This window comes from Actinoplanes rectilineatus (genome assembly GCF_000962825.1).
Lineage (GTDB): Bacteria > Actinomycetota > Actinomycetes > Mycobacteriales > Micromonosporaceae > Actinoplanes > Actinoplanes rectilineatus.
In genome coordinates this window covers 1-56,364 of record NZ_JZKF01000060.1, presented here as the reverse complement: position 1 = coordinate 56,364, position 56,364 = coordinate 1, and the positions used below count along the sequence as shown (strand labels likewise).

General features: G+C 71.0%; 47 protein-coding genes and 1 riboswitch. Of the genes, 24 read left to right on the top strand and 23 right to left on the bottom strand.

Annotated features, from left to right (window positions below; all coding sequences use genetic code 11):
• Positions 1–900 precede the first annotated feature (900 nt).
• Entirely contained in the window at positions 901–1,749 is an 849-nt protein-coding gene (locus tag WH85_RS32910) for a C40 family peptidase (protein WP_245674195.1), read from the bottom strand.
• Positions 1,750–1,755: 6 nt separating this feature from the next.
• Positions 1,756–1,879: riboswitch (cyclic di-AMP (ydaO/yuaA leader) on the bottom strand.
• A 470-nt stretch (positions 1,880–2,349) separates the two neighbouring features.
• Between WH85_RS32910 and WH85_RS32905 the strand changes: the two genes are divergently transcribed.
• From WH85_RS32905 to WH85_RS53850, 3 genes are read left to right on the top strand one after another with little or no spacing between them, the layout of a single operon-like run.
• Entirely contained in the window at positions 2,350–3,573 is a 1,224-nt protein-coding gene (locus WH85_RS32905) for a MurT ligase domain-containing protein (RefSeq protein WP_045745981.1), read from the top strand.
• Complete coding sequence (locus WH85_RS32900; RefSeq protein WP_045745968.1) at positions 3,563–4,279, top strand: type 1 glutamine amidotransferase; 717 nt, start codon at positions 3,563–3,565, stop codon at positions 4,277–4,279. Before WH85_RS32905 ends, WH85_RS32900 begins: the two co-directional genes overlap by 11 nt.
• A gap of 45 nt (positions 4,280–4,324) precedes the next feature.
• Positions 4,325–5,128, top strand: coding sequence for a TVP38/TMEM64 family protein (locus tag WH85_RS53850; RefSeq protein ID WP_083449431.1), 804 nt, complete (start codon positions 4,325–4,327; stop codon positions 5,126–5,128).
• 48 nt (positions 5,129–5,176) lie between these two features.
• On the opposite strand, the gene WH85_RS32890 is transcribed toward WH85_RS53850, so the two are convergent.
• The gene (locus tag WH85_RS32890; protein WP_045745979.1) at positions 5,177–6,457 is read right to left on the bottom strand and encodes a winged helix DNA-binding domain-containing protein; all 1,281 of its coding nucleotides are present in this window, start codon (positions 6,455–6,457) and stop codon (positions 5,177–5,179) included.
• Positions 6,458–6,533: 76 nt separating this feature from the next.
• On the bottom strand, positions 6,534–9,335 hold the full coding sequence (gene leuS, locus WH85_RS32885) for a leucine--tRNA ligase (RefSeq protein WP_211275521.1): 2,802 nt from the start codon (positions 9,333–9,335) through the stop codon (positions 6,534–6,536).
• Positions 9,336–9,769: 434 nt separating this feature from the next.
• Between leuS and WH85_RS32880 the strand changes: the two genes are divergently transcribed.
• From WH85_RS32880 to WH85_RS32870, 3 genes are read left to right on the top strand one after another with little or no spacing between them, the layout of a single operon-like run.
• Positions 9,770–10,810 carry an AAA family ATPase gene (locus WH85_RS32880; RefSeq protein ID WP_045745967.1) on the top strand — a complete coding sequence of 347 codons (1,041 nt, stop codon included), beginning with the start codon at positions 9,770–9,772 and terminating at the stop codon, positions 10,808–10,810.
• 3 nt (positions 10,811–10,813) lie between these two features.
• The gene (locus tag WH85_RS32875; RefSeq protein ID WP_045745966.1) at positions 10,814–12,112 is read left to right on the top strand and encodes a DUF58 domain-containing protein; all 1,299 of its coding nucleotides are present in this window, start codon (positions 10,814–10,816) and stop codon (positions 12,110–12,112) included.
• Positions 12,109–14,571, top strand: coding sequence for a transglutaminase TgpA family protein (locus WH85_RS32870; protein ID WP_045745965.1), 2,463 nt, complete (start codon positions 12,109–12,111; stop codon positions 14,569–14,571). Before WH85_RS32875 ends, WH85_RS32870 begins: the two co-directional genes overlap by 4 nt.
• Before the next feature lie 412 nt (positions 14,572–14,983).
• On the opposite strand, the gene WH85_RS32865 is transcribed toward WH85_RS32870, so the two are convergent.
• From WH85_RS32865 to WH85_RS32830, 8 genes are all read right to left on the bottom strand, one after another.
• Positions 14,984–15,373: a DUF3040 domain-containing protein gene (locus WH85_RS32865; protein ID WP_045745964.1), complete on the bottom strand. Its 390-nt coding sequence runs from the start codon at positions 15,371–15,373 to the stop codon at positions 14,984–14,986.
• Between the two features lie 297 nt (positions 15,374–15,670).
• Positions 15,671–16,840, bottom strand: a complete 1,170-nt coding sequence (locus WH85_RS32860; RefSeq protein WP_083449430.1) for an alkaline phosphatase family protein — start codon at positions 16,838–16,840, stop codon at positions 15,671–15,673.
• 2 nt (positions 16,841–16,842) lie between these two features.
• Positions 16,843–17,589, bottom strand: a complete 747-nt coding sequence (locus WH85_RS32855) for a methyltransferase domain-containing protein (protein WP_045745962.1) — start codon at positions 17,587–17,589, stop codon at positions 16,843–16,845.
• A gap of 28 nt (positions 17,590–17,617) precedes the next feature.
• Positions 17,618–17,989, bottom strand: a complete 372-nt coding sequence (locus tag WH85_RS32850) for an SSI family serine proteinase inhibitor (RefSeq protein WP_245674194.1) — start codon at positions 17,987–17,989, stop codon at positions 17,618–17,620.
• Between the two features lie 32 nt (positions 17,990–18,021).
• Positions 18,022–21,306, bottom strand: a complete 3,285-nt coding sequence (locus tag WH85_RS32845) for an error-prone DNA polymerase (RefSeq protein ID WP_045745960.1) — start codon at positions 21,304–21,306, stop codon at positions 18,022–18,024.
• A gap of 12 nt (positions 21,307–21,318) precedes the next feature.
• On the bottom strand, positions 21,319–23,043 hold the full coding sequence (locus WH85_RS32840; protein WP_045745959.1) for a DNA polymerase Y family protein: 1,725 nt from the start codon (positions 23,041–23,043) through the stop codon (positions 21,319–21,321).
• On the bottom strand, positions 23,043–23,996 hold the full coding sequence (locus tag WH85_RS48260) for a hypothetical protein (RefSeq protein ID WP_245674193.1): 954 nt from the start codon (positions 23,994–23,996) through the stop codon (positions 23,043–23,045). The genes WH85_RS32840 and WH85_RS48260 overlap by 1 nt, the downstream gene beginning before the upstream one ends.
• Positions 23,997–24,726: 730 nt before the next feature.
• Entirely contained in the window at positions 24,727–25,128 is a 402-nt protein-coding gene (locus tag WH85_RS32830; RefSeq protein WP_045745958.1) for an SAV_6107 family HEPN domain-containing protein, read from the bottom strand.
• Between the two features lie 19 nt (positions 25,129–25,147).
• Here WH85_RS32830 and WH85_RS32825 point away from each other — a divergent pair, with 19 nt between their 5' ends.
• The gene (locus WH85_RS32825) at positions 25,148–25,351 is read left to right on the top strand and encodes a hypothetical protein (protein ID WP_157411359.1); all 204 of its coding nucleotides are present in this window, start codon (positions 25,148–25,150) and stop codon (positions 25,349–25,351) included.
• Positions 25,352–26,112: 761 nt separating this feature from the next.
• Here WH85_RS32825 and WH85_RS32820 read toward each other — a convergent pair.
• On the bottom strand, positions 26,113–27,069 hold the full coding sequence (locus WH85_RS32820; protein WP_045745956.1) for an ArsR/SmtB family transcription factor: 957 nt from the start codon (positions 27,067–27,069) through the stop codon (positions 26,113–26,115).
• Between the two features lie 70 nt (positions 27,070–27,139).
• Between WH85_RS32820 and WH85_RS32815 the strand changes: the two genes are divergently transcribed.
• The 8 genes from WH85_RS32815 to WH85_RS32780 all read left to right on the top strand — a co-directional run bounded on the left by WH85_RS32815 (position 27,140) and on the right by WH85_RS32780 (position 35,917).
• Positions 27,140–28,603: an MFS transporter gene (locus WH85_RS32815; RefSeq protein WP_245674192.1), complete on the top strand. Its 1,464-nt coding sequence runs from the start codon at positions 27,140–27,142 to the stop codon at positions 28,601–28,603.
• A gap of 109 nt (positions 28,604–28,712) precedes the next feature.
• Positions 28,713–29,708: an SDR family NAD(P)-dependent oxidoreductase gene (locus WH85_RS32810; RefSeq protein WP_083449429.1), complete on the top strand. Its 996-nt coding sequence runs from the start codon at positions 28,713–28,715 to the stop codon at positions 29,706–29,708.
• Positions 29,709–30,040: 332 nt separating this feature from the next.
• On the top strand, positions 30,041–30,664 hold the full coding sequence (locus WH85_RS32805) for a monooxygenase (RefSeq protein WP_245674196.1): 624 nt from the start codon (positions 30,041–30,043) through the stop codon (positions 30,662–30,664).
• Positions 30,661–31,233, top strand: a complete 573-nt coding sequence (locus WH85_RS32800; RefSeq protein WP_045745955.1) for a GNAT family N-acetyltransferase — start codon at positions 30,661–30,663, stop codon at positions 31,231–31,233. Before WH85_RS32805 ends, WH85_RS32800 begins: the two co-directional genes overlap by 4 nt.
• Entirely contained in the window at positions 31,230–32,108 is an 879-nt protein-coding gene (locus tag WH85_RS32795; protein ID WP_083449428.1) for a carotenoid biosynthesis protein, read from the top strand. The genes WH85_RS32800 and WH85_RS32795 overlap by 4 nt, the downstream gene beginning before the upstream one ends.
• A complete protein-coding gene (locus WH85_RS32790) occupies positions 32,105–33,217 on the top strand; it encodes a glycosyltransferase family 2 protein (protein ID WP_045745954.1) in 1,113 nt (370 codons plus the stop codon). Before WH85_RS32795 ends, WH85_RS32790 begins: the two co-directional genes overlap by 4 nt.
• Positions 33,218–33,362: 145 nt before the next feature.
• Positions 33,363–34,814 carry a phytoene desaturase family protein gene (locus WH85_RS32785; RefSeq protein WP_045745953.1) on the top strand — a complete coding sequence of 484 codons (1,452 nt, stop codon included), beginning with the start codon at positions 33,363–33,365 and terminating at the stop codon, positions 34,812–34,814.
• Between the two features lie 149 nt (positions 34,815–34,963).
• Positions 34,964–35,917 carry a zinc-binding dehydrogenase gene (locus WH85_RS32780; protein WP_045745952.1) on the top strand — a complete coding sequence of 318 codons (954 nt, stop codon included), beginning with the start codon at positions 34,964–34,966 and terminating at the stop codon, positions 35,915–35,917.
• Positions 35,918–35,922: 5 nt separating this feature from the next.
• On the opposite strand, the gene WH85_RS32775 is transcribed toward WH85_RS32780, so the two are convergent.
• The 3 genes from WH85_RS32775 to WH85_RS32765 form a co-directional block, all read right to left on the bottom strand.
• Complete coding sequence (locus tag WH85_RS32775; protein ID WP_045745951.1) at positions 35,923–37,644, bottom strand: substrate-binding domain-containing protein; 1,722 nt, start codon at positions 37,642–37,644, stop codon at positions 35,923–35,925.
• Positions 37,645–37,794: 150 nt separating this feature from the next.
• Positions 37,795–38,517, bottom strand: a complete 723-nt coding sequence (locus WH85_RS32770) for a class I SAM-dependent methyltransferase (RefSeq protein WP_052720978.1) — start codon at positions 38,515–38,517, stop codon at positions 37,795–37,797.
• Between the two features lie 85 nt (positions 38,518–38,602).
• Positions 38,603–39,526 (bottom strand): LysR family transcriptional regulator, encoded by a 924-nt coding sequence (locus WH85_RS32765; RefSeq protein WP_083449427.1) that lies wholly within the window; start codon positions 39,524–39,526, stop codon positions 38,603–38,605.
• 71 nt (positions 39,527–39,597) lie between these two features.
• Between WH85_RS32765 and WH85_RS32760 the strand changes: the two genes are divergently transcribed.
• The 4 genes from WH85_RS32760 to WH85_RS32745 all read left to right on the top strand — a co-directional run bounded on the left by WH85_RS32760 (position 39,598) and on the right by WH85_RS32745 (position 43,775).
• A complete protein-coding gene (locus WH85_RS32760) occupies positions 39,598–40,338 on the top strand; it encodes a succinate dehydrogenase cytochrome b subunit (RefSeq protein WP_083449426.1) in 741 nt (246 codons plus the stop codon).
• Positions 40,335–42,281 carry a fumarate reductase/succinate dehydrogenase flavoprotein subunit gene (locus tag WH85_RS32755; RefSeq protein WP_211275520.1) on the top strand — a complete coding sequence of 649 codons (1,947 nt, stop codon included), beginning with the start codon at positions 40,335–40,337 and terminating at the stop codon, positions 42,279–42,281. Before WH85_RS32760 ends, WH85_RS32755 begins: the two co-directional genes overlap by 4 nt.
• A complete protein-coding gene (locus WH85_RS32750; RefSeq protein WP_045745946.1) occupies positions 42,281–43,024 on the top strand; it encodes a succinate dehydrogenase/fumarate reductase iron-sulfur subunit in 744 nt (247 codons plus the stop codon). Before WH85_RS32755 ends, WH85_RS32750 begins: the two co-directional genes overlap by 1 nt.
• A gap of 250 nt (positions 43,025–43,274) precedes the next feature.
• Entirely contained in the window at positions 43,275–43,775 is a 501-nt protein-coding gene (locus tag WH85_RS32745) for a hypothetical protein (RefSeq protein WP_045745945.1), read from the top strand.
• A 231-nt stretch (positions 43,776–44,006) separates the two neighbouring features.
• Here WH85_RS32745 and WH85_RS32740 read toward each other — a convergent pair whose 3' ends face one another.
• A complete protein-coding gene (locus WH85_RS32740) occupies positions 44,007–44,600 on the bottom strand; it encodes a TetR/AcrR family transcriptional regulator (protein ID WP_045745972.1) in 594 nt (197 codons plus the stop codon).
• 50 nt (positions 44,601–44,650) lie between these two features.
• Here WH85_RS32740 and WH85_RS32735 point away from each other — a divergent pair, with 50 nt between their 5' ends.
• On the top strand, positions 44,651–46,033 hold the full coding sequence (locus WH85_RS32735) for an FAD-dependent monooxygenase (RefSeq protein WP_045745944.1): 1,383 nt from the start codon (positions 44,651–44,653) through the stop codon (positions 46,031–46,033).
• On the opposite strand, the gene WH85_RS32730 is transcribed toward WH85_RS32735, so the two are convergent.
• The 6 genes from WH85_RS32730 to metF form a co-directional block, all read right to left on the bottom strand.
• On the bottom strand, positions 46,020–46,508 hold the full coding sequence (locus WH85_RS32730) for a hypothetical protein (protein WP_083449425.1): 489 nt from the start codon (positions 46,506–46,508) through the stop codon (positions 46,020–46,022). The two genes, WH85_RS32735 and WH85_RS32730, sit on opposite strands and share 14 nt — an antisense overlap.
• Before the next feature lie 98 nt (positions 46,509–46,606).
• Entirely contained in the window at positions 46,607–48,007 is a 1,401-nt protein-coding gene (locus tag WH85_RS32725) for an MFS transporter (RefSeq protein ID WP_045745942.1), read from the bottom strand.
• 54 nt (positions 48,008–48,061) lie between these two features.
• Entirely contained in the window at positions 48,062–48,529 is a 468-nt protein-coding gene (locus tag WH85_RS32720; RefSeq protein ID WP_045745941.1) for a MarR family winged helix-turn-helix transcriptional regulator, read from the bottom strand.
• Between the two features lie 35 nt (positions 48,530–48,564).
• Positions 48,565–49,005 (bottom strand): HNH endonuclease, encoded by a 441-nt coding sequence (locus WH85_RS32715; RefSeq protein WP_045745940.1) that lies wholly within the window; start codon positions 49,003–49,005, stop codon positions 48,565–48,567.
• Between the two features lie 107 nt (positions 49,006–49,112).
• Positions 49,113–49,754 (bottom strand): CDP-alcohol phosphatidyltransferase family protein, encoded by a 642-nt coding sequence (locus WH85_RS32710; RefSeq protein ID WP_083449424.1) that lies wholly within the window; start codon positions 49,752–49,754, stop codon positions 49,113–49,115.
• Positions 49,751–50,680 (bottom strand): methylenetetrahydrofolate reductase [NAD(P)H], encoded by a 930-nt coding sequence (gene metF, locus WH85_RS32705; RefSeq protein WP_045745938.1) that lies wholly within the window; start codon positions 50,678–50,680, stop codon positions 49,751–49,753. The genes WH85_RS32710 and metF overlap by 4 nt, the downstream gene beginning before the upstream one ends.
• A 75-nt stretch (positions 50,681–50,755) precedes the next feature.
• On the opposite strand from metF, the gene WH85_RS32700 reads away from it, so the two are divergent.
• Positions 50,756–51,826, top strand: a complete 1,071-nt coding sequence (locus WH85_RS32700; RefSeq protein ID WP_045745937.1) for a polyprenyl synthetase family protein — start codon at positions 50,756–50,758, stop codon at positions 51,824–51,826.
• On the opposite strand, the gene WH85_RS32695 is transcribed toward WH85_RS32700, so the two are convergent.
• Positions 51,823–52,170, bottom strand: coding sequence for an Rv2175c family DNA-binding protein (locus WH85_RS32695; protein WP_211275519.1), 348 nt, complete (start codon positions 52,168–52,170; stop codon positions 51,823–51,825). The genes WH85_RS32700 and WH85_RS32695 overlap by 4 nt on opposite strands.
• Before the next feature lie 36 nt (positions 52,171–52,206).
• On the opposite strand from WH85_RS32695, the gene WH85_RS51815 reads away from it, so the two are divergent.
• From WH85_RS51815 to WH85_RS32685, 3 genes are all read left to right on the top strand, one after another.
• On the top strand, positions 52,207–52,953 hold the full coding sequence (locus WH85_RS51815; RefSeq protein ID WP_169792515.1) for a hypothetical protein: 747 nt from the start codon (positions 52,207–52,209) through the stop codon (positions 52,951–52,953).
• 124 nt (positions 52,954–53,077) lie between these two features.
• Positions 53,078–55,078 (top strand): Stk1 family PASTA domain-containing Ser/Thr kinase, encoded by a 2,001-nt coding sequence (gene pknB, locus WH85_RS32690; protein WP_045745936.1) that lies wholly within the window; start codon positions 53,078–53,080, stop codon positions 55,076–55,078.
• Positions 55,069–55,971 (top strand): deoxyribonuclease IV, encoded by a 903-nt coding sequence (locus WH85_RS32685; RefSeq protein ID WP_211275518.1) that lies wholly within the window; start codon positions 55,069–55,071, stop codon positions 55,969–55,971. The genes pknB and WH85_RS32685 overlap by 10 nt, the downstream gene beginning before the upstream one ends.
• The last annotated feature ends 393 nt before the right edge of the window (positions 55,972–56,364 follow it).

The window sequence follows — 56,364 nt, the reverse complement described above, 5'->3', positions numbered from 1 at the left end:
GCCCCGCCCCGCCCCGCAAGCCCACACCCCTGCGAGCCCACACGTCACCAAGGGCAACCCCGACCCTCCACCCGACCGAACCCAGCCGTCGCCCACGGCCGACTTGCGGGCGCCGAGGAGGCGTGGCTGACGGCCGGACCCGGTCAGCCGTCGCCCACGGCTGACTTGCGGGCTCAGCGAAGCCATCCGCGACGGCCGGGCTAGACATGTTTCGTCATCAGGGTCCGCGTGGTGAGTTCAGCCGCCCATCCCGCCCGTATTCACCACACCGCCACGGGCGTGGTGACTTCGGGCGTCCAGCGCGCCCGTAATCACCACACCGCCACGGGCGTGGTGATTTCAGGCGTCCAGCGCGCCCGTAATCACCACACCACCACGGGCGTGGTGATTTCAGGCGTCCAGCGCGCCCGAAGTCACCACGCGGATGGGCTTCGCACCCTGACCACGAAACGTGTCTAGATCAGCCGTCGGCCATGGCTGGCTTGCGACTTCACAACAACCACCCACGACGGCCAAGCCACCCGAGCCGCCACCCACGGCTCCCCAGCCGCCCCACAAGAACCACGACAACGGCCGAGCCCGCCCAGCCGTCGGCTACGACTAGGGTCTCGGTCTCGGACTCGGTCGCGGCCACGGCGTGAGGCGGGAAGCCGGGACGGTGCGGGACGGCGGGACGGCGGGACGGCGGGACGGCGCGGGACGGCGTACACCGTGAAAGCGGGCCCGGCCGACGCAGGCGGCGGCAGAAGGGCGGAAACGCGCGTGGGGCCGTGACCCCACCAGGTCACGGCCCCACAACGCGTACTTCACCACGGCCGGCACGCCACCACGCCGCCTGACCGGTTACACCTTACTTACTGCACCCGCTGCGCTACTGCGCCGAACGGGCACCGGGGAGCGTCATGCCACCAGTCGGCGTACGACGTAGTTGCTGCTCCAGATCTTGTGCTTGCCGACCCGGGCGCCCGAGTGCGGCGAGTCGTACATGTATCCGTTACCGGCGTAGATGCCGGCGTGGTACCCGTACGACCCGTTACGGAAGACGATCAGGTCGCCGACCTTCTTGTTGCTCTTGGCGACCTTCTTGCCGTAGTTCTGCTGGGAGTTCGCCTTGTGCGGCAGGGACTTGCCGGCCGCCTTCTTGTAGACGTACTTGGTGAACCCCGAGCAGTCGAAGCGCTTGGGCCCGGACGAGCCGTACTTGTACAGCGCGCCCTTGTGCTTCTTCGCCTCAGCGAGGATCTTCGCGCCGCTCGCCTTGACCGTGATCTTCACCTTGGCGGTGGAGACCTGGTTGTAGCCCGTACCCGTGAAGATCGTCCGCACGTACGCCGTGGTCTTCGGCTTCGCGGAGAGGGTGACCGCACCGCTGCTGCTGGTCTTCGTGGCCAGTGTCTTCCACTTGCCACTGGACAGGGTCTGCAGACGGACGGTGCCCTTGGCGACCTTGCCGGTCTTGGGGTCGATCACCTTGGCGGTGACCTTGACTGCGGATCCCCACTTGATGCTCTTGCTGGCCGCCTTGGCGGTCAGCTTGGGCGTGACCTTCGCGGTGGCCACCGTGGTGGTCGCCGCGACCGGAGTGACCGTGGTCGGTGCGACCTCGGTCGTCGTCGCTGCCGCTGAAGCGGCCGACCCGGCCATGAGCTGGCCGGCGGAGAGGCAGAGGCCCAGGGACAGTGCGGCAGTGCCGGAACCGACGACGGTACGACGACGGGCCTGGCGGTGACGCGCTCTGTATTCGTGCACGGTAGAGATATCCCTCCGGCACGCCTGCGAGGTTAGCTGTCGGGTTCGGGCGGGAAGGTTGCCCGGCCGCACAAGGCGGCTTCACCCCAAGGTCTTCCCCGCTCGCCGCCGGATGTGGCGGTGACGCGGAGGACCGGTATTGGTTCCCCCGTCCCCGCCCCCGAATGCCTTGTTCGTGTCATGCAGTGGTTCCTCTGTCGCACCGACCGACCCGGGGCAGGGCTCGGCGTGAACCGGTTCGGTACGACCGGCGAGCGGTTGCCCCCGGCCACACCTTGGTACCCGAACAACTCCATGATCGTCAGCACCAGTTCCGCCACTCTCCGTGACGTCGAAAGTGGTCACTGTCCATTTTGTTACCGCCACGAGACAAATGCCGCTACCTCAAGTGAGCAGTTCAGTACGATCCGTATAAATCAATGGGTGAACCAGAACACATAAAAACCGAGACCGTCACCCGTTCGAAACACCGAATTGCCCCGACCGGCGGAAATGCCTCCGCCCGTTCAGCCGACCCCCCGACACCCGTTGATCGAGCCGTTCCGGCCACGCGACGTAACAACGGCTTCCGGTACCCTCGCTGGCGTGACGGACGGGAAATTGCCACTCATCGCCAAGGTCGCGACCACCGCGTCGAAGACCGCGGCCGCGCTCTCCAGAGCCGCGGGACGCGGCGACGGCTCGGTGATCGGCGGCTGGATCGGCCTCAAGATCGACCCTGACCTGCTGGCCCACCTCTCGTCCGGCCGGGCCGTGGCGCTGGTCTCCGGGACGAACGGGAAGACCACCACCACCCGCTTCACCGCGGCCGCCATCGGCGTGCTCGGACGGGTGGCCACGAACTCGTACGGCGCCAACATGCCGACCGGCCACACCTCGGCGCTGGCGAAGGAGGGCCACACCCCGTTCGCCGTGCTCGAGGTGGACGAGCACTACATGGCCCAGGTCATCGAGGCCACCCGCCCCCGGGTGGTGGCGTTGCTGAACCTCTCCCGCGACCAGCTCGACCGGGCGAAGGAGGTGGCGATGATGGCGCAGATGTGGAAGACCACCCTGGGCCAGCACCCCGACATCCGGGTGGTCGCCAACTCCGACGACCCGATGGTGGTCTGGTCCGCGAGCAGCAGCCCCCAGGTGACCTGGTTCAGCGCCGGCCAGCGCTGGCAGGACGACTCGTTCGTCTGCCCGGAGAGCGGCCACCCGATCGAGCGCTCCGGCGGCGACTGGTGGTGCACCGGCTGCCCGCTGCGCCGGCCGAAGCCGCAGTGGTCGGTCGAGGACGAGGGCGTCATCGACCCGCGCGGCGACTGGCACCTGGTCAAGCTGCAGCTGCCCGGCCGGGTCAACATCGGCAACGCGGCCACCGCGCTCGCCGTCGCCGCCGAATTCGGGGTCCGCCCGATAGAGGCACTCCCCCGGCTCGCCCGGGTGACCTCCATCGCCGGCCGGTACGCTCAGGTCGAGCGGGACGGCCGCAACATCCGCCTGCTCCTGGCGAAGAACCCGGCCAGCTGGCTGGAGGCCTTCGACATGGCCGAGCAGGCGCCCACGCTGCTCTCCATCAACGCCCGCGACCCCGACGGCATGGACACGTCGTGGCTCTACGACGTCGACTTCTCGCCGCTGCGCGACGGCCGTCCGGTGCTGATCACCGGTGACCGTGCTTACGACCTGGCCGTCCGGCTGCAGGTGAACCAGGTGCCGTTCCGGCACGTACAGAGTTTCGACGAGGCGCTGGCGAGTGTTCCGCCCGGCCGCCTCGAAGTGATCGCCAACTACACGGCGTTCCAGGACATCCGAGCGGAGTTGGACCGTGTCAACTGAGTCCCTGCGGATCGTGTGGATCTACCCCGATCTGCTCTCGACCTACGGCGACCGGGGCAACCTGCTGATCCTGGCGCACCGGGCGGCCGCCCGTGGCATCCCGGTGGAGACCTACGAGGTCCGCTCCGACCAGCAGATGCCGACCACGGCCGACGTCTACCTGATCGGTGGCGGCGAGGACGGACCGCAGGCCGCGGCCGCCCAGCGCCTGATCACCGACGGCGGCCTGCACCGGGCCGTCAACCAGGGCGCGGCCGTCCTGGCGATCTGCGCCGGGTACCAGCTGTTCGGGCACTCCTTCTTCGCGAAGGGGCAGAAGTGCGCCGGTCTGGGCCTGCTCGACCTGTACTCGGACCGGGGACCGACCCGCGCCGTCGGCGAACTGCGCGGTGACATCGACCCGCGGCTCGGACTGCCCGCGCTGACCGGCTTCGAGAACCACGGCGGGCGTACCCATCTGGGGCCGAACGCGACACCCCTGGCCAAGGTCACCGCCGGCATCGGCAACGGCGACCAGACCGAGGGCGCCTGGGCCGGCAAGATCCTCGGCACGTACTCGCACGGTCCGGCGCTGGCTCGCAACCCAGCTATAGCCGATCTGCTCCTGCGCTGGTCCACCGGCGCGGATAGGCTTGCGCCCCTCGACGATGCTTGGGCCGAACGGCTCAGGGGGGAGAGGCTCGCCGCCGCGGCGAGCCCGGCCTGACAGACGGATCCTGGACCGACGATGAAGTGGGGACGGTAAGCCTGTATGACCGACATCCTGATCGCCCAGCGGGGCGCCGGTGTGGCCGCGGACTCTTCGGCGGCTCCGGCCGCCCCGCAGGTCACCAGCATCGCCGCGGACCCTCAGGCCAGCCCGGTCGCCGCGCAGGCTGCCCCGATGAGCTGGAAGCGCCGGGCGCTCCGCTTCACCACGCTGGGCGTCGTGGTGGGTGGCCTCGCGGCCGCCGCCGCGATGCTCCCGCTCCGCGAGATCGGTGACAACGTCGACCGCCTGGGCATGGGCGCCCCGGCGGCCGTCGCGGTGGTGGGCGGCCTGCTCCTGTCGGTCCTGGTCCCCCGCACGGCGATCACGCTGCTCTGCGGCCTGCTCCTGGGCGCCGCGACCGGCGCGATCGCCGCCATGGCCGCCGCGATCATCGCCGCGACCGCCACCTACTACGCGGGCCGCTGGGCCGGCCGGGGCGCGCTCAAGGCACACGCCGGCAGCAGACTGGACCGCCTGGACGGCTGGCTGAACAACCGGGGCCTCTCCGCTGTGCTCCTGGTCCGTTTCCTGCCGCTGGCTCCGTTCGGTCTTGTCGGGTACGCCTACGGCACCACCAGCGTCTGCCGCAAGCGTTACCTCCTGGGCACCACGATCGCCGCGATCCCGTCCACGGTCACCTACGCCGTGATCGGCGCCGCGGCCGCCCGCCCGGGCGACATGTCCGCCGCCACCCTGGCGCCCGCGGCCATCAGCTTCGCCCTCTCCACCGCCATCGTCCTGCGCTGGCGCTACACCTCCCGCCGCGCCGCCGCCACCCCGGTCGTGGCCACCGCGGCAGCCTGACAAACCCTCGAAGATCCGGATCGGCCCCGCGCCGGTCCGGATCTTCTTTCATGGGTACGCGGGAAGCAGGCGAACCTCGGCGGCGGGCAGCGGCTTGGACCACCAGTGGGCGTAACGGCTGTAGACCAGCGGCTCCCGGGCCGTCAGGAAAGCCGACAGGGACGCAGCCTCCGCGGCCAGAGCGTCCCAGACCCGGCGGGACAGGGGATGGAAGGCCGTCGCCTCGATGCCGCCGGGAACCGCGCGCCAGACGCCCGCCACGTAGCCGTCGACGAGCAGGGTGGGCAGGACGTCGCCGTTCATCCGGATCACCAGTCGGCGGTAGCCGGGCGGGATCACCCGGGACCGGTCCGCATAGGCCAGCAGGATGCTGTCCCACATCGGCAGGAGCCGGGGCGGGGCGGGCGCGTCCTCCGGGGGTAGCGGGGCGCCCGGCACGTCATACAGCCGATTGCCGGGCAGATGACTGAGCTGATCGCCCAGGGCGAGCACCGCGGCGCGCAGGTCCGCGGCCGGGATCAGGGTGAACTGGCGGATGTCGGCAATGGTCGCCGGACCGAAAGCGGTCAGGTAGCGCAACACCAACCGCTGGATCGCCTCGTCGCGGGACGGCTCCGCAGACAGGCCCGAGCCGGGAACGGCCCGGGACGACTCCACCGACAGGACCGGATCAGGGGCGACGCGGGACGACTCCAGCGACAAGGCCGGAACGGGAGCGACGCGGGACGACTCCAGCGACGAGGCCGGAACGGGAGCGGCGTGGAAGGCCGACCCCGGAACGGGAGCGGCGTGGAAGGCCCGGGAGGCGAAGGACCACGGGCCGCCGGTCGGCGTGTGGTGCAGGGCCGCGAACGTGCGCAACGCCCACCACGCCCCGGGGCGCTCGCCGCCGAGACGGGCGGCGAGCATGGCCTCGATCTCCGCCGGGGTGCGCGACCGGGCGGCGAAGTCGATCAGCTCGGGCAGCAGGGCGTCCGCGTCGGCGACGGTGAGGCCGCTGCGGGTGAATCGGGTGTCGCCGAGACGGGCGCCGCGCAGCACCGGCAGGACGGCCCGGTGCAAGAGCGGATGGTCGTCGGCGTGGACGGCGTGCAGGGTGATCCGCAGAAGGGTGGCCTTCACGAGCGTACCGGAGAGAAAAGCCTCGTCGAGGGAGTCGCCGTCGAAGCCCGCCACCCTGTTCCAGATCGCGAGGTAGGGCGTGGCAGGCGCCTGCGCCTGCAGCCCGACGAGCCGGCGCACCGCCTCCGGGGCCGGAATCCGCGCACGCTCCAGCAGCATCTGCCGGGCCAGGGTCGCCCGGTTCAGCCCCCGCTCACTGATCGACACCCGCACATCCAAGCACCGGCCCCTGACAGAAACAGCCCGCCGCGAGGGTACGCGACGGGCTGTTTCGTGACGTTCGTCAGATGACGACACTCACCAGTCGTCCCGGGACGACGATGACCTTCTTGGGGGTACGGTCGGCGATCACCTCGGCGACCGCGGCCAGGGCCTGCTCGCGGACCTCGGCCTCCGGAGTGTCCGGGGAGACCTCGACGCGGCCGCGGACCTTGCCGTTGACCTGTACCGGGTACGTGATGGCGTCGGCCACCAGCTGCGCCGGGTCGGCGACCGGGAAGTCGGCGTAGGCCAGCGTGCCCTCGTGGCCCAGCTTGCCCCACAGCTCCTCGGCCATGTGCGGCGCGAACGGCGACATCATCAGGACCAGCGGCTCGATCGCCTCGCGCGACACCGTGGACAGCGGGGTCAGCGTGTTGGTCAGCTCGATCAGCTTGGCGATCGCGGTGTTGAAGCGCAGCTCGTCCATGTCCTCACGGACACCGGCGATGACCTTGTGCAGGACCTTGCGGCTCTTCGGGTCCAGCGGTTCGTCGGTGACGCGGACGCCGCCGGTCTCCTCGTCGACCACCAGACGCCAGGCGCGCTGCAGGAAGCGCTGCGAGCCGACGACGGCACGGGTCTCCCAGGGGCGGGAGACGTCCAGCGGGCCCATCGCCATCTCGTACACCCGGAACGTGTCGGCGCCGTACTGCTCGCACATGTCGTCCGGGGTGACGACGTTCTTCAGGCCCTTGCCCATCTTGCCGTACTCGCGGTAGACCTCCTGGTCGCCCACGAACCACTTGCCGTCGCGCTCGACGGCCTCGTCGGCGGGAACGATCATGCCGCGGGCGTCGCGGAACGCGTACGCCTGAATGTAGCCCTGGTTGAACAGCTTCTTGAACGGCTCGAACGACGAGACGTGGCCCAGGTCGAACAGCACCTTGTGCCAGAAGCGGGAGTACAGCAGGTGCAGCACGGCGTGTTCGACGCCGCCGACGTACAGGTCGACGCCGCCGGGGTCGCCCTCGGAACGCGGGCCCATCCAGTACGCCTCGTTGTCCGGGTCGACCAGGGCCTTGTCGTTCTTCGGGTCCAGGTAGCGCAGCTCGTACCAGCAGGAACCGGCCCACTGCGGCATGGTGTTGGTCTCGCGGGTGTAGGTCTTCAGGCCGTCGCCCAGGTCCAGCTCGACCTGCACCCAGTCCTTCTTGCGGGACAGCGGGGTCTCCGGCTCGGTGTCCGCGTCGTCCGGGTCGAAGGTGCGCGGCGAGAAGTCGTCGGTGTCCGGCAGGACGACCGGCAGCATCGACTCGGGCAGCGCGATCGGCAGTCCGGTCTCGTCGTAGACGATCGGGAACGGCTCGCCCCAGTAGCGCTGCCGGCTGAACAGCCAGTCCCGCAGGCGGTAGGTGGTCGCGCCGGTGCCCTTGCCGTTCTCCTCCAGCCACGTGATCATGGCGGCCTTGGCCTCGGCGACGCCCTTGCCGTCCAGCCAGTCGCTGTTGATCGCCACACCGTCGCCGGTGAAAGCCCCTTCAAAACCTTCGGGAGCCTGCACGGTACGGATGATCGGCAGCTCGAAGACCTCGGCGAACGCCCAGTCGCGTTCGTCCTGTGCGGGCACCGCCATGATCGCACCGGTGCCGTATCCGGCCAGTACGTAGTCGGCGATGAAGACCGGGACGTCCGCGCCGTTGACCGGGTTGGTCGCGTAGGCGCCGGTGAAGACGCCGGTCTTGACCTTGCCGTCGGCGGTCCGCTCCTCCTCGGTCTTGGCAGCGGCGGCCGCCCGGTATGCCGCGACGGCCTCCGCCGGGGTGCCGGCACCGCCGGTCCACACGTCCTTGGTGCCGGCCGGCCAAGCCTGGGGAACGATCCGGTCGACCAGATCGTGCTCGGGCGCCAGGACCATGTAGGTGGCACCGAACAGGGTGTCCGGACGAGTCGTGAATACCGTGATTTTGTCCGATTCAGTGGAAAAATCAACGTGCGCTCCACGGGAGCGGCCGATCCAGTTGCGCTGCATCAGCTTGACCGGCTCCGGCCAGTCCAGGCTGTCCAGGTCCTCGACCAGGCGGTCACCGTACGCGGTGATGCGCATCATCCACTGCTTCAGACTGCGCTGGAAGACCGGGAAGTTGCCGCGCTCGCTGCGGCCCTCCGGCGTGACCTCCTCGTTGGCCAGCACGGTGCCCAGCCCGGGGCACCAGTTGACCGGGGCTTCGGACACGTACGCCAGGCGGTATCCGTCGATGATCCTGCGACGCTCGGTGGCGGACGCGGCGGCCCACTCCGGCCCGCGCTCGCCGGACTCGAAGGAGGCGATCAGCTCGCTGATCGGCCGGGCCTTCTGCACCGAGGGGTCGAACCAGGAGTTGAAGACCTGCAGGAAAATCCACTGGGTCCAGCGGTAGTAGTCCGGGTCGGTGGTCGAGAACGACCGCCGCTCGTCGTATGCCAGGCCCAGCCGACGCAGCTGCTGCCGGTAGCGGTCGACGTTCGCGGCGGTGGTGACCGCCGGGTGGGTACCCGTCTGCACCGCGTACTGCTCGGCGGGCAGGCCGAAAGCGTCGAAGCCCATCGGGTGCAGCACGTTGTAGCCGGTCATCCGCTTGTAGCGGGTGTAGCTGTCGGTGCCGATGTAGCCCAGCGGGTGGCCGACGTGCAGGCCTGCGCCGGACGGGTACGGGAACATGTCCTGCACGTGCAGCTTGGGCGCGCCGGCGCGCGGGTGCGTGGGGTCGGCCAGGTCACCGGCCGGGTTGGGCGCGTGGAACGTCCCGTTCTCGGCCCAGAACGCCTGCCAGCGCAGCTCGATATCACCGGCCAGCGCAGCCGTGTAGCGGAACGGCGGGGTCTCGGTGTCGCTCATCTTCACCATCTCGTCTAAGTCATCCGGGCTGGGGTCGACGCGCTCCGGGGCATAAAAAAGCCCCTCACGCAGGAGGGGTCGCCGTGCCTGATCCGATCCTCAGGAACCGGTATCGGATCAGCACGGCCGCCTAAGAAGCAGAACGGACCGAGCCATGGCATGGATGATACCCGCCGCCCGTCACGGACGGCGACCGGTATACGGGGCGGGTGAAATGGTCACTGCTGTCCACAGCCGACCCCTTCCGTCCGTCTTACCGGTGTGAGCTGCGGTGTTCCCGCTTGCGATCAGGGCTTTCGGTGATGTGTACGGACGGGGCTAACCTGTGGGGACGGGCGGCGAGCGCCGGAGGCCCACGGACCGCTGGGCGCCCGCAACCTTCGATGCCCCCTGACGGTGGGTGACCGTCGGATCACCGGGGCAAAACGACTTGGAGGAGGCCCGTGACAACGCCGACCTGGGGTGAGCCGGCAGGACCGCTGACGCTTGCCGAGTTCCGCACCGCGACGCAAGCCATCATGGCCAACATCGAGCAGGTCATCGAGGGCAAGAGTGCCACGGTCCGGCTGGCCGTCGCGGTGCTGCTCGCCGAGGGACACCTGCTGATCGAGGACGTTCCGGGGGTGGGCAAGACCAAGCTCGCCAAGGCCCTCGCACGCTCGATCGACTGTTCCGTGCGGCGCATCCAGTTCACGCCCGACCTGCTGCCCAGCGACGTGACCGGGGTCAGCGTCTACAACCAGGAGACGCGCGACTTCGAGTTCAAGCCGGGCGCGGTCTTCGCCAACCTGGTCGTCGGCGACGAGATCAACCGGGCCTCGCCGAAGACGCAGTCCGCGCTGTTGGAGTGCATGGAGGAGCGGCAGGTCACCGTCGACGGCACGACCTATGAACTGCAGGCGCCGTTCATGGTGGTCGCCACGCAGAACCCGATCGAGATGGAGGGGACCTACCCGCTGCCGGAGGCGCAGCGGGACCGGTTCACCGCCCGGATCGCGATGGGCTACCCCGACCCCCGTGCCGAACTGGCGATGCTGACGACACACGGTGACCACGACCCCCTCAACGACGTACGCCCGGTGGCGGACGCTCCGCTGGTGCGGCGGCTGATCGCCACCGCCCGGGACGTGCACGCCGCCGAAGCCGTCCAGCAGTACGCGATCGCCCTGGTCACCGCGACCCGGGAGGCACCGGAGATCCGCCTCGGCGCGTCCCCGCGGTCCACCCTGCAGCTGCTGCGCACCGCCAAGGCGGTGGCCGCGCTGGAAGGCCGCGACTACGTGCTCCCGGACGACCTGCAGGCGCTCGCCGTGCCGGTGCTGGCCCACCGGATCATCCCGACCGCGGACGCCCAGCTGAACCGGCGCACCACGGACGCGATCGTGTCCGAGATCGTGCACCGGCTGCCGTTGCCGCACGACCGGTCCCGCAACCCGTACGACACCAGGAACGGCGGCACGCCGTACGAGTCCCGGGGGCGGTGACCTATGCGAGAGGCGCTGCGGGGGCTCACCACGCGCGGCCGCTCGTTCCTCGCCGCCGCGGTCGCCGCGTCCATCTCGGCGATCATCCTCGGCGAGCGTGACCTGCTGCGGGTCTCCGTGCTGCTCGCTGCCCTGCCGCTGCTCGCCGCGTGGTACGTGGGACGCAGCCGGTACCGCCTGGCGTGCTCCCGGTCGCTGGACCCGGGCCGCGCCCCGGTCGGTTCCAGCGCGCGGGTGATCCTGCGCCTGCAGAACGTGTCCCGGCTGCCCACCGGCACCATGCTGCTGGAGGACCGGTTGCCGTACGCGCTCGGCAGCCGTCCCCGGGTGGTGCTCGAACGGCTCGGCGCGCACCAGGCCAGTTCGGTGGCGTACACCGTGCGGGCCGACGTGCGCGGGCGTTACCCGATCGGCCCGCTGGTCGTCCGGCTGACCGACCCGTTCGGGCTGTGCGAGCTGACCCGTTCCTTCCCCAGTGTCGACCAGTTGACCGTGATCCCGCAGGTCACCGCGCTGCCCCTGGTGCGGCTGGCCGGCGAGTACGCGGGGACCGGCGACAGCCGGGCCCGTTCGGTGGCGGTGCACGGCGAGGACGACGCGGCCACCCGGGAGTACCGCCGGGGCGACGACCTGCGCCGGGTGCACTGGCGGTCGACCGCCCGGACCGGCGAGCTGATGGTGCGCCGGGAGGAACAGCCCTGGGAGAGCCGGGCCACCGTCGTGCTCGACACCCGGCTCACCGCACACCGCGGTGAGGGGCCGACCGCCAGCTTCGAGTGGGCCGTCGCGGCCGCCGCCAGCATCGCGGTGCACCTGCGGCAGAACGGCTACAAACTGCGGTTGGTGACCGGCACCGGCGTCGACATCGACGCGATCGAGGCCGGCGGGGAAGGACTGATCCTGGACACCCTGGCCGACGTCAAGCTGACCGCCGAGGGCGACCTGTCGACCCTGGTCCAGCACGTGCGTCACCGGTCCGACGGCGGGCTGGTGATCGGATTGTTCGGCACCCTCACCCTCGCCGAGGCGGAACTGCTCGGCCAGCTGCGCGCCAACGGTGCCAGTTGCATCGGCTTCGCCGTCGACAGCTCCACCTGGACGCCGCTGTCCGACAGCGACCGTGAGGCCGCCGACCGGGACCACGGCGCCGCCTCCCTGGCCATGGTGCGCAGCGGATGGCGGTCGGTGCCGGTCCGGCACGGCGACACACTGGCCGCGATCTGGCCGGCCGTCAGCCGCGGCTCGCAGGGCTTCGCCTACCGCGCGCCGATGGCCGAGACCGTGAACGGGGTGAACCGATGACCGGCAGGCGACGTCTCGGCATGGTGGCGGCGGCGGCCACCCTGCTCTCCGCCGCGCCCCTGTCCTCGATCTTCGAATCGTGGACCTGGCTGCTGCAGTGCACCCTCACCGTGCTGATGATCGCCGGGGCCGCGGTCGGGGCACGGACCCTGCGGTTCCCCACCTGGGCGCAGACCCTCAGCATGATCGTCGCGCTGGCGCTGGCGCTCACCTGGATCTTCCCCAGCGGCAAGGAGATCCTGATCCCCCAGCCCGCCACGCTCGGGCACTTCCTCGACCTGTTCCGGCAGGCCGGCGAGGACACCCGGGCGTACGGGGTGCCGGTTCCGGACCGCGACGGCCTGCTCTTCGTCGCCGTTCTCGGCATCGGCGTGGTGGCGATCGCGGTCGACCTGCTGACCGCGGTGTTCCGCCGTCCGGCCCTGGCCGGCCTGCCGATGCTGGCGATCTACTCGATCCCGGTCGCCGTCTACCTCGACAGCGTCCCGGTGCTGCCGTTCATCGTCGGCGCCTGCGGATACATGTGGCTGCTGGTCGCCGACAACGTCGACCGGGTCCGCCGGTTCGGCCGCCGGTTCACCGGCGACGGACGCGACGTGGACGTCTGGGAACCGTCCCCACTGGCCGCGGCCGGCCGCCGGATCGGTGTGCTCGGCGTGATCGTCGCGGTGCTGCTGCCCCTCGCGGTGCCGACCGTCAGCGGCGGCCTGCTGTCCCAGCTCACCCAGGCCGGCTCCGGGGCCGGGCTCGGCTCGGGCACCGGCAGCAACGGGCGGATCAACCTGTTCGCCTCGCTCAGCGGGCAGCTCACCCAGAACGCCACGATCAACCTGCTCAAGGTCACCACGAACGAACCGGACCCGTTCTACCTACGGTTCGGGGTGGCCGAGGCGCTGACCGACGAGGGCTTCGGCAACCAGACACCGAAGGGCAACTCGCTGTCGCGGGGACTGCCCGACCCGCGTCAGCTGGCCGCCAGCAGTCAGGCCAACTACTTCGCGTACCGGGCCGAGATCGAGGTCAGTGGCGACCTGCGGCAGAGCATGGCACCGCTGTACACGTACCCGACCGGCGTCCAGAACATCAACGGCAACTGGGCGTACGACTCGTCGCAGCAGGTCCTGTTCGCGGCCCGGACGACGACCAGCGAGCAGAAGTACACGATCGACTACCTGCGTCCCCGGTTCACCGCCGCCGAGTTGCGCACCGCCGAAGCGCTGCCCCGCAACGACCCGCTGCGGCAGTACACCGCCGCGCCCGACGACGCGGTCGTGAAGGCGCAGGTCGAAGAGCTGATCGCGGGCAAGAAGACCGAATACGACAAGGTCCGGGCGATCTACGGGTTCTTCTCCGCGGACAACGGGTTCAAGTACAGCCTGTCGACCCAGACCAGCGGGGCGGCCTCGGAGATCGCGACGTTCCTGAACACCCGGACCGGCTACTGCCAGCAGTACGCGGCCGCGATGGCGTGGATGGTCCGCGAGGCCGGCATCCCGGCCCGTGTCGCCTTCGGGTTCACCCGGGGCACCTCGCTGGGCAACGGCGTCTACCAGATCACCAACCGCAACGCGCACGCCTGGACCGAGGTCTACCTCGACGGCTTCGGCTGGGTGCCGTTCGACGCCACGCCGGCCGGCGGGGTGGCCGGATCGGCCCGCTCCTCGTGGGCGCCGAACGTGGACCAGGCCGAACCGAGCGCCTCCGCGTCGGCCGGCACGACCACGCCGGACGACGACTCGTCGGCGGCGCCGAACCAGCCGCAGACCCCGGACCGCAACATCGACGGCAGCAACCCGACGGCTGAGGGCGCCACCCCGGCCGACAGCGGCGCCTGGACGACGGCCCTGCTGATCGTGGCCGGGTTCGCCCTGCTCGTCGCGCTGCTCCTGGTCCCGGCGATGCTGCGGGTGCTGCAGCGGCGCCGGCGGCACGCGGCCACCGAGAGCGTGACGACGGTGGTGGCGGGCGGACCGGACGGGCAGGACGGCACCGTCTCGGACATCGTGGTCACGACCGAGTCGACCCGGGCTCGTGCGGACGCCCACGCGGCCTGGGACGAACTCATCGACACGATGGTCGACTACCAGGTGACGGTGGACCCGACTGAGACACCGCGGCTCACCGCCCAGCGCCTGATCAAGGAGTCGGAGCTGAGTGGCGACTCGGCCGAGGCGGCGACCCTGCTGGGCACCGCTGAGGAACGTGCGCGGTACGCCCGGCAGCCGATGCAGGGCGTGGAGTTGACGGCGGCGCTCGGCCGGATCCGGGCCGGGCTCGGGGAGGCGGCGACGTTCCGGGTCAAGGCCCGGGCGATGCTGCTGCCCCCGTCGGTGCTGATCGGCTGGCGGCTGGGTGCCGCCGAGGCGTTCACCCGGCTCGCCGAGCGGGCGACGACGGTCCGGGACGCGATGGTCCGGTTCAGTCCGCGGCGGTTCATGAACAAGCGCGCCACACACTGAACGGCTGAACCGAACGGTGGAGGCCGTCACCCCGGATCCGGGGTGACGGCCTCCACCGTTTCCAGCACCGGGCGCGGACGATTCGGCGGGCATGCCCCGTCACCGTGCCGGCTGGTCGGCCGACGTGAGCGCGTGTAGTCGGATTCACCTGCGCGCACAGCCGAGTGAGGCGATACGGCGAGCGCAGAGCGGACCGGCACGAGCGCGATCAGAGGCGAGCGAGCACGGGCCGGCTCAGCGGGCTGGACATGCGCGCACGATGGGGAACAAGCGCTGGGCAGCCCGGCGGGGAAGACAAGCCGTAAGAGCGGGATAAACCCGGACAAGGCTCGCAAAACGAGCGTAAGCGGAAACGACGAAAGGCGGCCGGACGGCCGCCTTCGTCGCCGGAACCCCTGGCGTCACCGCCGGGTCAGCGATGACCTTCCGGCCGCTGGCGCCACCGTTCCTCGAGCCGGTCGATCAGTCCACCCCGGCGGCCGCCCTGCCGCGTGCGCCGCGTCGCGGTGCCCCCGACCGATTTGAGGTCGGGCGCCTGGCCACGACGACGGGACTGCATCGCGAACGCCGCCGCGCCGAGCATGACCGCGAAGCCGGCCACACCGAGCGGCGTGCTCTGGCTCACCGTCCCGTAGACAACGAGGGCGAGACCCAGCACGATGACGAACGCGGCGATGATGAGCCGGCGCCGTGCGTGAAAACGCGGGTCGCTGGCCCGCACAGCCGAGGCGAACTTGGGGTCCTCGGCAAGCGACCGCTCGATCTGATCGAACAGCCGCTGCTCGTGCTCCGAGAGCGGCACGGCATTCCTCCCCGGGCGCATGTCCGGCTCCGTGGTGGAGCCGGTGGTGGTGCAGGTGTGATGATGCGGGGCAGCCGTCGGCTGCCTTACCACGCAAGTCTACGAGCGGGTCGGCGGGTCGGAAAGCGGGACGACCGCCGAGTGCGGGTGATTTTCCGTGCTCCGAAGATCGGTTCGTCCCAAAAGACCGGCTACACCGGCCGATCACCCGTACGGATGACTCCCCTCACCCGCGGTGAGCTGGCTTGACGCATGATCCCGGAAAGGGCTCGCCGATCGACCGGCCCGGATGGGTCGTCATCGTACGATGAGCAGCGGAACCGTCATTTCGGCGGCGGTGACGGACCCGTGGTACGCGACCAACCGCCCCACCTTCTCCGGTTCCCATCCGGTGGCGAGCGCCAGCTCCCTCCCCCGGCAGATGATCACCACGTCACCGATCCGGTCGGCGTGCGCCGCGGGCACCGGACCGAACCAGCCCTCGTCGATCACCTGGTCCCGGGAGAGCACCAGAGAATCCGAGAGCGCGCGCCAGGTCTCCAGCACGCCGTCCCGGGCGCCCGGCGCCGTGTGGAGGTACCGGACCCGGGGCTCCCCGGCCACCCCCGTCACCCCGTCGGCCAGCGCCGGCGTGGTGGCCATGTCGAGACGGCCCTCCGCCGGCACGTTCAGCTGACCGTGGTCGGCGACCACCAGCAGCGCCGCACCCGGCGGCAGACCGTGGGCCAGTTCGTCGAGCAGCCGGTCCACACCCCGGGCCGCCTCCTGCCAGGTCGGCGAACCGACCCCGTCCTCGTGCCCGTAGTGGTCGAGGTCCGGGTGGTAGCCGTACACCAGCGCGGGCCCGGTCGCCGCCCGCAGCGCCGCCAGCATTCCGGCGGCCACCGCCGGACCGTCGGCCGCGCCGATGTAGACGCCGCCCCGGTTCGCCGCCAGGCTCAGCCCGCTGCCCTCGAAGGCGGGCCGGCTCACCACGCTGACCGCCACGCCGGCCGCCGACGCCCGTTCCATCCAGGTCGGCACCGGCTGCCAGAGCCGCGGGTCCGGGTCGTCGCCCCAGGAGATGTGGGTGAGCACGCCGCCGTCCGGCCGGCGGACCGTGAACCCGAGGATGCCGTGTTCCCCCGGCGGCACTCCGGCACCGAGGGTGACCAGGCTGACCGGGGTGGTCGAGGGGAAACCCGCGGTCAGCGTCCCGGCGTGGCCGCGTCCACCGGCGGCCAGGTCGGCCAGCACCGGGGCGAGGGGCGCCATCAGCGGCAGCTGGTAGGCGCCCATGCCGTCGACGAGCAGCACCGCGACCTTGGTGATCTCGTCGAGACGGGCGCCGAGACCGAGCACGTCCTCCGCGCCCGGGACGTTCAGCACCGCGCACACGCTGGGCAGCAGATCGGCCAGGCTGCCGGTGCCGTAGGCGGGCGCCACGGTCCGCAGCGCGTCGGGGTGCAGACCGTCGTCGAAAGTCATGATCAGGCCGGCCGCCGGGCGAACAGGTGAACCTGGGAGGCGATGTCCCGGAACGGGCTGAGGGAGCTGAGGGCCGTCTCCAGTTCGAGCACCGCCTGCGGGTCCTCCTCGATCACCGCGGCCGGCAGCAGGTCCGCGAACACGCGTACCCCATGGGTGGCCTCGACCTGAAGTCCCGCGGCCGTGAGCAGGTCGCCGGCGCTCGTCGCGTCGTAGCGGCGCAGCAGCGTGTCGCGCGGACCGGCCCGGCCGGCCGGATCGGTGACCAGCGCGGACGCCGCCCGCAGCTGGCCGTTGACGGCCCGGTTCAGGACGGCGGCCGCACGGTTGGCCACCAGCAGGCTCACCGCGCCGCCGGGCCGCAACGCGGCGGTGATCGCGGCGAGCACGCCGGTCGGGTCGTCGACGATCTCGAGGACCGAGTGGCAGAGGATCAGGTCGGCGCTGCCCGGCGCGACCAGGCCGGCGAGCGCGTCGCCGTCGCCCTGCACCGCGGTGATCCGGTCGGCCACCCCGGCGTCGGCGGCGCGCCGGGTCAGCGCGGCGAGCGCGTCGGGGCTGGCGTCGATCACCGTGACGGCGTGCCCGGCCTCGGCGAGGGGCACCGCGAAGCCACCGGTGCCGCCGCCGACGTCGAGCACGGTCAGCTCGCGTCCGGCGTGCCGCTCCAGCTCAGCTCGGAGGACGGTCCAGACCGCCGCGGTGCGGGCCGTGACGAGCGGGCGTGCCGTGCGCGCAGAAGTTTCCACCCGAGCAGACTAACGGCCGTCCCATTCTCTAGAACGTGAAGAGGACCCCGGTGGCGCGGTTCATCTCGCAGGTGTTGCCGTAGGTCCGCTCCCACGCCACCGTTCTGCCTCGCCAGCTGCCGGCCAGCTGGGCGGTGACCGGTTGATAGAGCATCATGCACATGGTGGGGTCGGCCTCGCGTTTGTCCGGATCGGCGCCGGTACGCGCGAGTTCGGCACACGCCTCGGCGGCCCGGGGATGGGCGCCGCCGACCGGGTCGCAGGTCAGTCTGACCGCGGTGGCGTACCCCGCCTTGGCCATGTAGGTGAGGGTGATCTGGGACTTCTCGGCGGCGGCGGCCGGCGAGGCCGGGCCCACCAGGGCTGCGGCCGCCGCGACGAGGACTATCGGAGTTCGCATCATGCTGCACGATAAGCCTCCTACCGTTCTTATCACCGGAAATCACGAGAAGTCGGACTTACTGGTGGCGTCACCGCGTCCAGCCGGTCCGCCACCAGGTTGAACACCCCCTCGGCCTTCTCCAGACGCCCCCGCACCAGCAGCGCCGTACTGGTCCGCGCCACCCGCCGGTAGCGCTGCCACAACCCGGGCGAACAGGTCACGTTCAGCATCCCGGTCTCGTCCTCCAGGTTCACGAAGGTCACCCCGCCCGCGGTGGCCGGCCGCTGCCGGTGCGTGACGATCCCGCCGACCCGGATCCGGGTGCCCGCCTCGGTACCGCCGAGCTGGTCGATCGGCAGCGCCCCGGCCCGCGTGAGGTCGTCCCGGATGAACCGGGCCGGATGCGTGTCCGGCGACAATCCGGTCGCCCACACGTCCGCGACCAGGACATCCACGTCACTCATGCCGGGCAGCATGGGCGCCTCGACACCGGTCACCGTGCCGGGGAGACGGTCCGGTTTGTCCTGGGCGGCGGCTCCGGCGGCCCACAGCGCCTCCCGGCGGGAGAGGCCGAAGCCCGCGAAGGCGTCGGCGGTGGCGAGCGCCTCGAGCTGCGCGGTGGAGCATCCGGTACGCCGTGCGAGATCCGTCATTGACCGATACGGACCACGGTTGTCCCGTTCCTCCTCGATCCTTGCGGCGAGCTCTGCTCCGATCGTACGAATAGCGGAGAGACCTTGCCGGACGGCCGGTCCGCGCAGCCCCCAGGCGTGCGGAGGTTCCCCGGCCGCGGATCTTCGCCGGCTCTCCGGTGTGCTCTCCAGGACCGCCGCGGCGTCGCTGAGGTTGATGTCCGGCCGCCGCACCTCGACACCGTGCCGCCGCGCGTCGTCGACCAGCGTCTGCGGCGAGTAGAAGCCCATCGGCTGCGCGTTGAGCAGGGCCGCACAGAACGCCGCGGGGTGGTAGCGCTTGAGCCATGCGCTCGCGTACACCAGATAGGCGAAGCTCATCGCGTGGCTCTCCGGAAAGCCGTAACTGGCGAACGCGGAGAGCTTGTGGAACAGATCGTCGGCCAGCGCGCCGGTGATCCCGTTGCCTGCCATGCCCTCGTAAAGTCTGTTTCTGATCCTCTCCATCCGTTCCGCCGAGCGCTTCGAACCCATCGCCCGGCGCAGCTGGTCGGCCTCCGACGGGTCAAAACCGGCCACATCGATCGCCAACTGCATCAGCTGCTCCTGGAAGAGCGGCACCCCCAGGGTCTTGGCCAGGGCGTTCTCCATGCGCGGGTGCGGCACGGCGGGTTTCTCCAGGCCGTTCTTCCTTCGGATGTACGGGTGAACCGACCCGCCCTGGATCGGCCCCGGCCTGATCAGCGCCACCTCGATGACCAGGTCGTAGAAGACGCGGGGTTTGAGGCGGGGCAGCGTGGCCATCTGCGCGCGGCTCTCCACCTGGAAGACGCCGACCGAGTCCGCGCGGCAGAGCATCTCGTAGACCTCGTCGTCGTCGAGCGGCATCGTGGCGATGTCCAGCTCGTCGTCGATCATGTCGTAGGCGTAGTGCAGCGCGGACAGCATGCCCAGCCCGAGCAGGTCGAACTTGACCAGGTCGACGGCGGCGCAGTCGTCCTTGTCCCACTGCAGGACGCTGCGGTTCGGCATCCGGCCCCACTCCACCGGGCAGACCTCGATGATCGGCCGGTCGCAGATGACCATGCCGCCGGAGTGGATGCCGAGGTGCCGCGGGAAGTCCTGGACCGCGTTGGCGGCTTCGACCACCTGGTCCGGGATGTCCTCGGCGGTCGCCACGTCACCCCAGCGGTCGATCTGCTTGCTCCACGCGTCCTGCTGGCCCGGGGAGAATCCGAACGCCCGCGCCATGTCGCGTACCGCCGACCGGGGCCGGTACGCGATGACGTTGGCGACCTGGGCGGTGTGCTCCCGCCCGTACTTGCGGTAGACGTGCTGGATCACCTCCTCCCGCCGGTCGGACTCGATGTCGACGTCGATGTCCGGTGGGCCGTCCCGCTCCGGCGCCAGGAACCGTTCGAAGAGCAGGCCATACCGGACCGCGTCGACATTCGTGATGAACAGGGCGTAGCAGACGGCCGAGTTGGCCGCCGACCCACGACCCTGGCAGTAGATCCGGTTCTCCCGGCAGAACCGCACGATGTCGTGGACGACCAGGAAGTAACCCGGGAACCCCAGCTCCTCGATCATCCGGAGTTCGTACTCCAGCTGCTCGTAGGCCTTCCGCTCCCCGCCGGGATAGCGCTCCCGGGCACCGCGCATGGTCAGCTCCCGCAGCCAGCTCATCTCGGTGTGCCCGTCCGGCACCGGACAGTCGGGCAGCCGCGGCGCCACCAGGTCCAGATCGAAGGACAGGTCCTCGCCGTACATCGCGGCGTTCGCCACCGCACCCGGATAGTCCCGGAACCGGCGGGCCATCTCGTCCCCGCTGCGCAGATGGGCGGCGCCGGCCGCGGGCAGCCAACCGTCCATGTCGTCCAGGCTGCGCCGGGCCCGGACCGCGGCGAGAGCCGTGGCCAGCCGGCGACGGGACGGCGTCGCATAGTGCACGTTGTTGGTGGCGACCACCTCCAGCCGGCGGCTCCTGGCCAGCGCGGCCAACGCGTCGTTGCGGTCCTCGTCGTACGGGTCGCCGTGGTCGGTCAACTCGACGGCCACGTTCGGGGCGCCGAACAGCGCCACGAGACGGTCCAGCTCCCGGGCCGCCGCCTCGACACCACAGGTGGCCAGAGCCGCCGGGACGATCCCCTTACGACAGCCGGTCAGCACCAGCACGTGATCCCGGAGCACCTCGGCGATCTGCTCCGGATCGCCGTAGTCGGGACGTCCCTTCTCACCACCGCGCAGCTGCGCCTGGGAGATCACCCGGGCCAGGCGGGCGTACCCCTCATGGCCGTGCGCCAGAGCGAGCAGGTGCAGGCCCTCCGGATCCGGCTCGCCGTTCTGCGGACGGGACAGTCCCAGCGACAACTCGGCGCCGAAAATCGTGGGAAGCCCCAGTTCACGAGCCGCCTGGGAAAACCGCACCACCCCGTAGAAGCCGTCATGATCGGTCACCGCCAGCCCGGTCAGGCCCAGCCGCGCCGCCTCCTCGGCCAGCTCCTCGGGATGACTGGCGCCGTCCAGGAAACTGAAATTGGTGTGGCAGTGCAGTTCCGCGTAGGCGGTACTGCTCTCCGACCGGATCAGTGCCGGGCTCTTCCGGTACGGCTCCCGCTTGTGCGTCCAGGCCGGGGCGTCACCGCCGTCGCCGAGCGCCCTCTCCAGATCACGCCACGGCACCGCCGGATTGTGAAAACTCATCGCCGAACCCGCTCAGTCATAGATCGCCTCCACCAGCCACCGGCCGCCGTCGAGCGAGACCAGCAGCGCCCGCCCGTCGTCCAGCACCATCTGAAAACGCGCCCGCCGCCGGGCCTCGTCCTGCGCCCACCAGCGCTCGTCCACCGGCCACGGACCCGCCCAACCGGTGATCGCCATCGGTCGTCCACGATCGAGAGCCAGGGTGGCGGGCGCCTCGGTCACCTCGAGCCGGGCGCTGACACCGACCGGTCGGCCCGCGCCGTCGAGAACCGTTGCTGGCAACGGGCTGGGCAGCACGACCGCGGGCGCCGGGCGCGGCAGACGGCCCGGCCACGGGGGCAGCACGACGGCCCGGCCCCGGCCCCGCTTGCGGCGCACCTTGACCCGGACGCCGATCTCGCCCTGTTCCTTCGTCTCCCGGTTCTCGGCGCTGCCGATGATGAACAGAGGCGGACTCGTCGCCCGGTCCAGTACCGGCACGGTGGCCACTCCCGGCACCGGCTCCGACGACTCCGCGCCCTCCCGTACCGGCACCCGCTCGTCACCCCACGGCACCAGTCGCACCTGGTCGTCCGCCGACCGACCGCCACTCAACACCGGCGTGACCACGGACTCCGGCCCGAGGAGACCCTGCACCCGGCTGAACGCCCGATGCGCCCGGTCACGCTCCGTACCGGTGTCTCCCCAGAGGCCCGGCTGCAGCCCGACATGCGCCAACACCCCGTCCGGCACCAGCCGCAACCGGACAAGCCCCGCCGTGGGACGCTCCGGTCCACGGCGCCGCGCCCCGGTCAGCCAGCCGTCCAGTTGCCAGCGCACCCGTTCGGCGATGGCCGCCGCGGTGAGCAGGCCGTCATGCCGCCACACCCGGCACAACTCCTGACCGTCCGCGGTCACCGCCTCCACCCCGAGCCGCGTACAGGCCAACCCGTACGCGGCCAGCCGGTCATGAACCCTTTCGGCCAGGGCCCGGCCCGCGAACGCCGCCACGTCCACCCGGTCCAGCGGCTCGTCGTACGTCTCCTCGACGGTCAGATCCACCGGCGGCCGTCGCACCGCAAGCGGCCGATGATCCGCCCCGGACGCCAGCCGATGCGACAACGCCCCGTCGAACCCGAACCGGTTCAGCACGTCCCCGGCCGGCAACGCAGCGAACTCGCCGAGCGTCTTCACCCCCAGCCGGTGCAGCAGGTCGGTCAGCTGCGGCCTCTCCAAAGCCTCCAGGGGTACGCGGTGAAGAAAGTCAGGTGTCTCCCCCGCCGCCACGACCCGCCCGGTCCGCGCCGCGATCCCGGCCGCGAACACGCCATCCGCGACCCCGACCTGCGCCTCCACCGCGCACGCCTGCGCCACCTGCTCCACGATCCGTTCGGCCGCGGCCTCCTCCCCGCCGAAATACCGGGCCGGGCCGCGCGCCGCCGCCGCACAGGCACCCGGCCGGATCACCTCGACGCCGGCCACCACCTCCTCGACGGCGGCCACCACCGGCTCGAACGCCCGGGCGTCCCGCACCGGATCGTGCTCCACGACGATCAGCCGGGGACACCGGCCCTGCGCCTCCCGTCGGCGCAGCCCCCGCCGTACCCCCTCCCGCCGGGCAGCATCGGAGCAGGCCACGACCCGGTTGGCGGCGAACACCGCGACCGGCGCGTCAGCCGGGATCCCGTCCACGATCTCCGCGGCGACGACCGGCCAGTCCGGGCACCACACCAGCAACATCCGCGCGGCCGTCTCCATCAGATCTCCCCGCTTCTCGCGCCGGGAACCGCTCTGGTCCCGGGCACCGCTCCCGCCCCGGACACCGCTCCCGCCCCGGACACCGCTTTCGCCCCGAGTACCGCTCCCGCTCCGGACACCGCTTTCGTCCCGGGCACCACGGTGAGTCGCCCGCGCCCGGTCCCGGCCGGCTCCGACCGGACCGTGACCCCGGGCATCCACATGGTCATCTCCCGCGGCCGGGCGGCCGCGCCCCTGCCCCGGGCCACCACGGTGACCTCCCGGCGCCGAAGACGCCCCCGGCCCGTTCCGATCCCCTCCCACTGCCCGGAGCTGACCTCCAACGTCACGTCCGCCCCGGCCCAGTCCCCGAACGGCACCAGCACACATCCGCGCTGCCGGGCCCGGGCCGCCAGCCGACCGGCCACCGCGCCGGGCACCGGCCCGGGAACAGCCGCCACCACCACGTCCACCCCGTCGATCAGAGCCGCCACCACAGTCGGCCACTCCGTCCCCGGCTCCGGCACCAGAGCCAGCCGTTCCAGCACGACGCCACTCTCAGCCGCGGCCAGCGCCCCCAACTCCGGCACCCCGACGACGGCACACCACGCTCCGGCCCGGGACGCGGCGGCCAGCAACGACAGCATCAGCGAGGTACCTCCACCGGCGTCGGTGGCCCGCTCCCGCACGGAGGCCAACGCCGCCACCCGGGAACCCCGCAGCCCGCCCTCAGGTTTCCGCCAGCCGTCCGCCCCCGCCTCACGACGGTTCTGCCGACCGCTGAGCGTCAAGCTGTTCTTCCCGCCGTACGCCACAGCCACCGTGCTCCCCCGGCGAAGCCCCTGCCCAGGCAGTAGCCCACCCAGCTCGGGCGCCACCGGCAGCATCCGGTGCACACCCGTCTCGTCACTTCCGGTAGCCGGCCGCACCAACTCCGTCAGGGCCACCGCACTGCCGATCATGCGCCCCGCCACGTCCCCGCCCCGTTCCGCATCTCCCCGCTCACCACCCACCTACCGCCGCTGAGGTGTGCCGAAGCCCAAAGCAACCGGATCACCCGGCGGCCGCCCCACCGACGAGCACGGCTCCCGGATCCGGATTCAGACCACGTTCACCGCCACGACGAAGCAGGACCACCCGTCGGACAGTCACCACACCGACGAAGCGAAGCCACCCGTCCTGAACGGGCCACCACAACGAAGCGAAGCCACCCTCTGCGGGCGTTCGCCGCCGCAGCGAGGTGATGCCGCCCCTCTCGGAAGCTCACTGTCACGACACGGCGAAGTCACACACCGCCGAAGTCCAGCGCGAGCTCGGAGCCGAGGACGGTCACCACGGCCGGTTGCAGGGACTGTCCCGCTCGCGGTGGGCGCGACGACCGCTGCCCGACTGCCCACAGACACGCCGCTGTCTTTCACGTAACCGGCAGACACTCCCCGCCGACGGCAGAAGCGGTGACCACCGCCCGTCCGTCCACAGGCACAACGTCAACCGCCCGGCAACCAGCAGACGGCGTCCACTTGTCGGAAGAGATGACAGTGGCAGAGGAGATGACGACCGCCTGGCTGTCCGTAGATGTAACGCTGACTGCCCGGCAGCCGACAGACGCCGCTCTGTTGATCGCAGGCGTGACGGCGGCTGTCAGGTTGTCCGCGGGTGCGGTTCGGCTGAGGGCCGGCTGCGACCGGGAACATCCCCACCCGGTCACGCGGCCAGTGGTGGTTGGCAGGTCAGGCCCAGCGACGACTCGGCGACCGCGACGAACTGCTCGGCGGCGCGCACCAGGTCGTCCGCCTCACGGGCGCTCACCACCTGTGGGATGCCGGCCTCCGCCGCGGCGCGCTTGCCCGCACCGAGGGCGAAGTAACCCGCCCAGTCGCTGAACTCCGGAGCGACCAGCACGAGCAGCGACCACACACTGGTCGCCCGGGTGCGGCGCCCCGGCCCGGCCGGCCGGGCACGAGCAGCGAGCAGCGCGGCGGCCGCCCGCAACGCCGCCAGATGCGCCGCCGCGAACCGCAAACCGTCCGGAGTGGTGTGCACCGCCTCCTCAAGACTCTGCCGGGCGATCACCAGCAGCTGAGCGGGCGTGCGATGCGGAAGCATGTGCGCCGGCACCGCGGGAATGTCCGCCCCACCCGACCGTGACCTGTCCGCCGCGCTCGTCGGCGACACATCCTCCGAGCTGGAAGCCGACATGTCCGCCGCGCTGGACAGGGACCCGCACGCTGCACGGGCCGGCAACGCATCCATCGCCCCGGTGGGTGACATCTCCGCCACGCTGGACCGCGACATGCCCGCAGCCGTGCCGCGCACGGGGGCAGCCTGACGTGGGGAAATTGCGTTCGGGGTGGTCATCGGCTCGGCCTGAGCCGGGATGACCCCCGTCCCTGCGGGGCGCGGATCGGCCTGCGCTGGGCGCGGATCGGCCATGGGTTCGACCGGGCTCGGGACGAGCGCCGGTCCGGGAACCGTCCTGAAGCCGGGAGCCGTGCGGGCCGTTGCGGCCGTGGTGCTCGCCATGGTCGTTTCTCCTCGCCTGTTCCGCATCCGACTGGGTCGAACCGTGCCGCGGAGGAAGACGCAGCGCACACCGTTTCGCGAGATGGCGGCCGGCCGGGCATGAAGCTTCCCCACACCACACCCGGCCGGACACCGGTAGGCGGGTCCGTCGCCCGCCACCGGGGGTCGGAGGCGACGGGCGACGGCCTGCCTGATGCGAATCCGAGCCCGCGAATGCCCGGATCACGCGTGCGGCGCTTCGCGGGCGCCGCGGGCGGGAGACGAGCCGCGAAACACGCTCCCTCGCCGGAACGAACACCCTTTCGAACATCCGTTCTAACTGCCCCAGAGACTAGCACCCCCCTACGACAAAAAGGCAACCTTCAGGGCCACCTCACCGCGCCTTTTTCGAACAGATGATCGACAGCAGATCGGCCCGCCGCAGGGCTTGAGTCGGCCCCTGGGGCAGACCTCAAACTCGACATCGCACAGGGCCCCGAGACGGCCGTTCAGCACCGGCGCCGACAGCGCAGAGCCGGTGCAGAAGAGAGGAGACACCCGGTGAGGCAGACGAGCCACACGCGCGGCTCACTCCGCGGAGGCCGCCCGGACCAACGCATCCCCGGCCGCCGTCCGGGCATAGAGCACGTTCCGGCCGGCCCGCCGCCGGCCGACCAGGCCGGCTTCCAGCAACACCTTCAGATGCCGCCCGACCGATCCGAGTCCCTGCCCGGTGACCGCCACCAGCTGGCTGGTGCTCTTGGGGCGCCCGACCTCCACCAGCACCCGGGCCCGGCCCGCGCCCAGCAGACGTCCCAGTGCGCCGGGCACCGCTCGTCCAACGTCGGCGAGAAGCCCCGAGCAGCGATACATCACCGCGCAGCGGCGGCTCTCCGGCCCGTCCCACGACACCCATCCGTTGGACATGCTCACCGGGACGAAGACCAGACGCTGCCCGGAGACATCACGGGGTGGGTAATCGTATGCATTGATCTGCAAACGCCCCTGGCCCAGCCACCGCATTCCGGTACGCATCCGGCCCAGCGCGGCCTCCCACCCGCCGAGGGTGAGCTGCCGGGTGCGGGCGACCACGTCGGCTTCGAGGATGCGCCGGCGCCGGGGCCAGTCCGGTTCGACGATCCGCCGCCAGATCCAGGTCATCAGGTCGGCGGCCAGTCCGCCCAGGTCGGCGTCCTCGAGCACGGCCGGCAACGGCCCGAGGTCGGCGCGGGCCGCCACCCGGGTGGCCGCGCGCACCACCGCGACCTCCTCCTCGAACGGCCGCTCCTCGTCGCCCGCCGGGAGGGTCATGAAATCGGCCAGCCAGCGGGGCTGCACCGCGAGCTCGACAAGGGCCCGAGTCGCCGGTTCATCCGCGAGGTGAGCGAGATATGCGGGACGGTGCGCCCGCAGCCACTCACGGTCGCCGGGGTGCTCCGCCTTGTCCCAGCGCAGCAGAATCAGCGCGGCCATCGTCTCCGCCAGGGGCGACAGCACGAAACGGCTGCCGGCCAGGGTGTCGGTATCGATGCGCCACCAACCCACGGGGACCGTCCTTTCGCCGGTGCGCGAAACATTAACGGTCCGGCCGGGACGGGCAGAACACTTCCCGGCCATGCGCACCTATCGACAACTGTTCCGGACACCGGAGTTCACTCCGCTGTTCGCCGCGGCCTGCACGGGCACCGCGGCCACGACCGTGAGCGGTCTGGCCCTGGCGACGAGCGTCTACTCCCGCACCGGTTCTCCGCTGTACGCGGCGCTGAGCATGTTCGGTCCATCCGTGGCGCAGATGGCCGGCGCGATGCTGTTGCTCTCCGCGGCCGATCGGCTGCCGCCCCGGGCCGTACTGACCGGGGTGTCGCTGGCGTCCGCGACCCTGATCGCGATTCTCGCCGTTCCGGGTCTGCCGGTGCCGGCGCTCTTCATGGTGCTGCTGGCCATGGGCCTGGTGAGTTCGGTGGGTGGTGGCGCCCGGGCCGGGCTGCTGACCGAGATCGTCCCCGAGGGGGCTTACCTGCTTGGCCGGTCAGCACTGAACATCTCGGTCGGGACGATGCAGATCGTCGGTTTCGCCACGGGCGGCCTGCTGGTGTCCGCACTCACCCCGACGCAGACCCTGCTCGCCGCGGCGTGCCTGCATCTGACGGCGGCACTGGTGCTCCGGCGGGGGCTCACCCGCCGCGCTCCACGCGCGACGGGACGCCCCTCGGTGACGACGACCTGGCGGGTCAACCGTCACCTCTGGAGCATTCCCTCGGTACGCCCGGTCTACATCGGCCTGTGGCTCCCGAACGGTCTGATCGTCGGCTGCGAGGCACTGTTCGTCCCCTACGCCCCGTCGGGGGCCGGTCTGCTCCTGGCCGCGTCGGCGCTCGGCATGCTCACCGGCGACGTGCTCGCCGGGCGCTTCTTCGCTCCAGCGATCCGGGTTCGCCTGGCGCCGTTCATGCGACTACTGCTCGCCGTACCCTATCTGCCGTTTGTCCTCGGCCTTCCCCTCCCGCTCGCGGCGATGGCGGCGGCGGTAGCCGGGGTGGGTTACTGCTCCACGCTGCTGCTGCAGGAACGTCTGGTGGCCCTGACTCTGCCGGAGTTCCGTGGTCAGGCGCTCGGCCTGCACACCTCGGGCATGCTCACCATGCAGGCGATCTGCGCCGCGCTGGCCGGTTCCATCGCCGAGTGGCTCTCCCCCGCCACCACGATCACGGTGATGGCCGCCGCCTCGGTCGCGGTCACCCTGACCCTCGCCCCAGCCCTCCGCCACACCCGCCCCGCACCAGCACCAGCACCAGCACCAGACCCGACATCGGCACCGGCACAGGCGTCGGCGTCGGCGTCGGCGTCGGCGTCGGCGTCGGCGTCGGCGTCGGCGTCGGCGTCGGCGTCGGCGTCGGCGTCGGCGTCGGCGTCGGCGTCGGCACAAGTATCAGCAACGGCTGCGGCACAAGCACCGGCACCGGCACCGGCAACACAGACATTCCCCACGACCGACGCCGACCATCCCGCTCAAACCCCTCCGGCCACCACCGGCCACTCCCACTCAAATCAGGAGGTCGCCCACGCCAAGGAGGCATAGAGCTCCGTGAACAGCGGTCACGGACAACGAGACCAGCAGGTGGGGAGAGCGCGGCGAAAGGGAAAGGGCAGGGGAGGATGCGGGGGAACAGCGTTGATCAGGAGGCGGCATGGGACAGACGATCGTGGTGACCGGAGGCAGCTCCGGGGTTGGTCTCGCCGCTGCCGAACAGCTGGCCGCCCAGGGGAATGAGGTGATCATCGTCGGGCGTGACCCCGAACGTCTGGCGAACGCGGTCGCCCGGGTGACGACAGCCGCCGGTGGACGCGAACCGGTCTGGTTCCGTTGCGACTTCGACGATCTCGCCCAGGTTCGGGAGCTTGCCGATCGGCTGCTCGAGGTCTGTCCACGGATCGATGTGCTGGCCAACAACGCCGGCGGCATGGTCGAGGGCTACCACTGCACCCCGGACGGCTTCGAGGCGACCATCCAGGGCAACCATCTCGCCCCCTTCCTGCTCACCAACCTGCTGCGGGAACGTCTGCGCGGCGCCCGCGTGGTGAACACCTCGTCCCGTGCCCATCAGCGCGGACGCCCCGACCCGGAGAGGCTGGCCGGCGATCCGGCGCGGTACAGCTCCTGGCAGGCGTATTCCGGGGCGAAGGCGGCGAACATCCTCTTCACCACGGAGGCGACCCGGCGCTGGCCGGATGTGACGAGTGTGGCGTTCCATCCGGGCGTGGTCCGGACGAACTTCGGCGCGGGCCGGATCACCCGGTTCCTGTACCGGTACGCGCCGGGGCTGGTCACCGCGGAGAAAGCCGGCGGACTGCTGGCCTGGCTCAGCACCGCGCCCGAGGCGGAGTTGGTCAACGGCGGCTACTACGTGGGGCGCTCCCCGGCACGGCCATGGGCCCACGCCCGTGACGAGCACCTCGCTGTCCGGCTGTGGGCGGCAAGCGCCGAGGCCACCGGGTTACGGGAGGCGGACACCGACGCGGCCACACCACGGGCTGCTGACAGCACCGCCACGACACAACACAACACGACCACCGACACCACCGGACCGCGGGCGGCGGATGACGGCACTGCCGCGACGCCCGAAGCGAGCACCGGCACCACCCCGCTGCCGGAGGACGACGGCACCATCTCCCCAACGACATGACCATGAGAAGCGACCCGTTCCCGGAACCGAAATCGGAAGCAGAAACGGAAGCAGAAACGGAAACAGAAACGGAGAGGGCAACGAAAGAGGAAGAGGGCGCCAGACCGGCGAACAACTCGGCGGCGGAGGACACCGCAGCTGACAGCGCTGCGGGCACTGCCAACACTGCAGCGGGCACTGCCAACACTGCGGTGAGCACTGCGGCGGACAGCCCAGCCGACGATGCAACGGACTTCACGGCGGGCAGTGCGGCGGGCGGATCGGCGGGCGGATCGGCGGAACTGGTCAGGCTGCATGTCTGGCGGGTTCCTCGGCATGCCGTCGGGTCGGCCATGCTGCGGATGGCGTTCGCTCGGCAGTTGCTGCGGGAGCGGGGTGTCCGGTTCGGCAAGTTCCTCGGGACCGGCACGGGGCGGGGGTTCGGCCCCGGCGACGCGGATCTGACCCGCTATGCGGCAATCACCGTGAGCGATCATCCGGTACGGTTCCCGGAATGGGAGCGGATCGCCGTTCAGCAGGCCCACGTCGACCTGGAACCGCTGATCAGCCGGGGTGAGTGGTCCGGTCGGAGTCCGTTCCAGCCGACGGGGCGCCGGGCGTCCGGGATGGTGCTGGCGCTCACCCGGGCACGGTTGCGGCCCACTCGCGCGCTGCGGTTCTGGCAGGCCGTGCCGGCGGTCGTCCGGGAGCTCGACGCGGCACCGGGGCTCCTGGCCCGGTTCGGGGTGGGCGAGGCGCCGATCGGCTGGCAGGGGACTGTCAGCGTGTGGCGCACTGCCGCGGATCTCACCGCTTTCGCGTACCGTCAGCCGGAGCACCGAGCGGCAATCGCCCGGACCCCGGTCGATCGGTGGTATGCCGAGGAGTTGTTCGCCCGGTTCGCGGTGCTCGGCATCAGCGGCGACCGACCGGTGCTGAACTGGACAGCCGACGAAAGGGAGCACACCCCGCTATGAGGCTCGTTGCTTGGCAGCCGGACGACCTGTTACGGCGGCTCGACGACGTGGTGGCGGTGTACGGCGAGGCGATGGGTTACCGGCCGGAACTGTTGCAGACCCGCCGCGGCTACATCGGCTCGCACGCACGGCGCCCGGGTTTCCGGGCGGTCGCCACCCTCACGCCCGAGGGGCGGCTGGCCGGTTTCGGGTACGGCTACACCTCGATGTCCGGCCAGTGGTGGCACGACCAGGTGCGGTCCGCCCTCGACGAGCCGTCCCGGCAGCACTGGCTGACCGGATGTTTCGAGGTGGTCGAACTGCACGTCCGCCCGGTCGCGCAGGGCCACGGCATCGGCGCCCGTCAACTGCGGGCGCTGCTGGCCATGGCCGACGGGCGGAGCGTGCTGCTCTCCACTCCGGAGGCTGACGAGGCGGCATCGCGGGCCTGGCGGCTGTACCGGCGGTTCGGGTTCTCCGACGTGCTGCGTCACTTCATGTTCCCCGGTGACGAGCGGGCCTTCGCGATCCTCGGCCGGGAGCTGCCACTCACCGAGGACCGCGCGGTCGAAGGCGCCGTCGGCGGTTGATCGTGCGTGTCTCATGGTTCCTGCTGGGCGCCCTCGTCCTGGTGCAGATCTGCTATCCGCTGACCTCCGGTGACCTCCGTGCCGGGTTGACCGTGACGACGGTAGTACTCGGTGTCGCCGGTTCGGTGTGGCATGCCACCGTGTCCCGGGGTTTCCGGGCGACCGCCACGCTGGTCGGTGCGGCCATGCTGGGCGGGTTCGCGGTCGAGGCCGCCGGAGTGGCGACGGGTTTCCCGTTCGGCACCTACGACTACTCCGGCGAATTGGGCCCGAAACTGCTCGGCGTCCCGCTGATCATCCCGTTGGCGTGGACCTGGATGGCCTGGCCTGCCTGGCTCGCCGCGTCCCGTCTGGTCGCCGACCGTGCGGCCCGGATCGTGGTCGCCGCTGTCGGCCTGACCGCGTGGGATCTGTTCCTGGATCCGCAGATGGTGGCCGAGGGGTACTGGCGGTGGCACGCGCCGACGCCCGCACTACCCGGCCTTTCCGGCATCCCCGTCAGCAACTATCTGGGATGGCTCGGCTTCGCCCTGTTGGTGATGACGGCGATGTCCACCATCAAGAATGTCGATGTCTCCCAAAACCAGGACAGACCGATGCTCGCGTTGTGGCTCTGGACCTACTTCTCCTCGGTCCTGGCCCACGCCGTCTTCCTGCATCTGCCGCACTCCGCCCTCTGGGGAGGAATCGGCATGGGAGCCGTCGTTCTCCCCCTGCTCATCCGAGAAACAGCACGGCTCACCCGAGCACGGGCCGGGCTCGCCCCAGAAACGACGGGGCTCACCCGGGAAGCAGCAGAACGCGACCGAGGAACGGCGGGACCCACCGAAGAGACAGCGGGACCCACTCGGGAAACGGCGAGCAGACGGCCGTGACCCCCTGGCTCCTCCTCGTTCCGTTGTTGTTGCTCACCGCCCACACCGCGATCAACGCGCTCCTCCTGCGCCGGCCGCCCCGCAACGCCACCTGCGACGAGCACGTCGCCGTGCTCCTCCCCCTCCGTAACGAGGCCGACCGCCTGGCCCCCTGCCTCACCTCGCTGCTCGCTCAGCGCGGCGTGCCGAACCTGACCATCCACGTCCTGGACGACAACTCCACCGACGACACCGCCGGCCTGGTCCGCGCCATCGACGCCGCACACGGCGGCGACCGCATCCACCTGTCGACCGGAACCGCCCCGCCTCCCGGGTGGCTCGGCAAACCGCACGCCTGCCGACAGTTGGCCGCCCACGCACGGGACGCCGGCGTTCTCGTCTTCGTCGACGCCGACGTCGTTCTGGAACCGGACGCCATCGCCGGGGCGGTCGCCACACTGCGGGAATCCCGGGTGACGTTGCTTTCCGCGTACCCCAAGATCAGCGGAACCGGACGCCTGGCGCAACCGTTGCTGCAATGGTCGTGGCTCACCTTCCTGCCGCTGCGTCTCATGGAACGCTCGCGCCGCCCGTCGCTGGCAGCCGCCGGAGGTCAGTGGCTGATTGTGGACAGTGCCGGCTATCACCGGGCGGGCGGTCACGAGGCCGTCCGGGACGACATTCTGGAAGACATCGGCCTGGCCCGAGCGGTGAAACGCTCCGGCGGCCGGATCGCGCTGGCCGACGGTTCACGGCTGGCCACCTGCCAGATGTACACCTCTTGGCCGGAACTGGTCAGCGGCTACAGCAAGAGCCTGTGGGCGTCCTTCGGCTCGGCGACCGGTGCGGCCGCCGTCGTGGTCGTTCTTCTCCTGGGGTACGCGCTGCCGCTCGCCGCCATCCCCGTCACTCTCGTGGTGGACGCCGGTGGATCGGGTCCCCTCGTGGCGACCGCCGCCTACCTACTCGGCGTGACCGGCCGGATGATCAGTGCCGCCGCGACCGGTGGCCGGGTCCTCCCGGACTCCCTGGCGCATCCGATTTCGATCACCCTGTTCGCCTGGTTGACCGCACGGTCGTTCCACATGCGACGCCACGGCCGGCTGTCCTGGCGCGGACGCCAACTCTGACCGAGAACGAACAGCCCCGACAACGGCCGGCAGCCCTGATGACGGCAGCCGGACGACAGCCGGACGACCACAAGCCGACCACCGCTGACCGCTCCGGACGACCAGCCTGGCAGCGGCCACAGGCGGAGACGTTAGCCTCGGGGACGTGCGCAAGATCGTAGTAATCGGCGCCGGGGTGGGCGGCCTGGCCGCCGCCGCCCGTCTGGCCGCCGCCGGGCACCGGGTAGAGGTACATGAACGTGCCGCCGTCACCGGCGGCAAGCTGGGCGTTCACGAGCGGGACGGGTTCCGCTTCGACACCGGCCCGAGCCTGCTCACCCTGCCCCGCGTCTTCGACGACCTCGACCTGGGCCTACGTCCCGAACCGCTGGATCCGGTGGTCCGGCACGTTTTCGCGGACGGCACCGTCCTCGACTCGTCGTCGTCGCACGGCATCTTCCTGGAACGCATCGGCACCGCCTTCGGCCGTGACGCCGCGACCGATTGGGATCGTTTCTGGCGGCGGGCGGCCCGGATCTGGCAGGCGTCCTGGGATTCCGTGCTGCAACGCCCGGTGACCGCCGCGTCGCTGGCCCGGCTCTCCTGGCGGCTCGGTGATCTCGCCGCCATCGCGCCGGGCCGCACGCTGCGTGGCCTCGCCCGTCACTATCTGCGTGATCCCCGGCTGCGGATGCTGCTGGAACGGTACGCCACCTACACCGGCGCCGATCCGCGCCGCGCGCCCGCCGCGCTGGCCGCGATCCCCTACGCCGAACTCACGCACGGTGGGTGGTACCTCCCGGGCGGCCTGGGCACGCTGGGTGACGCACTGCACGCACGGTGCGTCTCCTCCGGGGTACGCGTGAAGCTCGGTTCCGAGGTCACCGCGATCGAGGCCGACACCGCTGTCCGTGGTGTCCGCTTGGCGTCCGGCGAGTTCGTCCCCGCCGACGTGGTGATCTCCAACGTGGACGCCGTGACGCTCTACCGCGATCTGCTGCCCACTCCCCAGCGGCTGACCGCCCTGGCCGATCGCAGCCTCGCCGGTTTCGTCATGCTCCTCGGGGTCCGTGACAGAGGGCCCGGGAGCGGACGGGAGACGGCTCTCGCCCACCACACCGTCTTCTTCCCCGGCCACTACGACGCCGAGTTCGACGCCGTCTTCGGCTCCGCGTCCCGCCGCGCCCGTCCCGCCGACGATCCGGCGATCTTCGTGACCCGCGCCGACGACCCCGCGGTGCACCCGGAGGGTCACGAGTCCTGGTTCGTCCTGGTCAACGCCGCCCGGCACGGCACCGCACGGTCGGCCGTCGACTGGCGGCGTCCGGGGCTGGCCGACGCCTACGCCGGTCATCTGCTGGACGTGCTGGCCCGCCGCGGCCTCGATGTCCGGGACCATCTGGTCTTCGCCGAGACGCGGACTCCCGCCGATCTGGCGGACGCGACCGGCGCACCCGGTGGCGCCATCTACGGCACCGCCGGCGGCCTGGTCCGGCCGTCCAACCGTGGGCCGGTCCCCGGGTTGTTCCTGGTGGGCGGCTCCGCACATCCCGGCGGCGGACTCCCGATGGTCACCCTCTCCGCCCGCATCGTCGCCGACGCCATCGGCCCGGCCTGATCGCCACGGGCAAGAGGCAGGAGGGCAGAAGCGGGGAGAGCGGGCCGGTGTGAGTCAAACCTCCGGCGGCCGCTCTCAGTTCCGCCGCCGACCGCACCGCTCCGCATACCGTCCCGGGCACTGATCCCGAACGGCACCGAGGAGCGGCCATGCAGGCGATAGCGATCGAACGGTTCGGCGGCCCGGACGGCCTGGCCGTCGTCGACCTCCCCGATCCCACTCCCGGACCGGGCCGGATGCTCGTCGCCACCGAGGCGATCGGCGTGGGCGGTGTCGACGTCATGATCCGCAGCGGTGCCCTCGCGGCCCACGGTTTCCGGGAGGGTCACGTCCCCGGTGGCGAGATCGCCGGAACCGTCACCGCCGTGGGCGACGGCGTGGACCCGATCTGGATCGGGCAGCGGGTCTGGGCGTTCACCGGCAGCGGCGGCGGTTACGCCCAGCAGGCGGTCGTCCCGTCCGACGAGGTACTTCCCCTCCCCGACGATCTTCCCGCGACCGCCGCCGTCACCTTGGGCAGCGCCGGCATCGTGGCCCATTTCGGTCTGGCCCAGGCCCGGTTCAGCGCGGGTGACAGCGTGCTGGTCCGGGGCGCCGCCGGCAGTCTGGGCATCATGACCGTTCAGCTGGCGGCTCGTGCCGGGGCGAGCGCGGTGGCCGTCACCACCTCGTCCCCGGAACGCGGCCGCCGGCTCCGCGAGCTGGGCGCCACCCACGTCCTGGATCGTTCCGGCCAGGGGGATCCGCGAAGTTTCGACGTCGTCGTCGACGTGGTGGCCGGCCCGGACCTGCCCGCGTTCCTCAACCGGCTGAACCCGAACGGCCGTCTCGTGCTCGTCGGCGCGGTGGCCGGTCCCCCTCCGGCATCACTGGCGGCCGCCCTGATGGCCGGGTTTCAGAGGTCGCTGACGGTGGCCACGTTCAGCGCCGCCACCGTCGCCCTGCCGGATCGCCGGTCCGTCCGCGCCGCGCACCTGGCCGCCGCCGCCCGGGGTGACCTGCAGCCGGTGGTGCACGACGTGCTTCCCCTGAGCCAGGCCGCCGAGGCGCATCGGCGGATGGATTCCGGCGAGGTCTTCGGACGGATCGTCCTGACAGCCTGAGCGGCTCAGCTCTGGCCGTGCGCCGCCAGGAACGCCTCAGCCATCGCCGACGCCAGGTCGGCCGGGTCCCGCGCCGGGATCGCCCGGCCGCCGGTCGCCTTGGCCATCCCCTGCAACGCCGTCATGTTGGCGTCCGGCCCGTACCCGACCGCGATCACCGGCACCGGCTTGGCCGGGTCCTGCCCCTCGCCGAGACGGCTGAGGAACTGCTGGTTGGACATCGCGTACTTGGTGCCGCCGTCGGCCCCGTCGGTCAGCACCACCACCACGGTGGCGGCGCCCGGCTTGACCTGGGTGCGCATCTCCGCCACCGCGTCGAGCACCGCCTGGTAGAGCGGTGTCCCCGCGGCGGCCTCCGGCTTGTACGAGCCGATCTTCCGGCCCAGTGCCTCCCGGCGGGTCACGTCGCCGACCGGACCGGCGACCGGTCCGAGCGGCACCTGTTCCACGTGTGCGGGACCGTTGGCGCCGGCGGTCCCGAAGTACCACATGCCGACGTTGCTCTCCGCGTTGAACAGTTGCGCGGCGCTGGTCCCGGACTCCCGCAGCAGTTCCGCCTTGGTGCTGGCCTTGCCGTTCTTGTCGGTGATCTTCTCGTTCATCGAGCCGGACGAGTCGATCAGCAGCAGCACCTGGAAGCCCACGTTCTGGTACTGCGACCACTGTCTGGCCGGGGCGGTCAGTTTCCCGGCGCCCTCGGGCAGGCGCAGCGCACCGGCTGCCGGGGAGGTCCGGAACCCGGCGGCCTCGACCGCCTCCTTGGTGACGGCCGCGCGCAGGTCGGCGGCCAGATCCTTCTTGACGCCCTTGCGGACCGCGAACGGATAGTCCGCCTGGACCGGGCCGTCGACCGGCGGCGCCCCGCTCAGCCGGATCCGGTGGTCGGTCTTCTGGTAGCCGAGCAGCTGCTGTTCGAGGACCGGGAACACGCCGATCTCGTACACCGCGGTGGTGGCGTCGGAATGCTGGTTCATCCGGTCGAGCAGGACGGCCGGGTCGGCGTCGGCGTCCTCGAGGCGGCTGCGCAGGGTCAGCGCGCGCAGCTGGGCGATGCCGGCGTCCTCGGTGGTGCGGGCCGTCGCGGCGTGGACGCCGTGCACGCTGAGCAGGCCGACGCTGTCCTTCAGCGGGTCGGGCATGGTGACGGCGGGCAGCACGTCGTCGGTGACCGCCTTGACCAGCCCGGCCCAGGAGGACTTGCCGTCCTTGATGTACAGGCTGGCGATGCCCTCGGGCCCGGCGAGCAGCACCGGCGAGTATGCGATCGGGTTGCCGGACGTGGTCCAGGTGGAGCCGTCGGCGGCGGCCACCTTCAGCCAGGAGCTGGAGGACGGGATCCAGACGTCGGCCTTGGCTCCGGAGGCCGCGAAGGTGCCGGAGGCCTCGGCCCGGACCTGCACCGGCGGGCAGCGCTGGCCGGACGGGTTCAGGGTCTCGGCCGCCGCGGAGATCACCGGTGCGATCTCGGGCGCGACGACGACGGAGAGCTCCGGATCGGGGCAGGGCGTCACGCTGGGTTGCGTGGCGGCCGGCACGGGCGCGGCGCTGGGCTGCGCGGCCGGGGAGGACTCGTTGTTCATCAGCTGCCAGGTGACGCCACCGGCCACCAGCAGGACCACGACCACCAGGGCAGCCGACATCAGAACCCGGCTGCGGCCGGGGCTCTCCTCGTTCCACTCGCCCTGCTCCGCCGCGGGCAGCTGCCGTGGCCACTCGTTGTCGGACATCCCAACTTTCCCTGTCGTCAAGGCCGTAGAGGTCGTCACCGATGCGTGCGGATAGTAGCCCGGGATTCATGTCCCGCAATGCTTTCGTTGGCTTCTGGTTAGATCTCGGCACATTCGGGCAAGATCAACCGATTGTGCGGCAGAGGCCCCTCAGCCGATCGTCCCGGCGATGACGATCAGTTCACCGTCACCCAGCCCGACCGGCTCCCGCCCCCAGCCGCCGTAGATCTGCTCCACCCGGAATCCGGCCTCCACGAGGGACTCCCGGATCTCCGTCTCGGTCCGCAGTCGCAGCGTGCTGGTGTTGGTGATCTCGGAGCCGTCCGGGAAGCGGTAGTGCCTGGTGCACAGCACCGTCCCGCCCTCCGGCTCGCCCTCGGCGGACCACGCGTCGACCGTCGAGCCGTTGTCGAGCACGATGGACTTCCGCCCGTCGTCGGCCGCCCCGCCGGCCGGATCCCGGCTGTCGAAGACCAGCCGCCCGCCCGGAACCAGCGCCCGCCGCAGCGACCGGAGCAGACCGGGCCACGCGTCGTCGCCGATGCGGTGCACCACGTGCCCGGTCATGAAGGCGGCGTCGAACTCCGCCTCCCCGAGCTGCGCGGCCGTCCCCTCGACCCACTCGACCCGGTCACCGCCGGGTTTGCCCCGGGCGGCGTCCAGCGCGGCCGGGTCGGTGTCGACGCCGGTCACCCGGCGGCCGTCGCGGGCCATCGCAATCGCCAGCCGGCCGGTGCCGCAGCCCAGGTCGAGAACTCGATGGGTGCTGCGCTCGGCCAGCACCGCCATGAAGAAGTCGTCCTCCCAACCCCACGGGAACTCAGCGTCGTAGACCTCGACCAGCCGGGCGTGCCGGCGTTCGCCATGCCACACACCCAGGGATGCTAAACGGGCGTTAGACAGATGACTACCCTACGGGGAATCGACGATCACCGCTCGCCCCCGCGGCCTCGGGCGCTCACAACGCGCGTACCCCGAAAGGGAGCTCGCCGGAGGCGATGTGCTCGACCACGACGTCGCGCAGCGCGGCCGCGGCATGGGACAGGATCGCGCCGCGCCGGCGTGCCAGCGCTATCGTCCGGCGCATGCCGGGCGGCGCCAGCGGAGTCGCCCGCAGCAGCGGCCGGTTGGCGAGCACCATGCTCGGCACCAGCGCGACGCCGAGACCGGCCTCGACGAAGGCGAGCACCGCGTCCATCTCCCCGCCCTCGACGGCGAGTTTCGGGGTGAAGCCGGCCCGCTCGCAGGCGTGCAGGGTGACCTCGCGGATGTCGTATCCGGCCCGGAACATCACCATCGGCGTGTGCCGAAGTTCGGCGAGCTCGAGCTGACGGCCGACGGTCGGCGCCGGGCCGGCCGCGACCGAGGCGACCACCAGGCTCTCCCGCAGCAGTTCGGTGAACTCCAGTGCCGGGTCGACGCCCTGTTCGGGCGCCACGATCAGGGCCAGGTCGAGGGCGTGCGCGAGCAGACCGCCGATCAGGTCCTGCGAGCTGCCCTCGGTGATGTGCAGCTCGATGTCCGGATGCGCCGACCGGTACGCCCGCAGCACCGCCGGGACCAGGGAGGAGCAGAGGCTGGGGGTGGCGCCCAGGCGCACCTCGCCGCGGCGCAGGCCGACGATGTCCTGGACGGCGTCCCGGGCGGCGTCGGCGTCGGCGATCATCCGTTGCGCGAGGGGCAGCAGGGTCTGCCCGGCGACGGTCAGGGTCACATCGCCGCGGATCCGCTCGAACAGTGGCGCGCCGAGTGAAGCTTCCAGAGTGTGAATCTGCTTACTCAACGTAGGTTGCGACACACCCAAAATGTCCGCCGCTTGGGTGAAATGTCTCGTCTGGGCGACCGCTACGAAGTACCTGAGTTGTTGCAGCTGCACTTTAATAGCTTATCGCTATGAACAGCGGCCCCATCATGCATTAGACGAATCGCTCAGGACTTTCTACCTTCCAGGATGTGGCGGTAGACACGACTTCATCCAAGGCTTCGCGGCCGGCGGGCGCGGCAACGCCCGCTTCGGCACGCCGGAAGCAGCGACCCTCGTCGGTCGTCCTCAAATTCGTCATGGCAGCCAGCGGCATCGTGCTGGTCGGCTTCCTGTACGCGCACGCGGCCGGAAACCTCAAGATATTCCTGGGTAACGAGGACTTCGACCACTACGCGCACTGGCTCCGCACCATCGGGACGCCGCTGCTGCCGGATGTGTGGTTCCTCTGGATCATGCGGGTCGGCCTGCTGGTGGCCATCGTCGCGCACATCTGGTCGGCCACGGTACTCACCGTCCGGGCCAAGAGGGCCCGCCCGGTCAAGTACGCGCACCGGCCGAAAGTCCAGGGCAGTTACGCCGCCCGCACCATGCGCTGGGGCGGCGTGATCGTTCTCCTGTTCATCATCTACCACCTGCTCGACCTGACCACCGGTCACCTGAACCCGGTCGGCGACAGCACCCGCCCGCACGCCAACGTGATCGCCGACTTCGCGGCCGACCGCTGGTACGTGACGCTGTTCTACACCGTGTCGATCCTGGCGGTCGGCTTCCACCTGCGGCACGGCATCTTCAGCGCCGCCCGCACCCTCGGTCAGCAGACCGACCGAGGTGAGAAGCGCGCCAAGGTGATCGCCCTGGTGATGGCCGTGGTGCTGGTCGCGATGTACCTCTCGGTGCCGTTCGCGGTGACGACCGGATTGGTGAAATGATCATGAATGACTTCTGGACCGAGGGCGACCCGATCGTCGACAAGGCCGCCCCGGACGGGCCGGTCGAGACCCGCTGGGAGCGCCGCAAGTTCAGCGCCAAGCTGGTCAACCCGGCGAACCGCCGCAAGCTGACCGTCATCATCGTGGGCACCGGCCTGGCCGGCGGTTCGGCGGCGGCGACCCTGGCCGAGGCCGGGTACCACGTCAAGTCGTACTGCTACCAGGACAGCCCGCGGCGGGCGCACTCGATCGCCGCGCAGGGCGGCATCAACGCGGCGAAGAACTACCGCAACGACGGCGACTCCGTCCACCGGCTGTTCTACGACACCGTCAAGGGTGGCGACTTCCGCGCGCGCGAGTCCAATGTGTACCGGCTCGCCCAGGTGTCGGTGAACATCATCGACCAGTGCGTGGCCCAGGGCGTCCCGTTCGCCCGCGAATACGGCGGCCTGCTGGACAACCGCTCGTTCGGCGGCACCCAGGTGTCCCGTACGTTCTACGCCCGGGGCCAGACGGGACAGCAGCTGCTGCTCGGCGCGTACCAGGCGATGGAGCGGCAGATCGGCCTCGGCAACATCGAGATGAACGCCCGGCACGAGATGCTCGAGCTGATCATCGTCGACGGCAAGGCCCGCGGCATCGTGGTCCGCGACATGGTCACCGGCGAGATCAGCACCGAGTTCGCCGACGCCGTGGTGCTCGCCTCCGGCGGCTACGGCAACGTCTTCTTCCTGTCGACGAACGCCAAGGGCTGCAACGTCACCGCGTCGTGGCGGGCGCACCGCAAGGGCGCGCTGTTCGCGAACCCCTGCTACACGCAGATCCACCCGACCTGCATCCCGGAGTCCGGCTCGCACCAGTCGAAGCTGACCCTGATGTCGGAGTCGCTGCGCAACGACGGCCGGGTCTGGGTGCCGAAGGCGCAGAAGGACACCCGCAAGGCCGCGGACATCCCCGAGGACGAGCGCGACTACTACCTCGAGCGGATCTACCCGTCGTTCGGCAACCTGGTGCCCCGTGACATCGCGTCCCGGGCCGCCAAGAACGTCTGCGACGAGGGCCGCGGCGTCGGCCCCGGCGGCCTCGGCGTCTACCTGGACTTCGCGGACGCGATCAGCCGGCTCGGCCGCAAGGCCGTCGAGGCCAAGTACGGCAACCTCTTCGAGATGTACGAGCGCATCACCGGCGAGGACCCGTACGAGACGCCGATGCGCATCTATCCCGCCGTGCACTACACGATGGGCGGCCTCTGGGTCGACTACGACCTGCAGTCCACCATCCCCGGTCTGTTCGTCGTCGGCGAGGCCAACTTCTCCGACCACGGCGCCAACCGTCTCGGCGCGTCCGCGCTGATGCAGGGCCTGGCCGACGGCTACTTCGTGCTGCCCAACACGATCAGCAACTACCTGGCGTCCGGCCCGTTCCCGAAGATCGACGAGAGCCGCGAGGAGGTCGTCGAGGCGCGTACGCAGGTCGAGGACCGCATCGCGAAGCTCCTCTCGATCGACGGCGACCGGACCGTCGACTCCTTCCACCGCGAACTCGGCCACATCATGTGGGAGTACTGCGGCATGGAGCGCACCGAGGAGGGCCTGACCAAGGCGGTCGGCCTGATCCGCGCGCTCAAGGAGGAGTTCTGGACCCGGGTGAAGGTGCCCGGCAAGGGCGAGGAGCTCAACCAGAACCTGGAGAAGGCCGGCCGGGTCGCCGACTTCATCGAGCTCGGCGAACTGATGTGCATCGACGCGCTGCACCGTCGCGAGTCCTGCGGTGGCCACTTCCGGGCGGAGAGCCAGTCCCCCGACGGCGAGGCCCAGCGCAACGACGACGAGTTCAGCTACGCCGCGGCGTGGGAGTACTTCGCCGCCGACGGCAAGCCCACCCTGCACAAGGAAGAGCTCACCTTCGAATACGTCCACCCGAGCACGCGGAGCTACAAGTAATGGACATTCAAGTACGGGTGTGGCGTCAGTCCGGTCCCACCGACAAGGGCCGGATGGTCGCGTACGACGTCAAGGACATCTCCCCGGACGCGTCGTTCCTCGAGATGATCGACGTCCTCAACGAGAAGCTGATCCTCGACGGCGACGACCCGATCGCGTTCGACCACGACTGCCGTGAGGGCATCTGCGGCGCGTGCAGCATGGTGATCAACGGGGTGGCGCACGGCCCGGAGAAGGCCACCACCACCTGCCAGCTGCACATGCGCAAGTTCAAAGACGGCGACGTGATCGACGTCGAGCCGTGGCGCGCGGCGGCCTTCCCGGTGATCAAGGACCTGATCGTCGACCGGTCCGCCTTCGACGAGATCATCCAGGCGGGCGGTTACATCACCGCGCCGACCGGCACCGCCCCCGAGGCGCACGCCGCCCCGGTCCCCAAGAAGGACGCCGACGCCGCCTTCGAGGCCGCCACCTGCATCGGCTGCGGCGCCTGCGTCGCCGCCTGCCCCAACGGCTCGTCGATGCTCTTCACCGCCGCGAAGATCACCCACCTCGGCCTGATGCCCCAGGGCCAGCCCGAGCGCGAGAGCCGGGTGCTCGACATGCTGCAGGCGCAGGACGACGCCGGCTTCGGCGGCTGCACCAACATGGGCGAGTGTGCCCAGGTCTGCCCGAAGGGCATTCCGCTGAGCCTGATCGGCCGCCTCAACAGCGACTACCGCAAGGCCCTCAGCAAGCGCTGAGTAATTCTCCCGGTGCCGGGCACAACGGCGTGCCCGGCACCAGGTTCAAGACCCCTTTGCGGGTACGCGTCACCGGGCGTCCCGTGACCCCAGCGCGGCCTCCCACCGGCCGCGCTCTCCCCGCTCCGCCGCCGGCTCCCCACGGCGAGACCCACCGCGCACTCTCCCTGCCGCGCCACCAGCTCCGCAGCCGTCCCCCGTTCGAGTCCACGGTCGAGCACCAGGCCCTGCGTCCCGGTAGCCTTCCGCTGTGCTGCTGGCCTACCTCGATGAGTCGTACAGCACCGACTGGTATTACATGGCGGCATTGCTCTGCGACGGGCCGGGCGCACAGGCCATCCCCTCCGCGCTGGATGCCGCGGTGGACAAGGCGGTCAAGACCTTCGGGGTGCCGGAGAACGCCGAGCTGCACGGTTACGAACTCTTCAACGGCACCGGCTGGTGGCGGGGTGTTCCGGTCCGCGCACGGATCGGCGTGTACAACGAGGCTTTCGCCGCCATCGGCTCACATGGCGCCGCGCTCGTGCTCCGCGGCATGAATGTGGCACATCATCGCACGGCGCCCTACTCTCGGGTACTCCCCACCAACTGGTCCTGCGCCACCCGCTGGAACGTATCGACGAGTGCGCCGATCAGCGTGGCGAGCATGTTCTGGTCATCGCGGACGAGGTCGGTGAGCAGTCGAAGCACCGGGCCGACCTGCACCGGTATCTACGACACGGCACCCATGGCAGTCAGGGCCGCCGGCTGACGCGCATCGTCGAACGCATCGAGCCGAAGATCAGCCACCAGGAATGCTGGTTTCCGTGATCCCCCGGAATGCACGAAGGCCCCGCTCTCCGGCGGGGCCCAAGGCTGGGTCGGAAGCCCAGGGCTTCCTGAGGACCAGATTAGTCGAACCGATGTGAAATGCCAACGAGTCAGCGGCGAGGGCCGGGCATCCCAGGGTGAGCTGGTATCCGCGCCAGAGGGCCAGGCCGGGCTACGCGGACCGGCCGCCCAGGCCCGCGTGCAGGAATGAGGTGAGGGCCTCGATGGCCGCCTCCTCGGACAGCTCGGCAGGGCCGGCGAAGTAGGCCGCCGCATACCCGGACAGCGTCGTGCTGAACAGGGATGCCGCCGTCATCGGATCGCCGGGGACGTCCAGGCCGGTCAGGTGTTCGGCGATGTGGTGCAGGTCCGGTTCGAGCATCTCACGGCTGCGCCGGGCGAACTCCTCGTCGACGATGGCGGCCTGGCTCAGCGCGGTCATCACCGCACGGTTGCGGCGGTAGAAACCCCAGAACAGCGCCACATGCCAGCGGACCGCCGACCGGTCGCGGAAGTCGCCGTTGTGGCCGGGCAGGCCGGCGCTCACGTCACCTTCGGCGAGCAGGTCGGCGAGGAGCGCTTCGAGCAGTCTCTCCTTGCTGGCGAAGTGCTTGTAGAACGACCCGGTCGCCCGTCCCGCCTCCGCGGTGATGTCGGTGATCTTCGTGTTGAGGTATCCCACCCGCGCGAACACCCGGATCGCGGCCGCCTTGAGTTCCGCCTCGGTCTGTGCCGCCGCCTGTCTGCGTGCGCCTGTCACCGCCATCGCCACCTCCTGACCTTGACGGAGGTTACCAACCACCCTATGGTGAATCCATGTTCACTGAATCAGGATTCACCGTAATCGTCGGCGCCGGCCCGACCGGGCTCACCCTGGCCCGCCAGCTCGACCGCTACCGGGTGCCGTACCGGATCGTGGAGAAGTCACCGCACCCGTTCGAGGGCTCCCGCGGCAAAGGGCTGCAGCCGCGCACCCTGGAGGTGCTCGACGACCTCGGGCTGCTGGACCGGTTCCTGACGGCCGGCTCCCCCTATCCGCCGATGCGCGCCCACCTGCCCGGCGGCGGCACCCGGGACTGGCGCCTGGACGAGCCGCACGAGCCCACCGCCGAGGCACCCTGGCCGAACACGCTGATGGTCCCGCAGTGGCGCACCGGCGAGCTGCTCGCCGACGGCATCCCGGTGGAGTACGGCGTCGGCGTCACCGCCGTCACCCAGGACTCGGTCACGCTCGACACCGGCGAGGTGGTCGAGGCCCGCTGGATCGTCGGCGCCGACGGTGGGCGCAGCACGGTCCGCAAGGCGCTCGGCATCGGCTTCGAAGGCGAGACCTTCGAGGAGGAGCGCCTGCTCATCGCGGACGTGCTGGTCACCGGCCTGGACCGGGAGCACTGGCACGTCTGGCCCGGCGCGGACGGCCGGTCGATGGGTCTCGGCCTGTGCCCGCTGCCCGGCACCGACCGGTTCCAGCTGACCACCCCGCCGACGGACCGTCCGCTCGCCGAACTGGTGGCGGACTTCGACCCGTCGATCACGATCACCGACGTGGGCTGGACGACCGAGTTCCGGGCCAACATCCGGATGGTGTCCCGGTACCGGTCCGGCAACGTCTTCCTGGCCGGCGACGCGGCGCACGTGCACTCCCCGGCCGGCGGGCAGGGCCTCAACACCGGCGTGCAGGACGCCTACAACCTGGGCTGGAAGCTCGCGACCGGGGACGACGCGCTGCTCGACACCTACGAGGCGGAACGCCTGCCGGTGGCGGCGGGCGTGCTCGGCATCAGCACCCGCCTGCACCGGCGACAGGTCGAGGAGGGTGCCGAGGCGGCGATGCGCCGCGACGATCCGGCGCTGCGCCAGCTGCCCCTGAACTACCGCGGCGGTCCGCTCGCCGCCGAGCACCGGGCCGATCCGGGCGAGCTGCGGGCCGGCGACCGGATGCCGGACGCGGTCCTCGACGACGGCCGCCGTCTCTTCGACGTGTTGCGCGGCCCGCACGCCACGCTGCTCGCGGTCGGCTGGACCGGCGGGATGCCCACCCTGCCCGGGTCGGTCCAGGTGCGTCATCTCGCTCTCGACACCCTTGCCGGGGTACGCGAGGAGTGCCTGCTCCTGGTCCGCCCGGACGGTTACGTGGGTTGCGCCACCACCGACCCGCGCCACATCGTCGAGTACGCCGCACTGATCAAAGTTCGGTGAACGACTCCCGCAGCCCGTCCCAGGACGCCTGCAGCGGGGCCGGGAACCGTGGCACCTCCGGCGCCGCCACATCCGACAGCACCGCCTCGACCAGGTCGTGGAGTGCTCCCGCCGGCGCGTCCGGGGCCGCCGCCAGCGTCTCGCGGACCAGTTCCGCCCGGGGGAACCGGCCGTCCCAGCGCCGGTCCGCGCCGATCCGCCGGTTCACCTCGACGACCCGGCGGCGCAGCCCGGCCACACGCGCCCCGTAACCCCGGTCGAGGCGCTCCCGGTCCGGCCGGGAGTCCCGTTCGGCGGACCGGGCCAGCCGTAGCCGCCGCTGTTCGGCGGCCTGCCGGCTGGCCAGCCCGAGCGCCTCGGCGATCTCCGACCAGGTGGCACCGTCCCGGCGGGCCCGGTCGATCGATTCCAGTTCGGCGGCGTCGAGCCGGGCACGGCGGATCACGATCGACCGAAGCTCCCCGAGATCCGCCACGCCGGTCAACCTAACTCACCACACACCCCCGCAAGCGTGGCGACTTCAGCCGGCCACAACACCCGAACTCACCACACAACCCCGCAAGCGTGGTGAGTTCAGCCGGCCACGACGCCGGAAGTCACCACTCTGGCCGGCGAGGGGGCGGTCAGCACTATCACCAGGGCGCCGAGGACGAAACCGGCGCCCACCAGGAACGCCAGGCTGTACCCGTCGTGCAGGGCGGCCCGCTCGGCCACCCCCGCCGCCAGCCGGGACTCGGAGACACCGGCGGCGACCGCGGCCAGCACCGCGAGCCCGAGCGCCGCGCCGGCCTGTTGCGCGGTGTTGGTGACCCCGGAGACCAGTCCGGTGTCCTCGTCGGAGGATCCGGCCATCGCCAGCATCATGATCGCCGGAACGGTGACGCCGATGCCGAGCCCCATCACGAGCAGCCCGGGCAGCAGGTCCACCAGGTACGACGGGTCGGCCGGCATTCGGGAGAGCAGCAGCAGGCCGGCGGCGAGCAGCGCCAGACCACTGATCAGGACCGGTCGCGGACCGAAACGGGCGGTGAGCCGCGCGGCCAGGAACAGCGAGACGGCCCCGATCACGATCGGGGTGGGGAGGAACGCCGCTCCGGTGCGCAGCGCGTCGTACCCCATGATCTTTTGAAGGAAGAGGGTGTTCACGAACTGGAAGCCCATGCCGGCCGCCAGGATCAGCAGGACGGCCGCGTTGGCGGCGAGCAGCCGCGGGCGGCGGAGCAGCCGGAGGGGCGCCAGTGGAGTGCGAGCGTACTTCTGGCGTACCAGGAAAAGAATGATCAACAGAAGGGCGACGGCCCCGACCGCCGGGCGCCCCTCGACGATCGCGAAGACACCCGCCGACAGACCGGCGGTGATCGACAGCGCGCCGGCGACGTCCAGGTCCCGGCCGATGCCGATGCCGGTGTCACGCGGCAGGATCCGGCGGCCGACCAGGAAGGCGGCCACCCCGATCGGCGCGTTGATCAGGAAGATGGCCGGCCAGCCCGCGGTGTCGGTGAGCACGCCGCCGACCACGAAGCCGATCGCGGCGCCGCCGGCCTGGGTGAAGCTGTAGATCCCCATGGCGCGCGCCTGCGGGCCGGGTTCCGGGTAGAGCCGCACGATCATGCCGAGGACGACGGCGGAGGCGAGCGCCCCGCCGGCACCCTGCACGAACCGCCCGGCGATCAGCAGTCCGGCGGTCGGCGCGAGGCCGCAGAGCAGACTGGCCGCGGTGAAGACGCCCAGCCCGGTCAGGAAGACCCGGCCGGCGCCGAGCAGGTCACCGAGGCGCCCGGCGAGCAGGAGCAGACCGGCGAAGGCCACCAGGTAGGCGTTGACCACCCAGGCCACACCGGCCGGGGAGAACCCGAGATCGACCTGGATGGCCGGGATCGCCACCGCGACGATGGTGCTGTCCAGGACGACCATCAGCGAGACCGCGCAGAGCACGGCCAGAGTGGAGCCACGGCGAGTATCGGTAGGACTCATGAGTCCTACCGTAACAGATAGTCCGGTTCCGAACTATCCGCTTGCGAACGACTTTCAGCGGCCGCGCGGACGCCTGATCGCCTTCGGTCCCGGAACCGGCTCGGCCGACGCCAGACCGATCAGCAGGTCGAGGAACACCTCACGACGGGCCGGCTCGACGTCGGCCAGCACCTCCTCGTGCACCCGGTCGACGATCCGCTGACCCTCCTCGGCCGCCGCCCGCCCCGGCTCGGTGACCGCGATGATCCGCGCCCGCCGGTCGGTGGCCGACGGACGACGCTCGGCCAGACCACGGCGCTCCAGGTCGTCGACGGTGCCCACCATGGTCGTCTTGTCCAGGCCGGCCAGGGCCGCGAGCTGGATCTGGGTCCGCTCCTCCTCCAGCGCGTGGATCAGCACGCACTGCGCCCGCGGGGTCAGGTCGACCTCGGCGAGCGCAGCGGCGAGCCGGTTGGACAGCACGGTGCCCGCCTCGGTGAGCAGGCGGCTGATGTCCAGCTGGGTTCGTACGGGAGCAGCCATGAAACAAGCTTATCCCCGGATGATCCCGGACCGGACTATCCGGCGAGGGAGCCCCAGGTGGGTGCGGACGGGATGGTCCGCAGCGGCATCCGGGCCTCGGCGGGCGTCCGGTCCCGCTTGCGGTTGTTGCAGGAGTGGCAGGCCGCGACGGTGTTGGACCATTCGTTGCGACCGCCCCGCGAACGCGGCAGCACATGATCGATCGTGGACGCGGCCTTACCGCAGTAAGCGCAGACGCCGCGGTCGCGGGCCAGCACACCGGCCCGGGACCAGGACGGTCCACGGCCGTGCCGCCAGCGGGTCACCACGTAGCTGACCAGGCGCACCACGGTCGGGATCGGATAGACACCGATGGTCGCGTCGGGCCGCGCCTCGTGCACCACCGCCACCTGACGGAACAGCATCCGGATCGCGTGCCGGAGGCTGACCCGCTGCAACGGTCCACAGTCGGCGTTCAGCACCAGGACCACGCTCATTGTTCGTCACCTCCGCGCCTTTTCCACAGTCGATCACCGCAGCTCAGACCGGCTGCCGTCAGAAATGAAAATAGGCGCGGCATCGACCGCGGACAACCGAATAAAGATCAGCGCAGGGCTTTGCGGACAGCGAACGTCAGCTGTCCGAGACCGATCATCTGGAGCAGGATCCACACGGCCACGGCCGGAATGATCAGGATCGGCCACAGCGCGCTGAGCAGTAACGCGGTGACCGTGATCGAGACCCGGGCCGGGCGCTCCCCCACCGTCACCACGCCGATGTCCGGCATCCCGGCGGCCGTCGCGCGGGCCCGGATGTACTCGTGCAGCCAGCTCAGCGCACCCGCGACGACCACCAGCCAGCCCGGTGCGCCGATCGCCCAGAACGCCGCGAGCCAGGCCGCCTCGCCGATCCGGTCGGCCACCGAGTCATAGACGAAACCGGTCAGCGTGACCCGGTTGGAGATCACCGCGACCGCACCGTCCAGCCCGTCGGCCATCGACGCCAGCAGCACCAGCAGCGCGCCTGCGGCGTACCCCGGCCGCCCGGCCAGCGCCGCGAGCGGCACGGCCAGGCAGAGAATCACCCCGGCGAGGGTCACCGCTATCGGCTTCACTCGCTTTTCGGTTAGAAAAAATCCGATTTTGTACGCTAAAAGCACCCAGCCTCGGACAAGAGGAGAAGCACGGCGCGGATCGAAGCCGCCGTGCAGCCCGGACCACGCAGCGCAGTACTCGTCCCAGGTCACCGCCCGCTCGGCACCGCGATCTCCGCGGGCGCCAGCTGCTGCCACACCTCACGGGTCGCGGTCGACCGATTCAGCGTGATGAAGTGGATGCCCGGCACGCCCTCGTCGAGCAGCCGCGCACACATCTCCACGCAGGTCTGCACACCGAGCTGCCGGATGGCCTCCTCGTCGTCGGCCACCTGCTCGAACCGGCGCAGCAGCGCGGGCGGGAACGGCGCTCCGGACAACTGCGCCGACCGCTCGATCGTCGCCATCCGGGTCACCGGCATCACCCCGGGCACGATCGGGGTGTCACAGCCGGCCGCCGCCACCCGGTCCCGTAACCGCAGATAGTCGTCCGCGTCGAAGACCATCTGGGTGATCGCGAAGTCGGCGCCGGCCCGGCACTTGCGGATGAAGTTACGGGTGTCGCCCTCCACATCGGCCGACCGCGGATGCTTGTAGGGGAAGGCGGCCACCCCGACGCTGAAGTCGCCGGACTCCTTCAGCAGGCGGACCAGGTCCTCCGCATACAGCACGCCGTCGGGGTGCCGCACCCACTCGCCGGACGGGTCACCGGGCGGGTCACCACGGACCGCCAGCACGTTGCGGATCCCGGCGCCGGCCAGCCGGCCGATGACGTTGCGCAGCTCGGCGACCGAGTGGTTCACCGCGGTCAGGTGCGCCATCGGCAGCAGGGTGGTCTCGGTGGCGACCCGCTCGGTGACGGCCACCGTGGTGTCCCGGGTGGTGCCGCCGGCCCCGTACGTGATCGAGACGAAGCTGGGGCCCAGCGACTCCAGCTCCCGGATGGCCTGCCACAGCAGACGCTCACCGGCCGGTGTCTTGGGCGGGAAGAACTCGAACGAGAAGGTCGGCGCGTCCGCGCGGATCAGCGAGCCGATCGACGGGGTGCCCGGCAGCCGGGAGGGGAGTCCGAGAGACACATCAGCACTGTACCGGGCGGTGCGACCTGACGATCTGGTCGAAACACAGCAGGCCGCACCAGATAGCGTCATGTCGTGACGACTTCTCCGCTCGAGGTGGCCGGACTGCGGTCCCGCGTCGACAAGGCCCTCGCCGGTTACCTCTCCGGCAAGCAGAGCCTGCTGCTGGACATCGACCCGGCGCTCGGCGACGTGGCCGAGACCGTGACGGACTTCGTGCTGGGCGGCGGCAAACGGCTGCGGCCGGCGTTCGCGTACTGGGGGTACCGGGCGGCCGGCGGCCTCGACTCCGACGAGATCGTGGCGGCCGTGTCGGCGCTGGAGTTCGTGCAGGCCAGCGCCCTGATCCACGACGACCTGATGGACCGTTCGGACACCCGGCGCGGCGAGCCCTCGGTGCACCGGCGGTTCGAGGCCCGGCACACCGCGCAGGGCTGGCGGGGCGGGGCGGCCGCGTTCGGTGACGCCGCGGCGGTGCTGCTCGGCGACCTGACCCTGGTCTGGTCGGACGACATGCTCCACCGCTCCGGGATGCCGTTCCCGGACCTGGCCCGGGCCCGGCCGGTCTTCGACGACATGCGCACCGAGGTGACCCTCGGGCAGTACCTCGACGTGCTGACCCAGGCGACCGGGGACACCTCGGAGGAACGGGCCGGGAAGGTCGCCCGGTACAAGTCGGCGAAATACACCGTGGAACGCCCACTGCTGCTGGGTGCGGCGCTGGCCGGGGCGGGCACCGCGGTGGTCGAGGCGTACAGCGGGTTCGGCCTGCCGCTGGGCGAGGCCTTCCAGCTGCGCGACGACGTGCTGGGCATCTTCGGCGACCCGGCGCAGACCGGCAAACCGGCCGGCGACGACCTGCGCGAGGGCAAGCGGACCTATCTGGTGGCGTCCGCGTTCGCCGCGCTCGACGACACCGGCCGCGACGAGCTCGACGCCGGCCTCGGTGACCAGGGGCTCGACGACGCCGGGGTGGAGCGGTTGCGCGCCATCATCCGGGACAGCGGCGCCCTGGCCGCCACCGAGCAGCGCATCGACACGCTCAGCACCGAGGCGCTGGACGTGCTGGAACGGGCCCCGTTGGAGGACGAGGCCCGCACCGTGCTGAAGGGGCTCGCGGCGGCCGCGACCCGACGGTCGGTCTAGAAACCGACCGCCTGGGCGCGGCGCTTCACCTCACGGGCCAGGTCGCCACCGAGGGCTTTCGCCGCGTTGCCACCGAGGGTCTCGTCCGGGGCGTACAGCCACCCGACGACCTCTTCGTCGTTGAACCCGGCGTCGTGCAGCACGGTGAGAACGCCCGGCAGGTGCTTGAGCACCGTGTCGTTCGCCACCAGGTCCTCGGGCACGAGCCGGATGCCGTCGCGCCTGACGGCGATCAGGTCGCCGTCGCGGATCATCTGGTGCACCTTGCTGATCGACAGGCCGAGCTTCTCGGACACGTCCGGCAGGGTGATCCATCCGGTCGGGCCGGTTACGGGTTCGCTCACTCGTACAGCGTGCCAGACCAGTGGGGAGACCAGTTGATGAGCCTGTGGCAGCGGGTCCGTGGCGAGATCGCGGGCGCATGGCGCTCGATCGGGTACGACCTCGGGCGGCGCCGGGAACCACCGGTGTCCGCGGTGCCCGGGCTCGATGTCACCTCCACCGGGATGAGCACCTTCCCGGGTTCCCTGATGGATGTCCCGGCGCCCCGGACGACCGATGCCCGGCCGCCCCGCCGGATGGTCGCGGTGGCCACGTTCGGCCTGCTCGCGGTGGCCGGGGCCGGTGGCGCGCACGTCGCGGCGACCCGCCTTTTCGCCACGCCGGCCGCGAACACCACGGTGGCCGCGCCGGCGGCCCCGGCCATCACCACGACGGGGCCTGCGGACCGGGGCGGCGTCGCCGGGATGGGGCCGGGGCCACGGCGCGAACGAGCCGCCGCGACCGTGGCCGCCGGCCGGGCCGCGGGGTCGGAGCCCTCGCCCACCGGCCCGGTCACTGTGGCCTCCGCCACAGTGACCCCGGCAACGAGGTCCCCCACGGCCCGGCCCGAGGAGAAGGACTGCGGGTGCCGGATCCCCCCGGTGCCGACCCCGACCTCACCCCATCGGGCGACTCCGGCCAGGCCGTCACCGACCGCCACCGCGTCGCCGACACCGAGTGAGGACCCGGAATCGGATCCTTCGACCGCACCGACCCGGACCGCCGAACCCGGACCGAACACCTCATCGGACACCCCCGGGCCGGACGGCAGCCATCGCCGGGCACATCGGGAAGTAGCCGGATAATTACGGAATGCCCCTCGGTCGGGGGGCGAATCGGTGCAGGTCACGACCTGTTCGGGTACCCGTTTGGACTCAGCTGTGACATCCTGGTCTGCCCTCACCGGAAAGACACATACACTTCACGCCGATGGACACCACAGTCGCCGATACGTTGATCGGCACAACGATTGACGGGCGCTACCGGATCACCGGTCGCGTCGCCCGTGGTGGCATGGCGACCGTCTACCGGGCCACCGACGAGCGACTCGAGCGCGCCGTCGCGCTGAAGATCATTCACCCGTCGCAGGCCACGAACGTCCACTTCGTCGACCGTTTCACCGACGAGGCCAAGACGATCGCCCGGCTCACCCACCCGAACGTCGTCGCGGTCTACGACCAGGGACGCCACCAGGGTCTGCCCTATCTGGTGATGGAGTTCGTGAAGGGGCACACCCTGCGCGACCTGCTCAGCCAGCGGCAGCGGCTGAACCCGGTGGAGGCGCTGGCGATCCTCGAGCAGATGCTCGCCGCGATCGCCGCCGCACACCGGTCAGGTCTGGTGCACCGCGACGTCAAGCCGGAGAACGTGCTGGTCGCCGAGGCGCCCAGCGGTGGCTCCGCCGACCTGGTCGACGCGGTGGTCAAGGTGGCCGACTTCGGTCTGGCCCGGGCCATCGAGGCCAGCACGGTGGACGAGTCCGGTCAGCTGATGGCGACCGTGGCATACGTCGCGCCGGAGCTGGTGCAGACCGGCCAGGCGGACGCCCGCACCGACGTCTACTCGGCCGGCATCGTGCTGTTCGAGATGCTGACCGGCCGGGTGCCCTACGACGGCGCCGAACCGATCGAGGTGGCCTGGCAGCACGTCGACAACGACGTCCCGCCGCCCTCCCGGTTCGTGCCCGGCCTGCCACCGGCGCTCGACCAACTGGTCGCCCGGGCCACCCGCCGGGACCCCGGCGCACGCCCCACCGACGCCGGCGGCCTGCTCTCCGAGGTACAGACGGTCCGCGAGAGCCTCGGCTCCGCCCACGTGGAGACCGCGCTGCTGCGCCAGGTCCCGCCCCCGCCGCGGCACAACGCGGCGGACGCCACCAGCCTGGTGCCGATGATCCCGGCCCGGGACGCGACCGCGATCGTGCCCCCGGTCCCCGGTGGCGGCACCCACTACCAGGCCTCGCACCGCCCCTCCTGGGCCCGCCTGCCCGAACAGGGCGGCCGCACCACGCCGCACCGCCGGGCCGCCGAGCCCGAGGCCCCGGCCGGCGGGTTCTTCGCCGACCGGCGCCGGCTCACCATGGTCTCGCTGATCGCGGTGATGGCCCTGGTCATCCTGGGCAGCACCTGGTGGGTGACGCTGGGCCGCTACAGCAGCGCCCCGTCCCTGGTCAGCATGTCGCAGGCGCAGGCCGAGCAGTCCGCCGCCGCCGAGGGCTTCAAGGTCCTGGTCGGCACCGGCGTCTACAGCGACACGGTGCCCAAGGACTCGGTGGTCAGCCAGAACCCGGCCGCCGACGAGAGGATCGTCAGCGGCGACACGATCACCCTGAGCCTCTCCCTCGGCCCGGAGATCCATCCGGTGCCCGACCTGGTCGGCATCGAACTGGCCGCGGCCAAGGCCGAACTCGAGGGGCTCGGCCTCAAGGTCAAGGAGGGCAAGGGGCAGTACGACGCCTCCGCCCCCGAAGGCGTGGTGCTCTCCACCGACCCGGCCTCCGGCACCCAGGTCAAGCCGGGCGACACGGTGACCGTGGTGCTCAGCAAGGGCAAGGCGCCGATCACCATCCCGGACCTCACCGGCAAGAACATCAACGAGGCCCGCTCCGAGCTGTCCAGCAAGGGCCTCACCGTGGTCGAGCGCTACAAGGAGAGCGACGAGGCCGCCGACACCGTCATCGGCCAGTCACCCAAGGCCGGCACCGGCGCGGAGAAGAACGCCGAGGTCACCCTCGACGTGAGCAAGGGCCCGCCGCTGGTCACCGTCCCGGACCTCAACAACCAGCCGTGCCAGCAGGCACAGGCCACGCTGCAGGGGATGAACCTTCAGGTGCAGATCATCTTCAACCAGAACGGCACCGTACGCGGACAGAACCCGCCCGCGAACACCCAGGTCCAGCCGCAGAGCACGGTGCAGCTGCAGTGCTTCTAGACCGCCGGATCGGATCACACACGAAGACGTCGGGTGGGCTGGCCAAGGCCGCCCTCCCGTACGTCGACGCCGCGGGCTCGGAGACGCTGCAGGTCTACGTCTCCAACTCGCGGGGCTGGGCACTCCCGGCAGGCGACCCCAAACAGGACGTCCTCTTCCGCGACGGCATCGGCGAGCGGGACATTCCGGCGTACATCCACGCCTCGCTGCTGGTGAACGTGGGCTCCCCCACCGAACTGACAGTGGAGCGCTCGGTGGCGACACTGGCCCACGCGCTGGAACGCGGCAAGGCGATCGGCGCGACCGCGGTCGTCTACCACGCGGGCAGCTCCGTCGACGAGTCGCACGACGCCAAGGCGCTCCACCAGCTGCGCGGCGCCCTACTGCCGCTGCTCGACCAGGCCCAGGCCGAGGGCCTGCCCCGGCTGCTCGTCGAACCGAGCGCCGGTGGCGGCCGCAGCCTCGCCTCCAAGGTGCAGGACCTGGAGGAATACCTCGCGGCGGTCGACGGCCACCCGTGGCTGGGCGTCTGCTTCGACACCTGCCACGCGTGGGCGGCCGGCCACGACCTGGCCACCCCGGGCGGCATGACCGAGACTCTGGACGCCCTGGTCACGGCGGTCGGTCCGGGGCGCCTCCAGCTGATCCACGCCAACGACTCGAAGGACGAGTGCGGCTCGACCCGCGACCGTCACGAGACGATCGGCCAGGGACGGATCGGTGCGGCACCGTTCGCGGAGTTGTTCGCCCACCCCGCCACGACCGGCGTCCCGATCATCGTGGAGACGCCGTCGAAGGAGCACGAGGGCCACGCCGCCGACATCGCGCTGCTCAAGGGCCTGCGCGACGCTCCGGCACCCGGCACGGCGGCCGACGGCACCCCCGCGAGCTGACACCGGCCGTCGCTGGCGGTTGCGCCAGCCGTCACTAGCGGCTGCACCGGCCGTCACTGGCGATTGCGCCGGCCGTCGCTGGCGATTGCGTCAGCTGTCGCTGGCGGTTGCGCCGGGAGGCCTGGTGCAGCCCGCCCGCGACGGACCGGTGCAACCGTGGCTGACGGCTCGACCAACCCAGCCGTCCACCACGGTCCCCCGCAAGCTTCGAACCGCCCTGGACGACGGCTCAGCCGACCCGGCCGTCCGCCACGGCTCAACCACGAGACAAAAACAACCGTGGCCGACGGCTCGACCGACCCAGCCGTCCACCACGGCCCACCTGCAAGGCAAAAACAACCCTGGACGACGGCTCAACCGACCCAGCCGTCCACCACGGCCCACCTGCAAGGC

Bases quoted from the DNA above. Each gene is read 5' to 3' on its own strand.
- WH85_RS32840 (WP_045745959.1), bottom strand. From the start codon at position 23,043: ATGGAGACGGCCGCGCGGATGTTGCTGGTGTGGTGCCCGGACTGGCCG.
- WH85_RS32720 (WP_045745941.1), bottom strand. From the start codon at position 48,529: ATGGCTGCTCCCGTACGAACCCAGCTGGACATCAGCCGCCTGCTCACC.
- WH85_RS32800 (WP_045745955.1), top strand. From the start codon at position 30,661: ATGAGGCTCGTTGCTTGGCAGCCGGACGACCTGTTACGGCGGCTCGAC.
- leuS (WP_211275521.1), bottom strand. From the start codon at position 9,335: ATGGTGAAGATGAGCGACACCGAGACCCCGCCGTTCCGCTACACGGCT.
- WH85_RS32850 (WP_245674194.1), bottom strand. From the start codon at position 17,989: ATGCGAACTCCGATAGTCCTCGTCGCGGCGGCCGCAGCCCTGGTGGGC.
- WH85_RS32740 (WP_045745972.1), bottom strand. From the start codon at position 44,600: ATGGCGGTGACAGGCGCACGCAGACAGGCGGCGGCACAGACCGAGGCG.
- WH85_RS32845 (WP_045745960.1), bottom strand. From the start codon at position 21,306: ATGAGTTTTCACAATCCGGCGGTGCCGTGGCGTGATCTGGAGAGGGCG.
- WH85_RS32775 (WP_045745951.1), bottom strand. From the start codon at position 37,644: ATGTCCGACAACGAGTGGCCACGGCAGCTGCCCGCGGCGGAGCAGGGC.
- WH85_RS32825 (WP_157411359.1), top strand. From the start codon at position 25,148: ATGTCCGCCCCACCCGACCGTGACCTGTCCGCCGCGCTCGTCGGCGAC.
- WH85_RS32860 (WP_083449430.1), bottom strand. From the start codon at position 16,840: ATGACTTTCGACGACGGTCTGCACCCCGACGCGCTGCGGACCGTGGCG.
- WH85_RS32815 (WP_245674192.1), top strand. From the start codon at position 27,140: ATGCGCACCTATCGACAACTGTTCCGGACACCGGAGTTCACTCCGCTG.
- WH85_RS32875 (WP_045745966.1), top strand. From the start codon at position 10,814: ATGCGAGAGGCGCTGCGGGGGCTCACCACGCGCGGCCGCTCGTTCCTC.
- WH85_RS32810 (WP_083449429.1), top strand. From the start codon at position 28,713: ATGGGACAGACGATCGTGGTGACCGGAGGCAGCTCCGGGGTTGGTCTC.
- WH85_RS32750 (WP_045745946.1), top strand. From the start codon at position 42,281: ATGGACATTCAAGTACGGGTGTGGCGTCAGTCCGGTCCCACCGACAAG.
- WH85_RS32805 (WP_245674196.1), top strand. From the start codon at position 30,041: ATGCTGCGGATGGCGTTCGCTCGGCAGTTGCTGCGGGAGCGGGGTGTC.
- WH85_RS32755 (WP_211275520.1), top strand. From the start codon at position 40,335: ATGATCATGAATGACTTCTGGACCGAGGGCGACCCGATCGTCGACAAG.
- WH85_RS32830 (WP_045745958.1), bottom strand. From the start codon at position 25,128: ATGCTTCCGCATCGCACGCCCGCTCAGCTGCTGGTGATCGCCCGGCAG.
- WH85_RS32725 (WP_045745942.1), bottom strand. From the start codon at position 48,007: ATGAGTCCTACCGATACTCGCCGTGGCTCCACTCTGGCCGTGCTCTGC.
- WH85_RS32870 (WP_045745965.1), top strand. From the start codon at position 12,109: ATGACCGGCAGGCGACGTCTCGGCATGGTGGCGGCGGCGGCCACCCTG.
- WH85_RS32735 (WP_045745944.1), top strand. From the start codon at position 44,651: ATGTTCACTGAATCAGGATTCACCGTAATCGTCGGCGCCGGCCCGACC.
- WH85_RS51815 (WP_169792515.1), top strand. From the start codon at position 52,207: ATGAGCCTGTGGCAGCGGGTCCGTGGCGAGATCGCGGGCGCATGGCGC.
- WH85_RS53850 (WP_083449431.1), top strand. From the start codon at position 4,325: ATGACCGACATCCTGATCGCCCAGCGGGGCGCCGGTGTGGCCGCGGAC.
- WH85_RS32780 (WP_045745952.1), top strand. From the start codon at position 34,964: ATGCAGGCGATAGCGATCGAACGGTTCGGCGGCCCGGACGGCCTGGCC.
- pknB (WP_045745936.1), top strand. From the start codon at position 53,078: ATGGACACCACAGTCGCCGATACGTTGATCGGCACAACGATTGACGGG.
- WH85_RS32715 (WP_045745940.1), bottom strand. From the start codon at position 49,005: ATGAGCGTGGTCCTGGTGCTGAACGCCGACTGTGGACCGTTGCAGCGG.